Source organism: Superficieibacter sp. BNK-5 (assembly GCF_047456055.1).
Taxonomy (GTDB): domain Bacteria; phylum Pseudomonadota; class Gammaproteobacteria; order Enterobacterales; family Enterobacteriaceae; genus Superficieibacter.
This window is the reverse complement of the sequence record NZ_CP179893.1, coordinates 1,374,730-1,430,401: the sequence shown is the minus strand read 5'-3', so window position 1 is coordinate 1,430,401 and position 55,672 is coordinate 1,374,730. Positions and strand designations below refer to the sequence as shown.

Genomic DNA, 55,672 nt, shown 5'->3' with positions numbered 1-55,672 from the left:
CGATATCCTGAAAATGCGGGCCAATACGTTCAATCAGCCGTTCTCCCGCCTCCGTCGGCGAGACGCTGCGGGTGGTACGGGTCAGCAGGCGGATGCCCATTCGCTCTTCAAGGGCGCGCATGGAGTGGCTGAGGGCCGACTGGGAAAGCCCCAGTTTCGCCGCCGCGCGGGTAAAACTCTTTTCCTGCGCCACCACCAGGAAGGCGATCAGATCGTTAAAATTTTCTTTCAGCATGTTGGTTACGCAGGGCAATCGTGGGATGGGATGAGTATAACGCGCGCAGTGATGAATTAAATTCATAGGTCCATTCCCGGCCAGGCGGGTAATGCTTCGCCGCCGGAATGCGTAAGCTTAAAGCACGAGTCTAATGCTGGAGAAAAACATGAAAATTATTCGTAGCGGATCCATCGCCTCAGCGCAGGGGCCAGAGGCGTATTTTAGCGGACGCGTGCGTATCGATGCGCCTTTTAGCGCCGATGCACCCGCTCGCGTTGGCGGCGCGACGGTGACCTTTGAGCCTGGCGCACGCACCGCGTGGCATACGCATCCGCTGGGCCAGACGTTGATTGTGACGCAGGGCAAAGGCTGGATCCAGTGTGAGGGCGAGGCGATTCAGGAGATGCATCAGGGCGATATCGTCTGGATACCAGAAGGGGTGAAACACTGGCACGGCGCGACGCCGGAGAATGCGATGACGCATATCGCCATTGCCGAAGCGGTAGACGGTAGCCCGGTCACGTGGATGGAGAAAGTGACCGATGAGCAGTACCGGCGGTAAGGGTGTTTGGGGGAAAATGCGCGGCATCGGCGTGCTGGCCTGCCGGGCGGCGCTGCGCTTGCGCGGCCTACAGGTGCTTAGAACCGTAGGCCCGGTAAGCGAAGCGCCACCGGGCAAGATGCCTCGGCGCTACGCCTGACCGCGAAAGGTTTTGCGCCATTCGCCAGGGCTGACGCCGAAGTGGCGTTTAAACTGTTGACGGAAAGTCACCGCCGACTGAAAGCCAACGTATTCCGCCACCCGCTCAACGGACAGATCGCCGCTCTCCAGCAGCAACTGACTGCGGCGTAAGCGTTCATTACCGATCTACCCGGCGACCGTCTGCCCGGTCGCTTTCATAAAATGTCGCGTCAGCGTGCGTCGGCTCATGGACGCAAACGCCGCCAGAGCGTCGAGATCATAAGGCTGGTTCAGGTTATCCCGCAGATGCTCAATCAACGCATTGATGCGTACATCCTGGGTCGTTTGCGGTACAGAGTGCTCGATAAACTGCGCCTGCCCGCCGTCGCGGTGCGGCGGCACAATCATCCGCCGGGCGATTTGGTTCGCCGTCGTGCTACCGAAACGCTGGCGAATGATATACAGGCAGCAATCAAGCGCCGCCGCCGTGCCCGCAGAGGTGATCAGCCGGTCATCATCGCGATAAAGCGCGTTGATATCTAACTGCGCCTGCGGAAAAAGCCGCTGAAAATCCTGCTCGTACTCCCAGTGGGTCGCCGCGTGCCGACCGTCCAGCAGCCCGGCATAGCCAAGGACAAACGCGCCGAGGCACAATCCCACCACCTGCGCGCCGTTACGGTGCGCCGCCGCCAGGCTATCGAGAAGCGCCTGCGGTGGACGCTCGTTGACGCTATGCCAGAACGGTACGATCACAATGTCGGCCAGCGCAATGGCGTCAAAGCCGTGGGTTGCCGCCACTGAGAATCCCGAAGCCGAGTTCACCGAGCCTGGCGTTTGCGCACATATTTTCAGGTTGAACAGTTTTCGGGTGGCAATGCCGTTGCCAAAAAGAATGCACGGTACGGAAAGGTGAAACGGGCTGAAATTCGGTGTAACGACAAGGGCGACGGCCAGCGCTGACATTATTCTTCTCCGGGATTAACAGGTAACGGTTTCGCCATCCTGCGGAATGCTCACCCTGTCACCAAACTGGTTGGCATCAACATACTCGCGCAACTGCGCCCGGGTCAGCAGACAGTGATTTACTGCCTCCATATGGCTCGCAATAATACGCGCCTGCGGCACAAGCCGATGCGTTTTGAGCAAATCCTCACTTCCCATGATGATCGCTCCCACGCCAATAATATGCGCCCATCCGGCGTTCAGCACGACAACATCCGGCTGATATTGACGCAACGCGGTTTCCACCGGCGAAACCCAGATCGTGTCGCCAGCCAGGTAAAGCGTCTTTTCCTGCGGATGCATAAAGACCAAACCGCAGGCATCGCCAAGCCGCGCGGCGAGTTCCGCATTCGCATAAGCTTCATCGGAACCATGCTGCCCGTCAGTTTTGATCAGGGTGATATCGCCGAAGTGCGTCGTCTCGCCGAGCACCTTGAGCTGGCTAAATCCCTGCTCCCGCAGCAGATCCCGATCGCTTTCATTTTGCACAAAAATCAACATTGATTTAGGGATCAGCGCGGCGGCAGCGTCATCCCAGTGATCGAGATGAGTATGGGTGACAATTATCGCATCCACATCCAGCAACGTCGCCAGCGGAACAGGCAATGCGGTAAGCGGGTTGCGCAGTTCAGCCCGCGCGGAACCGGCGAAACCGGGATACGCTTCTTTCTCTGCCAGCATCGGGTCGATGAGAAAGCGTTTCCCGCCATAAGTGATACGTTGGGTGGCGTTACGTATTTGCGTGATGTTCATCTTTGCTCCGGCATCAGGTGATTAAGGAGAAAGCATAAACATATGGCCTGCGGCATACCGCAGGCGTTTGGGCATATAACGATGGAATCGGGTCAATGTGCCTTGTGCGACTCGTTTCTGGAGGATGAGAAACGCAGGATCAGCATACCGACCAGCGCTGCCACAATGGAGCCTGCCAGCACGCCGATTTTCACTTCATCCACCAACAGCGGCGAACGGGCAAATGCCAGGTTACCGATAAACAGACTCATGGTAAAACCGATGCCGCACAGCACTGATACACCATAGATCTGCGACCACGAGCTGCCATGGGGTCGCGGAGCCAGACCGGTCTTAATGGCCAACAGCGCCATGCCAAACACGCCAATCTGTTTACCAATGAACAGCCCCAGCGCCACGCCAACCGGCACCGGCGAAAGCAGATCGTCCATCGTCAGTCCGCCCAGCGATACGCCCGCGTTGGCGAAGCCAAACAGCGGCAGGATCAGGAATGTCACCCACGGTGAAAGCGCATGTTCAAGTTTGTCCAGCGGCGCGTCCTGCTGTTCATCTTTACCCTTGAGCGGAATGAACAGCGCCAGCAAAATCCCTGCGATAGTGGCATGCACGCCGGACTGCAACATAAAGAACCACAACAAGGCCCCCGCCAGTAAATAAGGGGTGAGGCGTTTTACGCCCATTCGGTTCATCACCATAAGCAGTACGACAATGCCCGCCGCCGCCGCCAGCATCGCGGCAGAGATCCCACCGGTATAGAACAGCGCAATAATAATAACTGCGCCCATGTCATCAAGAACCGCCAGCGCGGAAAGGAAAATTTTCAGCGAGATCGGCACGCGGCTACCGAGCAGCGCCAGCACGCCCAGTGCAAAGGCGATGTCCGTAGCAGAAGGGATCGCCCAGCCTGCGATGGTTTCGCCATTGCTGAGGTTAAAGCCCAGGTAAATGAGTGCCGGCACCGCCATCCCGCCCAGCGCAGCCAGACCGGGAAGCGCTCGTTGTCCCCAGGTCGCCAACTGGCCGATGAGCAGTTCACGTTTGATCTCCAGCCCCACCAGCAGAAAGAAAATGGCCATGAGCGCATCATTGACCCATAGCTCAAGGCTCAACCCGGCGATGGAGTAATGGAGCAGCCAGCGATATATTTCGACCAGCGACGAGTTAGCGACGGCGATGGCTGCCGCCGACGCAATGATGAGGACGATCCCTCCGGCAGAAGCCGACTGAAACATCGAGACCAGCGCTCTGGCCTGGCGTCGTGTGATGCGGGTAATTACGTCTGGCACAAGGCCTCCTTGTCATGGATAGTGCGGTGATTCACTGCGGGGGTGAAATTTACCACAATCGGCCCGCCGGGTGCCGTTCCTGGCGGTAAAAACCGGTAAAGGTGGGGGATCTGAACCAGAACGCGAGTGTTGCCCCGACCGGCGCTCTGTCACAACGGCGGTGTAGATCGCCTCGCCGCCAGAATGAGATTGCGCAAAAACCGATCTCATTAACGCTTTTGAATAACGTGATCCCACCCGCAAATTGTATCACGGAGACGGGGTTCGGATTGTCATTATCCGCCAGGAATTGCCCTGTCATTTACGATTTTTTCGCCTGCGCAGCCACGACAGGCGGCTGACAGGCATGAATAAAATCACGGACCTTTTCTGCCGCTTTATTCTCTTCAACCAGAAAAGGTGGGTGTGGGAATACGTTAGCATCCAGCTCACCGTTCACTGTCGGGTTGCGTATCAGCTACTTCTCCTTTTACAGCGCTTTCGCCAGATAGTGCCGCTGTATCCCCTTCTGCGGAAAATCCTCCAGCGTCATCTGTAGCCGAAAGCCCTTTTTCTGGTAAAACGGCAGCGCCTGGAAACTGACGGTGTCCACCAGCGCGTGCAGGCAGCCCATCTCCTGCGCCTGTTGTTCTGCCGCAGCCATGAGCCGGGTCCCCAAACCGGAACCGCGCATGGAATCGCTCACCCACAGATAGTGAATACACAGCCAGTCTCCCTTCTGATCCGCAATCAATCCACCGGTCATCTTTCCGCTCTCATCGCGGGCATAAACGCCCAACTTTCCCCAGCCGCTGACGTCAATAAACTGGCTGTTATACGCCCGCAGACCGGTAAGAAGTTCTTCCTGATCCTCAGGGGTAACAGTTTGCGTGACAGTGATTTCCATAAATCCCTCATAAATTCAGGTGAGTTTTCATGCTGAAGGCTTATGTTATGATGCGGCGCGTTAAAAAATAAACAGGCTTGAGGGAAAAATGGGATCGACCAAAAAAGGGATCATGTACGTCCTGTTCGCCGCCGTGCTGTGGGGCAGTTCCGGCGTGTGCGCGCAGTTTATTATGCAGGAGAGTCAGATCTCCGCGCCGTTCCTGACTATGATTCGGCTACTGTTCTCCGGCTTTATTCTGCTAACGCTGTCGTTCATTCACGGCGATAAAATTTTCTCCATCATGAAAACGCCGAAGGATGCCATCAGCCTGCTGCTGTTTACCCTGGTCGGCGCGCTGACCGTGCAGTTGACGTTCCTTGTCACCATTGAGAAATCAAACGCGGCGACGGCGACCGTCCTGCAATTCTTATCGCCGTCGATTATCGTCGCCTGGTTTGCCGCCGTGCGCAAAAAACGCCCCGGCGCCCTGGTGTTTCTGGCGATTTTTACCTCGCTGGCGGGCACTTTCCTGCTGGTTACGCATGGCGACCCGACCTCGCTGTCGATTTCTCCTGCGGCGCTGATCTGGGGGATTGTTTCGGCGTTTTCCGCCGCTTTTTATACGACGTATCCCTCTACACTAATTGCCCGCTTCGGCACGCTACCGGTCGTCGGCTGGAGTATGCTGCTGGGCGGCGCGATGCTGCTGCCATTCTACGCCGGAAATGAAACCGATTTTGTGGTGAACGGCGGCCTGCTGCTGGCTTTTTTCTATCTGGTGGTGATTGGCACGGCGCTGACCTTCAGCATGTATCTGAAGGGCGCGCAGATGATCGGCGGACCGAAAGCCAGCATTCTTAGCTGCGCGGAACCGCTGAGTAGCGCGTTACTCTCGCTGCTGCTGCTGGGCATTACCTTTACGCTGCCGGACTGGCTCGGTACGCTGCTGATCCTCTCCTCGGTGGTGCTGATTGCGATGGATTCGCGGCGTAAAGGGTACGCAAAGAAACCGGTTAACGTCGACGGACGTCAGGAATAATTAAATCTCCGCGCAAAACACAGGAATCGAGAACGTTTTGCGTTTTTTCATTCAGCCAACTGACAATACGCGCGGCCATCGCATCCATAGAATATTCAATGGCTGGTATCGTCGGGATCCCAGGGAGTTGTAACGATCCGGCAAGGCTGAAGACCATAATGTCGTCTGGTACTGACTTATTAAACGCCTGGAGCTGGGGGATCACCCGCTGTGCCTCCTGCTCGTCCGCCACCAGCAACGCGTTAAAATTCAGGGTTGTGGCGTTATTCAGCAGTTCCTGAAGCGCAACGGAAGAAGACGTACACTCCATAAAGACCAGATTGCGGTTAAATGGCAGAAAGTTTTTTTCCAGCGCGTGCTTATAGCCCAGCAGTACCTGCTCGGTAAACCCGCTGCCGCCCGGCTGGATAAGCGCAATCTGACGGCGATTCTGGCTGATAAGATAATGACAGGCGGTTTCCGCCGCAAAAGCATGATCAAACTGGATGCTATTTACATCGCCGGACACCGAGCAGTCCACCAGAATGACATTATCCTGCTGAATAGTGAGCGGAAAGCGGGCACCGATAATTAATATATCATCACACAGGCCGCAGCTTAGCTCATCAAGCGCGCTCATGACGTCGTTTTTAGTATTGGCGAACCGCAGCAGAAGATGTTTTTGATGCTGGCTGAGTTGTTTTTCCAGCGCGTAAAGATAACCGGTGGTCTGATTAATATTATCCTGGGCGCAAATCACCCCGATGCAGCCCGTCGACTGGCTGAACAGTGATTGTGCAATCACATTTGGCCGATAGTTAAGCTCCTCGACCGCTTTCAATACTGCTTGTCGACTGGCCTCTTTCACGCCGCGCGTGCCGCTCAACACCCGTGAAACTGTGGCTTTAGATACCCCAGCTAAACGCGATACATCGTTGATTGTAGACATCTTTATCCTCTTTCGGTCCTCAGCCAGTCCATTTCACTCTGGTTTTAACATTGGCTTAAATATTCGCCATTTGCAGTATATCCGTTTCCTTTTTTCATGGAAACCGATTTTCCATTAGTAGCCAGATTTGCAAAAACGCACCTAAATACGTGACCTGAAGCGCATAACTTCAGCCAATAACAGCAGGACATTGATAGCGATCACAGTTCTGCGGTTTATAAATGGAAACCGGTTTCCATATGTTATCCAATCATCACCGCAATAAGTTTTTACATTTAAGGAAGGTTGTCGATGTACAAGATTATGCTGTGTTGTTCCGCCGGGATGTCTACCAGTCTGCTGGTGAGAAAGATGGAAGAAGTCGCTGCCCAGCGTGCGCTGCCAGTGAAAATTGATGCTTACGGCGTTTCCGAATTTGATATGCAGTTTCCGCAATATCAGGTGGTGCTGCTCGGACCGCAGGTAAAATATATGTTAAAAACACTCTCCGAAAAGGCTGCCACTCACGGCATTCCCGTTCAGGCCATTGATATGATGGATTACGGTATGCAGCGCGGTGACAAGGTGCTGGATTACGCTCTGTCGCTCATCGAAGCGGCACATTAAAAAGGTGTCATTATGAGTTCGCTCTATCAGTCAATGGTTGCCGTCATTGAACAATCCATCACCCCGCTCGCTGGCCGTCTGGGGCAGCAAAAGTATGTGATAGCGATCCGTGACGGCTTTACCGCCGCGCTGCCATTTATGATCATCGGTTCGTTTATGCTGGTGTTTATTTTTCCGCCGTTCTCTGCTGAAACCACTAATAGCTTCGCACGCGGCTGGCTGGATTTTTCCCAGAACTATCGGGAACAGCTTATGTTGCCGTTTAACCTTAGCATGGGCGTAATGACCTTTTTCATCTCGGTGGGGATTGGGGCCAGCCTGGGTCGCCAGTTTAATCTCGATCCAGTGATGTCCGGTCTGCTGGCCTTTATGGCATTTTTGCTGGTCGCAGCCCCGTATGCCGACGGCAAAATATCAACGCAGTACCTGTCAGGTCAGGGGATTTTTACGGCACTGATCACCGCGATTTACTCGACACGCGTTTATGCCTGGCTGAAGCAGAACAATGTCACCATTCGCCTGCCGAAAGAAGTCCCGACCGGCGTGGCGCGTTCGTTTGAAATCCTGATCCCGGTGCTGGTGGTGATCGCCACGCTGCATCCGCTCAATCTGCTGATCGAAGCGAAAACCGGGATGATTATTCCGCAGGCCATTATGCACTTGCTTGAACCGCTGGTCTCCGCCTCGGATTCCCTTCCTGCAATCCTGCTGTCGGTGCTGCTGTGCCAGATTTTCTGGTTTGCCGGTATCCACGGTTCGCTGATCGTCACCGGCATAATGAACCCGTTCTGGATGGCAAACCTGTCGGCAAACCAGGCCGCACTGGCTGCGGGGGCCGCTCTGCCGCACGTTTACCTGCAAGGTTTCTGGGACCACTATCTGCTCATCGGCGGCGTAGGTTCAACGCTACCGCTGGCCTTCCTGCTACTGCGCAGCCGGGTGACGCACCTGCGTACTATCGGCAAAATGGGCGTCGTGCCCAGTTTCTTTAACATTAACGAACCGATTTTGTTCGGCGCACCGATCATCATGAACCCTATGCTGTTCATTCCGTTCGTCTGCGTCCCGCTGGTCAACGCCTGTCTGGCTTACGCCGCTACGCGTATGGGCTGGCTGGAACAGGTCGTCTCACTGACACCGTGGACGACACCTGCGCCTATCGGGGCGTCGTGGGCAGCGAACTGGGCGCTCAGTCCGGTGATCATGTGCTTCATCTGTATGGCAATGTCGGCGCTGATGTATCTGCCTTTCCTTCGCGCCTATGAACGCTCGTTGATCAAAACCGAAGAGCAGAAAGCGCAAAGCAGCGTGCCTGCCGCTGAAACCGTCAACAGCAATTCTTTGTGAAGGAAGAGGTCATTATTATGAAATATACATTTCCCGCAGGCTTCTGGTGGGGGAGCGCCAGCTCGGCGCTACAAACCGAAGGGGAAAGTCAGCGCGGCGGTAAGAGCCAGACGACGTGGGATGTCTGGTACTCACGTCAGCCGTGGCGCTTTCATCAGGGGATCGGCCCGGATGAGACGTCGACGTTTTACCAGCACTGGAAGCAGGATATCGCCCTGTTAAAGCAGTTAAATCATAACAGCTTTCGTACCTCACTCAGTTGGTCACGGCTGATCCCGGACGGCACTGGCGAGGTTAACCCCGAAGCGGTGGCGTTCTACAACAAGGTGATCGATGAACTGCTGGCACAGGGAATTACGCCATTTATTACCCTGTTCCACTTCGATATGCCGATGGTGATGCAGGAAAAAGGCGGCTGGGAAAATCGTGAAGTCGTTGCCGCGTTTGCCCGCTACGCGGAAACCTGTTTTACGCTTTTCGGCGATCGCGTGAAGCATTGGTTCACCTTTAATGAGCCAATCGTACCGGTAGAAGGCGGTTATCTGTATGACTTTCATTATCCGAATGTGGTCGATTTTCGCCGGGCGGCGACGGTGGCTTACCATACGGTGCTGGCCCATGCTTCTGCGGTCCACCGCTGGCGTGCCGGACACTACGCAGGTGAAATTGGCATTGTACTTAATTTGACGCCATCTTATCCCCGTTCAGAAAATCCGGCGGATGTGAAAGCGGCACACTACGCTGACCTCCTGTTTAATCGCAGCTTTCTGGATCCCGTATTGCGTGGGGAATATCCACAGGATTTAGTGGAACTGCTTAAGCAATACGACCAGCTTCCGCTTTGCGAGCCAGGCGATAGCGCGCTGATTGCCGATGGCAAAATCGACCTGCTGGGGATTAACTATTACCAGCCACGCCGGGTGAAATGTCGGGACAGCGCCGTTAATCCCGATGCGCCGTTTATGCCTGAGTGGTTATTTGACCATTACGAGATGCCCGGTCGGCAAATGAATCCTTATCGCGGCTGGGAAATTTATGCACCGGGTATTTACGATATTCTGACTAATTTACGTGTTAATTATAATAACCCACGCTGTTTTATTTCTGAGAATGGGATGGGTGTTGAAAACGAAGCGCGCTTTATTAATGGCGGGCAAATAAAAGACAGTTATCGAATTGAATTTGTCGCCAGCCATCTTGCCTGGTTGCATAAAGGAATTAGCGAGGGCTGCCAGTGTCTTGGATATCATATGTGGACGTTTATTGATAACTGGTCATGGTGCAATGGATATAAAAATCGTTATGGTTTTGTCCAGCTCGATGTAATCACGCAGCAGCGGATCGTTAAAGAGAGTGGTGAATGGTTCGCTGCCGTCGCCGCCAGTAATGGTTTTGATAAAGAGTGAGGGAATGATGATTATATTAGAAGAAGCCGTCATGGAAATTATCGTCAATGCAGGCCAGTCGCGCAGCCTGTGTTTTGAAGCATTGCAGGCCGCGCGCGACGGTAATTTTGACGAGGCTAACAGCCTGCTGCGCGAAGCCGATGGTTACGCCCGCGATGCGCATAAGATGCAGACCAAACTGATCGAACAGGATGCCGGAGAAGCCAGGCAGCCAATGACCTTAATTATGGTTCACGCCCAGGATCATTTAATGACGTCACTACTGGCGCGTGAACTGGCAGGTGAAATTATTCATCTCTATCAACGTTAATTTCTGATAGTTAACTTCTGGAATGGAGTATTTATTACGATAGCATTTAATTAACCCGTACCCGAGAGTAAAAATAAAATCAACTTGTTTTGGTGATAGCGGCTTATTCAGTCAGACCAAAACCGGGTGGTTATTATCTAAAAATAGTTAATTACATTGAGATAACCATGAAAATAGTAAAAAAACTTCCATTAACACTGGCAGTTATTGCCGCCCTTTGCCCAATTTCTGTCCTCGCACAGGAATTTACGCAGGAACAACTCGATGCCATTGTCGCCAAAGCGGTCGATAAAGCGCTCGCCGAACGTCAGGCTAAAATGGATGCGGCGGTCGAGAAAAAAGCGGACGTTGTCAACGAGCCACAAAGCGCAGCGCAAAGCCCGGATATGGCAATTCCCTTCGGCGTAAAATTCAGCGGCTATGCCCGTTATGGCGCGCATTTTAAAGCAGGCGATCAGAAATATGTCGGCGTGGATGGCTCGTATAATGGCGCGTCGGCGATTGGCCGTCTGGGTAATGAAGGTAACGGCGGCGAATTCCAGCTTTCAAAAGCGTTTAAAAGTGACAGTGGGGCCATCTGGGACGTCAACGTGATGTTCGACCACTGGGGCGATGAGGTTAACCTGAAAAAGGCTTATGCGGGCGTGACGAATGTGCTGGCCTCTAATCCGGATGCCTATCTGTGGGCAGGACGTGATTTCCACCAGCGACCGCAACAGGGGATCAACGACTACTTCTGGATGAACCACGACGGGCAGGGTGCCGGGGTGAAAAACTTCGATATCGGCGGCGTGAAGTTTGATGTCGCTGCGGTCGCCGCCGTGGAATCCTGTAGTCCTGAAGTGATGGAAGACGAAGCGAACCCGTCGCGGATTACTTGTACCGGCGGCTCCGGTACGGGCGACAAAGGTAACTACGCACTGACCTCTAAAATTCACGGCATGAACGTCGGCCCGCTGGATCTGGAGCTGTACGCCAACTATGGCTTTGACTCAAAAGATGTCGAAAGTGATGAGCGGATGAAAGCCTGGCAAGGGGGCGTAGTGTTAAGCCATACCAACGACAGCGGCGTAAATAAAGTGATTGCCCGCTATTCGGATAACTCAGATAACAGCGTTTACAGCAAAACCGACGATCTGACAGCGATTTACGCCAGTTTTGAGGGTAGCCATAAGTTTACCCAACAGGCACAGGTGGAATATCTGTTAGCCTTCCATGATTACGACAATAGCGATGACAGCAGTGACAATCGCAAAAACTACGGCGCTATCGTGCGTCCGATGTATTTCTGGAATGATGTGCATTCTACCTGGCTGGAAGCGGGCTATCAGCGGGTGGATTATGACGAAGGCGGCGATAACAAAGGCTGGAAAGTCACGCTCTCACAGAATATTTCTATCGCTATGGGGCCGGAGTTCCGGCCGATGCTGCGCTTCTACGTAACTGGCGGCGAAGTGGATAACAAACGCACCGCCCGCGTTAACGGCACCGATGATGAGACACTGGACGATTTCAACGTCGGCGCAATGTGGGAGGCGTGGTTCTGATAAAAGACGGGAGGCCTTCATCGGCCTTCCCTTTTTAATGCATATTACCCTTTACGCGTACTTTCGCTGCCACCAGAAGCGCCGTCAGCAGCATCAGGCTACCGGAGAGTACCAGTGGCGACAGCAGGCCGAGGTTATCAAGCGCGTAACCGCCGATTGCCGCGCCGCAGGTATTGGCAAGCTGGATCACCGCCACCTGGATCGATCCGGCTTTTTCTGCCTGATCGGACAACGTGCGGGTGATCCACGTTGACCAGCCCACCGGGATCAGCGCAAAGGCCAGCCCCCAGACAACCGCCACCGTCGAGGCGACCGCTTTATCCGTTCCCCACAGAATCAATACCAGCGCACTGAGCGCGAGCACCAGCGGTGCGCAGGCGAGCGCGACTTTTACCGAGCGTTTAAGGATGGCAGCGGAGAAAGAGGTGCCGATAAAGCTGGCGATACCAAAACTCAGCAGCACCAGCGTCAGGCCATCTACGTCGAACCCCGCCAGGGTGGTGAAAATCGGGCGAATATAAGTAAAGAAGGCGAACTGGCCGGCAAAAGACATAAAGATGGCAATCATCCCCGCCAGCACGCCGGGGCGCTTCAGCAGGCCAAACATATTCTGATGGTGTTCGCTCTCGCCGGGCAATGACGGCAGCGTCTTCCACACCCAAAAAATGCAGATTGCGCCCATGACAGCCGCCGCGTTAAACACGTTGCGCCAGCCGATCACGCCACCGAGGAAACTGCCCAGCGGCGCGGCAATCACCAGCGCGATAGAAACGGCACCGAAAATGATCGACAGCGCTTTCGGCACCGTGCGCGACGGTACCAGCCGCATGGTTAACGAGGCTGACATAGCCCAGAAACCGCCCAGCGCCAGCCCAAGGCAGGCTCGCCCGAGCAACAGCAGCGTAAAGTTATTGGCAAACGAGACCAGCAGGCACGACAGCGTCAGTAACACAGCGAAAAGGATCACCACATAGCGACGGTCGGCGGCGCGGATCGTCTGGGTAATAAACAGGCTGGCAAACATCGCCACAAACGCGGTCACGGTCACGGACTGCCCGGCCAGACCCTCTGAAATCCCCAGATCCTCAGCCATCGGCGTCAGCAGACTCACCGGTAAAAACTCAACGGTAATCAGACAGGCGACGCAAAACGCCACGGCAAATACCGCTGCCCAGTTGGGGCGCTTTACTTCATCTTGCGGGGTTTTAAGGGTGTGTTCACTCATTATGCTTACCTGGCGTGATTTTTAACGTACAGCCGCCCAGTGTAACATTCTGAATGTGATCTACTTAACGTTTCGGCAACTATTGCCGGATTTAATGCAGCCAGTACACCCCGTCTTCCGGCATAAAGAGCGCGTTATACCGCGCCTGAAACGCATTCAGTTCATACATTTCCAGTTCCAGTTCGCGCAGAAAACCCTGTGCCAGACGGATCTGTGCGTCGGTAACCGGTGCCGCCAGCCGCGCTTTTTGCAGCAGACGATGCCAGCGCAGCATATTTTGCTCGCTGCTATCAACCACCGATACCTGCCAGATCAGCAGCACCTGGGCGGCGTTAAGCAGATGCGACTCATCCGGGCGCTCAAGGTACTGTAAGAACTCATGGCCGGGTGTCTTACCCATCTGGTCGATCATCGACTCTACCGGCTCCGGCGTCAGCCCCAGCCGTTCGCTCAGGCGGCGGATCGCCCGCCGGGAACCGGAGGTTAATACCCGAAAACCTATAACAAAAACAACGACCAGCGTTGCCAGCATTATCCAAATCATGCGTATCTCGCTTTATGTCCTTTCCATTCAACGCAGCCGGGTAATAGCCTCTCATGATACAGCAGTCGAATAAAAGCGTTTGTTCCATTAACAGTACATATCGCCCCTCTACGACCTGTTTATAGAACACGCAGATCCTCACCCATACCGCCGCCAAATCTGACGCCCGTCACAATTGTTCACTTATTCCGCAAAAAGCCATTGACGAAAGTTTTGATAATTTGCTGTACTCAATTCAACATACAGAATAATAGTTCCATATACAGAACAAAAGGCGAAGCAATGTTAACGATGTTTAAAGGTATCTTTCCCCCCGTCCCGACTATCGTCGATGAAACAGGCAATCTTGATAAACCTGGCATGGCGAGGATGATCGACCATGTGATCGGCAACGGCGCTGACGGCATGCTGATCCTCGGCAGCGGCGGCGAGTTTTGTCATCTTTCTACCGCGCAGCGCAAAGAGATTGCCGCGTTTTGTCTGCAACATGTCGCAGGCAGAGTGCCGGTGCTGATTGGTATCGCCTCTCCCGGAACGGCTGAGACCATCGAACTGGGACGGCACGCTCAGCAGGCCGGGGCCAATGGCGTACTGGTTGTTAATCCTTACTATGCGAAGCTGAGCGATGAGGCGCGCTTTACCCACTATCAGCGCGTTGCTGAAGCGCTGGAGACGCCCGTCTTTTTGTATAACTTCCCTGACCTGACGGGACAGGATATCGGCCTGGATATTATTACCCGGCTGGCGCGCGAAGTGCCCAATATCGTGGGTATTAAAGATACGATTGATAACATCAGTCACACCCGGGAAATCATTAACCGCGTTCACACCTTCCGGCCTGATTTTATTATTTTCAGCGGCTATGATGAATATCTGCTGGATACCTTACTGTTAGGCGGTCATGGCGGTATTCCGGCGACCTTTAATTTCGCGCCGCAGATCACCCGTGGAATTTATGACGCGTTTATCAATAACGATTTAAACCGCGCCCGCGCGTTTCAGCAGCAGCTGGCAAAACTTTCTCCTCTTTACGCGCTGGAGCAGCCCTTCTTTGGCGTAATTAAAACCGCCATCAAGCTGAGCGGTGTGGATATCTCTACCGCCGTCGTCCCTCCGGCGTTACCGCTTAATAACGAAAAAACAGAGCAGGTCAGAAATATTCTGGCCCATATCAATCTGTAAATCAGCAAGAGAGCAATGATAATGAACATCAACCCTGTACTCAAACTTAACCCGAAAGATGATGTCGTTATTGCAAGACAGCACGTTCCCCAGGACACCTGGCTTGCGGAAGAACAAATTAAGGTCCTCAGCGATATCCCCGCCGGGCATAAAATCGCCATCCGGGCGATAGCGGCAGGCGAGGCGGTAAAACGTTATGGCCAGATAATCGGTTTTGCCACCCAGCCGATACAGGCGGGCGAGCATATTCATATGCATAACCTGGGGATGGGCGATTTTGAACGCGACTATGCCTGGGGGGTAGACAGTCATCCGGTCACCATTACCGATACTCCTGACACCTTTAACGGCATTCGCCGCGCCGATGGCCGCGCCGCTACCCGCAACTACATCGGCATTTTAAGTTCCGTTAACTGTAGCGCCACGGTGGTGCGGGCAATCGAGGACCATTTTCGTCTGCACGGGCTGGCTGACTATCCGAACGTCGACGGCGTGGTGTCCCTGCCGCAAAGTTTTGGCTGTGCGATCGGCGCAAAGAGCGAGTCGATGGAGGTCATGCGGCGCACCATGGCCGGGTACGCCACCCATGCTAATTTCGCGGGCGTGATTATCATCGGTCTCGGCTGTGAATCCAGCCAGATCAAAGACATGATGAACGCGCACGGTCTGGCGGACGGTCCGATGATGCACAGCTTCACGATTCAGGAGATTGGCGGAACGCGCAAGGCTATCCAGAAAGGGATCGAACTGGTCAATACCATGCTGCCGCTGGCGAACCAGGTGGTGCGCGAACCGATCCCCGCTTCAGAGATTATTCTGGCGCTGGAGTGCGGCGGCTCCGACAGCTACTCCGGTATTTCCGCTAACCCGGCGCTGGGCTACGCGGTGGACAAGCTGGTACAGCAAGGCGGCACGGCCATCCTTTCTGAAACCTCCGAAATCTACGGCGCCGAGCATCTGCTCACCCGCCGCGCCGTGTCACGCGAGGTCGGCGAAAAGCTCATCGCGCGTATTCACTGGTGGGAAGAGTACTGCCGTCGAACCGGCAGCGAGATGAACAATAATCCCTCCGCAGGCAATAAGGTCGGCGGGCTGACCACCATCCTTGAGAAGTCGCTGGGCGGCATTGCCAAAGCCGGGACGACTAACCTGACCGCCGTGTATGAGTATGCCGAACCCGTCACTGAAAAAGGGTTCGTGTTTATGGATACGCCCGGATATGACCCCATCGCCGTTACCGGGCAAATTGCCGGCGGTGCGAATTTACTGTGCTTCACCACCGGTCGGGGGTCCGCTTTTGGATCTAAACCGACGCCAAGTATGAAACTTGCTACGAATAACGCGCTCTGGCAGCGCCAGCAGGAGGATATGGATATCAATTGTGGAACCATTGTCGAGGGAGAAGAAACCATCGCCGAGGTTGGCGAGCGGATTTATTACATGATCCTCGAAATGGCGTCCGGCAAAAAAACAAAAAGTGAAGAATTTGGCTATGGGAGTCAGGAATTCGTCCCCTGGACGATTGGCTCCATTATGTAACACGTAATTACGTCATTATACCTCGCACCGCCATGCTCTTATTGAGCATGGCAAGGAGTCTTTATGTCTATTGTTCATGCGCATACTGAAGAAGAAAAATTAAAAGCGACTACGGTCAGGTGGCGAATATTTATCATCATGCTGATCCTGGGCGCGATAAATTATATTGACCGCACTTCGCTGTCTATCGCCATGCCCTATATTACCGATGAGTTTGGTATTACCGATACACGCGTCGTGGGCGTTATTCACAGCGCCTTTTTCTGGGCCTATGCATTAATGCAAATTCCCAGCGGCGTGATTGCCGATAAGTTTAAAGCGAGAAATATTATCGCGCTGGCGACGATTTTATGGGGTGCCTTTCAGGCGGTTGCCGCGCTGTGTCACTCTATTTTCACCCTGTCAATTTCACGCCTCGGGCTGGGCGTGACGGAATCGCCCATTATGCCTGCCGGGGCAAAGTTAATGGGAACATGGCTGACTCCGACAGAGCGCGGACGTGGCTCTATGCTGTTGGATGGCGGCGCGCCGCTGGGTACGGCGCTTGGTGCAGTGATTATCGCCGGGCTGATCGCTTTCTTCGACTCATGGCGGATGGCGTTTGTGGTGGCGGGCGTGGGAACGATGCTCGTCGGTTTCCTGGCCTGGTGGTATATCCGTACTTATCCCTCAGAACACCCGCGTATTAACAAAGCCGAGCTGGATCATATCGCTGCCGCCAACGGCACGGCGACCAGCAGCAAGAAATATCGTCTGGCGGATATTAAGCCCTATCTGAAGCAGCGCAATGTGCTCGCGCTGATCGGCGGATGGGTATGCTACAGCTTTGTGTTTTACGGGCTGATGACGTGGCTTCCGCTCTACTTCCAGGCCACATACGGTTTTGATATTAAATCGATGGGCGGCGCGATGGCGCTGATTTTCCTGCTCTGCTTTGTCGGTCAGTTGACGGGCGGCTATATCATGGATAAATGGCGCAGCAAAGGCGGTAAGACCAGCCGCGTAATGCATACCATGCTGGCGATTTCCGCCACCACCGCTGGCGTGGGCATTTTCCTGTGTGCCCAGAGTTCGACGCCTGCTATTGCGATTACATTGCTGACCATCGCGCTTTTCCCGCTGCGCTGGGCCAGCGTTTACTGGTCGATTCCCGGCCTGCTCGGTGCGCAGTCCGTGGCGGGGACCATCTGCGGTACGATGAACTTTACCAGTAACCTGTTTGCCGCCATTCTGCCGATTTTCATTGGCTTCCTGGTGCAGTCCACCGGTAATTATTACGCCGCGATGATGTTCTTTGCCCTGGCGGCGGTGGGATATCTGGTTTGTTCGCTGCTGATTAATTTTGATAAGAAAATGGTTATCGAGGAAAAATAATTCCTCTGTTGCCATTAATGCCGGGCAGGTAACGCATCGTCGGCCACCGCGGTACGTTTTGCCGGGTGGCGGCTTCGCCTTACCCCGGTCTACAAAACATGCTTCAGACCATAAGCCGTTCCACCCGTAGGCCCGGTAAGCGCAGCGCCACCGGGCAGGTAACGCACCGTCGGCCACCGCGGTGCGTTTGCCGGGTGGCGGCTTCGCCTTACCCCGGCCTTGTATTATCCTTTCTGAGCAGAGAGAGCCGGCCAGTTCTCACTGCCATGCAGTCCGCATGCCGGACCCGGCCTCAGGCTCAAAGCCTGTTTTGTAGATCTATGCAGCGGACTGCCCTTCTCCACAGGTGACAAACCGGACAGTATCATGGACCGGTTTTCCCGGTAATCCGCATTCACAAGGTTGGTCTCACTATGGAACAGGAACTGCATTTTATTGGTATCGATGTCTCTAAAGCGAAGCTGGATGTTGATGTGCTGCGGCCCGATGGCCGTCACCGCAGTAAAAAGTTTGCCAACACCCCGAAGGGCCACGATGAGCTGGTCCGCTGGCTGAACAGCCATCAGGCTGCGCCTGCACATATCTGTATGGAAGCCACCAGTACGTACATGGAAGACGCCGCCGCGCATCTCAGCGATGCGGGGTTCACGGTATCGATCATCAATCCCGCCCGCGGTAAAGCCTTCGCACAGAGCGAGGGACTGCGCAGCAAAACGGACGCCGTCGACGCCCGGATGCTGGCAGAGTTCTGCCGCCAGAAGCGGCCTGCTGCATGGCAGGCGCCTCATCCGGTTGAACGGGCGCTGCGGGCACTGGTGCTGCGCCATCAGTCGCTGACGGACATGCACACCCAGGAGCTTAACCGGCTGGAGACAGCGCGGGACGTTCAGATGCCGAGTATTGACGCGCATCTTCTGTGGCTTGATGCCGAACTGAAACGTCTTGAAAAACAGATAAAGGACCTGACGGATGATGACCCGGATATGAAGCACCGCAGGAAGCTGCTGGAAAGTATCCCGGGTATCGGGGAAAAGACGTCAGCGGTGCTGCTGGCGTACATCGGTCTGGAAAACCGGTTCGGCGGAGCGAGACAGTTCGCGGCCTTCGCGGGACTGACGCCCCGCCATCATGAATCAGGGAGCAGCGTGCGCGGCGCAGGGCGGATGAGTAAGGCGGGCCATGTGTCGCTTCGCAGGGCGCTGTACATGCCGGCGATGGTGGCAGTAAGCAAAACGACCTGGGGGCGGGCGTTCCGTGACCGTCTGGCGGCTAACGGCAAACGGGGAAAAGTCATCATCGGGGCGATGATGCGTAAACTGGCGCAGGTGGCCTACGGTGTGCTGAAATCGGGCGAGTCGTTCGACGCGTCCAGGCATGCACCGGTAGCGGCTTAACCGGGTCGTGAAAGGAAAAAACAGCGCCTGACGGCGCTGTGGTTGTCATGCCTGTAATCCGGGAAACCGGAAGATAAAAAAAACTTGCGGGCTATAACAGTATCTACAAAACATGCTTCAGACCATAAGCCGTTCCACCCGTAGGCCCGGTAAGCGCAGCGCCACCGGGCAGGTAACGCACCGTCGGCCACCGCGTTGCGTTTGCCGGGTGGCGGCTTCGCCTTACCCCGGTCTACAAAACACGCTTCAGACCATAAGCCGTTCCACCCGTAGGCCCGGTAAGCGCAGCGCCACCGGGCAGGTAACGCACCGTCGGCCACCGCGGTACGTTTTGCCGGGTGGCGGCTTCGCCTTACCCCGGTCTACAAACACGCTTCAGACCATAAGCCGTTCCACACCGTAGGCCCGGTAAGCGCAGCGCCACCGGGCAGGTAACGCACCGTCGGCCACCGCGTTGCGTTTTGCCGGGTGGCGGCTTCGCCTTACCCTGCCTACAAAACATGCTTCAGGCTATCCCGGTGGTAACGGTAAATGTCCGGGTCTGCTGTGGTTCAAGGTAGAGCAGCGTACCGTTGTTCTGCGCGGCGAGGAAACCTTCCGGGCGGCAGGTGGCGGGAAGCGCAAAGGCGGCAACCTGCTGATCGCCGTTATACAAAATCCAGCGGGTGACATAATTCAGCTCTGCACTGGCAAAGCGGGTAACAAACGTAGTGCCATCCGGGGCCGTCATGCTGAACTCCGGTTTGTCCGTGTAAGCGCTCAGGTTATCGGCAAAGAAGACGATTTCCGGATCGTAATAGTGCGGTTCGTTAAGCGTATCCAGCGACGCTTCGCCCTGCAAAATACGCTGATTAAATGCCAGCCATTGTTCCGTCGGTTTGACGTGCGCTGGCACCGATTCGCGCAGCGTCAGCGCCTCGTCAGGCACGTTCTGGCTAAATGTGGCGTCCGGCACATAGGCGTAATTCATATGGCACATGTACTGTAACGGCATCGCCACCGACGCCAGATTGGTCACCGCCATTTTGATGTCGAACAGCGCACTGTCTTTACGCAATACCACTTCCGGCTGCGCCTGATAATGATGGCCAAATCCCATCACGTATTCATAGCGACCACCAATGCGCAGGCCGTCCCCGTCAAGCTCCAGCCACGCGTCATCCATAGACGCACAGGCCATCTCGCCATGCAGCGGGTGATTGTCCTCCGGCGACGGGCAACCGTTGGCCAGCAGCCCGGAGTGAAAGGCGAAGCAGCCATAGGTTTCTACCACCTCGCGCGCAGGTTTCGGCTGGCGAAACATATTGCGCATGGTCAGGTCGCGGCCGTCAAACTCAGCATCCCAAATCATCTGCCCCATCCAGGGCAGAATGACCAGATGGCCGCGAGAATTAGCGATCCGCATTCCCTCAACGCCGCTGGCATAACGGAAAGCCGTTACGGTGAAATCCGTATTTTCAAGCAGAGTGCGCGGCTGTTCGCTGAACAGTTCGCGCCAGAGCGTCAGACGTGTGGTCATTCTTGTCTCCTCAGGAAGCGGTAGCTTCAGTCAGGTTACGGCGAACTTTACTCTCGCGCCAGAAGTATACGCCGACGTAAATAAAGCACAGCATCGAAACAAGGAAGGAAAGTTGCAGCGAGTGGAACATGTCTGCTACGTAGCCCTGAATCGCCGGAACCACCGCCGCGCCGACGATGGCCATGACAATTACCGCGCCTGCCATTTCCGTGTGTTCGTTATCCACCGTGTCCAGCGTTCCGGCGTAAATCGTCGCCCAACATGGTCCAAACAGCACGCTGACCAGTACCGCCACCCATACCGCGCTGAAGCTCGGTACCAGTGAGACATAAGCGAGGAACAGTGCCCCGACAATCGAATAGAGGATCAGCACTTTTTCCGGGTTAAAGCGGGTCATCAGGATGTTGGCGATAAACTTGCCGATGAAGAAGCAGGCGAAGCTGTAAACCATAAAGGTCGAGGCATCGCGCTCGTTAATATCGCCCATTTCCAGCGCCAGTCGGATGGTGAAGGACCAGACCGCAACCTGCATGCCGACGTAGAGAAACTGCGCCAGAATGCCGCGACGAAAGCGGGCGTTGCCTGCCAGATAGCGCAGCGTATCCGCCGCAGAAGGACGCTTATGATTGACCGTTTGCGTCACTTTACAGGTCGGGAAGCGGGTCAGCAGGAACAGCACCATCACCACGATCAGCACCATAATCATGTACTTGTATGGCTCAAGGGTGTTTTCCAGCATCAGCACTTTAAAGTTATGGACCTGCTCGGCGTTCATTCCGGCCATCTGTTTTTGCAGACTGTCACCGTCGGAGAAGACCAAATATTTACCCAGCAGAATACCCGCTGCCGCACCAATCGGGTAAAACGTCTGGCTAATATTCAGGCGCAGCGTGGCGTGAGATTTAGGCCCAATCATCGAACTGTAGGTGTTCGCCGCGGTCTCCAGGAAGCTCAGGCCAATCGCGATAGCAAAAATCGCCGCCAGGAACATGGTGTAGGTTGCCATGTGCGAGGCGGGGAAGAACAGCATACAGCCGACAATATAGAGCGTCAGACCGGTGAGGATAGCCACTTTATAACTGGTTTTTTTAATAACCAGCGATGCCGGGATTGCAATTAAAAAATAACCGCCGTAAAACGCGCTTTGTACCAGCGCGGAAGCAAAGTTACTGAGTGAAAATACACTTTTAAACTGCGTGATTAATATATCATTTAACGCAGCCGCGCATCCCCATAGCGGGAACAGGCAGGATAACAAAATAAACTGGAACAGAGGCGTTTTATTCAGATACCCGTCGGGCATCTGAACGATGTTTTTATCGTTCATAGTGCTACCTTTTACTGTGCAGGGTGATTATTCGTTTAATGCCAGGAATTCATTGAATTGTTCAATGCTGGGATAAGACGACTGAGTACCTTTCCCCGTGACGCTAAATGCGGCGAAGAGAGAGGCTTTTTTCATGGCGGTTTCAACGTTTCCGCTCTGGACGTAATAATGCGCAAAGCAGCCAATAAAGGCATCGCCCGCGCCGCTGGTATCAATGGCATTTACTTTGTAAGAAGGAACATGGACTTCCTGATCGCGGGTCATCCACAGCGCGCCCTTTTCGCCCATGGTCACGATGATGTTATTCAGCCCTTTCTCTATCAGGCTGCGGGCGGCGGCACGAATGGCATCATGAGAATTAACCGGCATCCCGGTCAGGATTTCCAGCTCGGTTTCATTGGGCACAAAGAAATCGCATTTGCAGGCATACGACATATCCAGTTCACGCAGTGCCGGGGCCGGATTTAATAACACTTTGATGCCGTGCTTTTTGCCGAACTCAATAGCGTGATATACCGTCTCCAGCTGAACTTCGAGCTGCAACACGATGAGCTGACATTTTTTCAGATCTTCTGCCGCGCGGTCGATATCCTCCGGGGAAAGGAATTTATTCGCCCCTTTGATGATAAGAATACTGTTGCTGGAATTCGGATTCACAAAGATAGGGGCCACACCGCTGCTGGTGCAGGGCACTTTCTCCACATAAGTGGTGTTAATGCCCCACGATTCCAGGTTACGAATGGTGTTATCGGCAAAGATATCGTCGCCGACTTTAGTCAGCATCAGCACTTTTGAGTTGAGCTTGGCCGCCGCGACTGCCTGATTCGCGCCCTTGCCTCCGCAGCCAATTTTGAACGCTGGCGCTTCAAGGGTTTCACCCTCTTTTGGCATCTGGTGGGTATAGGTGATCAGATCCACCATGTTCGAGCCGATAACCGCGATATCCATTTTACTACCTCTCAGAAACAATCACATAACAATGATATTATCGTAACATTATCATGTTATTTTAGTATCATTTGTGACTGCGATCGCGATTACAGGATGATTTTGTTGTTTACATAACATCCAGATAAATAGCAAAGATAGCGATAAATGGAACCGGGGGATCGCATAATTTCTTGATATAGTGGTCTTTATTCTTATAAAAACGAAGGGGTACAGGGTTTTCTTTCCGAAGCTCACGCAGTATAGTAATGTGCAGTCGCCATGTTTCTGACGACATCAAAATGTTATTTAAGAAACATCACCAGCCGGATGATGAGAGGAAAGATGGAGACTAAGCAAAAAGAACGTATCCGCCGTCTGATGGAATTGCTCAAGAAAACCGATCGCATCCATCTAAAGGATGCTGCGCGAATGCTTGAAGTCTCCGTCATGACCATTCGCCGTGATTTCAGCCAGGAGGACAGCGAACCGCTACCGCTGACGCTGCTGGGCGGCTATATCGTGATGGTTAATAAACCGGCCCAGTCTTCCCCTCTGCCGCCGAAACCGGCACCCCATCACCAGGACGACATGCCGGTTGCTATCCTGGCCGCCGGGCTGGTCAGCGAAAACGATTTGGTCTTTTTTGACAATGGTCCGGAGATGCCGCTGGTCATCAGCATGATCCCTGATGAGATCACGTTTACCGGCATTTGCTATTCACATCGCGTATTTATCGCCCTGAATGAGAAACCCCATGCCACGGCCATTCTCTGCGGTGGCACCTATCGGGCAAAAAGCGATGCGTTCTATGACACCAATAATCCCTCCCCGCTGGATTGCCTGAATCCGCGAAAAGTGTTTATTTCCGCCAGCGGCGTACATGAACATTTTGGTGTGACCTGGTTTAATCCGGACGATCTCGCGACCAAGCGTAAAGCGATGGAGCATGGTCTGCGCAAAATTCTGCTGGCGCGCCACGCGTTATTTGATGAGGTTGCGCCTGCCAGCATGGGTCCGCTGTCGGCATTTGACGTCCTGATTAGCGACCGCGCGCTGCCAGTGGATTACGCCACGCATTGTCGAAACGGTTTTGTGAAGGTGATTACGCCGGAATCGGAGAGTGAGTGAGGATCAGGAGAGGCTGAGAGCAGGTTCCTGAACGACGCTGGCATCGACGTTATCCAGATCGTAAATGGTGACTTTGTCGCTATCCGAAAACAGGGCAAACGAATCGCGAATATCCGGTCGGATGAGAGATGTCTTTAGCAGCGTAAGATGAACATTATCTAATTTCATTACGTTGAGTTGACAGGTACTGGCGAAACCATAGACGTTTACCCTCTGATACGTCGAGGATAGCTGGCAAATATAGTCCTCAGAAATCGAATTCAGCACAATTTCTTTCATGCCAAATAGCTGACTACTTTTTTCGCGCGGGTGTCTTAGATAAATAAAGGATTTCGCGGGTGCAGCAATGGATTTTATTTTTGTTATCAACGCTGCAAGGTTGTCATCGCTCTTTTGCGAAAGAATATCTTTAAACTTGGAACCCACGAAAATATTAATTTCGCCCTGCCTGCTCAGCATCGCGTTTTCAATGGCTGACGCTGGCGATTGTTCTGCAAGAATATCAATGTAAACCAACTCACATTTTACATTCATATTCTTATTTTCATTTTTCACAATCGAATAATGCAGCTCGCTTCTGTCAGCTATCTCTTTGATATTATAAGACTTACCCAACCATACTCGGGTTAACTTACGACTAATTCCTTTGCGTAGCTTTATTTGCCTGTCGAGATAGCCTACCGAGTTTATACTTAAAATACCGTCATCAAACGTTCTGATGCCGACATTTTTAGGCAACATCTTTAATATATATTGCACTGAAAGATGACTAATATTAGCCATATATACATAACGAATATTTTTATGCTTAAGAAATTGCTTAATTTTAAGCATATTGATAAAACCATAATCCATATTAGCAACTAAGCCGGAATCAAAATCCCGATCAATCACCTCATATATATATGGTTTTAGCTCTACTTTAGTTTTGAGGTAGATCACATGAAAGCGCGCATTAGCATATCGTGCTTTAATTTGTGATACAATTCTAAGCTGGAGAGGAGAGCAAACGATAAAAAAATGTTCAACAATTTCCATCACTTACCCGCTCTTATCACTTCAATTCCGCTAATGATACCATTACAGCATGGTATCGTAAAGAAGCTATACTAATACCGCACTCTGGTAACAATTGGCAATATTTTATTGTGTCCGGAAAAAGAAGCTTTTTATTGATCAGCAAAAAACAAACCGATGAATAAGAATTCCTTTGTTAACTAATTTTCTCTTATCCCTGCAGTCACCAGAAAATAATTCAACCATAACAACTGAGCAAGGAATATCCCTTGCCCAGCCAATTTACATCACTCAAAAAAGACAGCGATCTTAGTAAACATGGTCGGATCGGACTGGCTGCGGTTGATTTTTACCACATCTTCCAGTTTATCAACCTGGCTTATCATCTGCTCCAGCCGCCAGTCGTCGTTGACCAGCAGCCAGATCCGACTGAGATCGCTGTTCTGCAGCGGCAGACACAGGATGCCTTCTACGTTGAACGCACGACGGGCAAACAGGCCGCAGACGTGAGTCATGACACCAGGATGGTTGCGCACGGTGAGTTCAAGAATAACGTTATCATGAGTCGGTTGTTGCATGGCTTATTCCCCCACCATTTCAGTATTCGCCGCACCTGGCGGAACCATAGGATACACTTTTTCACCCGCATCTATACGCACATGAATGAGCGCCGGACCGGGACGCGAAATAATCGCCTGCAATGCTGCCTGCGGATCGCTTTCAGCGTTTAAATCACAGGTTTGCAGGCCGAAACCGGCCGCAATCTGCATGAAATTCACGCTTCCCGGATAAGTGGCGGCAAAAACGCCCTGTTTGTAGAACAGGCTCTGTTGCTGATGCACCAGTCCCAGCGCATCGTTGTTCATCAGAATGATTTTTACGTCCAGGTTATTTTCGGCGGCGGTCGCCATCTCCTGAATATTCATCATCAGGCTGCCGTCACCGGAAAAGCACAGTACCTTACGGTCGGGGTTCGCCAGCGCCGCGCCAACCGCCGCCGGCAGACCAAAACCCATCGTTCCCAGGCCGCCTGACGTCAGCCACTGACGCGGCCGATTCAGCGGATACGCCTGCGCGGTCCACATCTGGTGCTGGCCCACATCGGTCGTCACAATCGCGCTATCGTCCACGCAGGCAGCAACAGCGTTGATCAGCCCGTAATGGCTGAGCGGGTCGCCCGCGTGGGGGATGGCGCCGGGAAATTCGCGCTGCAAATCTGCCACCAGCGTGCGCCATGCTTCACGCGGCTGCCTCTCAATATGCGGGATCAGCGCATCCAGCACCTCGCTCACGTCCGCCTGAATCGCCACGTGCGGCTGTTTGATTTTACCCAGCTCGGCGCGGTCGATATCCACATGGATAATTTTTGCGTTCGGACAGAATTCGGCGGTTTTACCAATCGCCCGGTCATCAAAACGCGCACCGAGCACGATCAACAGATCGGATTCCTGCAAAATAAAATTGGTACTGCGCGCGCCGTGCATACCTAACATGCCCAGCGAAAGCGGATGCGCTTTCGGCAGCATTCCCAGCGCCAGCAGCGTCATGGTGGTCGGCAGGTTCGCCTTTTCCGCCAGTTGACGCACCTGTTCTGGCGCATTGATTGTGCCGCCGCCCAGATAGAGCACCGGACGCGCGGCGGCGTTAATCATTGCCGCCGCCGCCAGAATACCGGGCGTTTCAAACGCGGGCGCGGGTGCCCGGCCGCCCGGCTCCGGCAGTTCGCTAAGCTCGATTTCAGCGGTCTGCACATCCTTAGGAATGTCTATCCACACCGGTCCCGGACGCCCGGACTGTGCGATACGGAACGCGTCGCTGATCACCTGCGGCAGTTCGGCAATATGGCGCACCAGATAATTGTGCTTAGTGATGGGGATAGAAATGCCGTAGGTATCGACTTCCTGGAAGGCGTCGGTGCCAATCATTGAGGCCGGAACCTGGCCGGTAATGCAGACCAGCGGAATAGAGTCGAGGCGCGCATCGGCAATCGCTGTCACCAGGTTGGTGGCACCCGGACCGCTACAGGCGATACAGACGCCGGGTTTGCCTTCGGTGCGTGCCATTCCCTGCGCGATAAATCCCGCGCCCTGCTCGTGACGCGCCAGCACATGACGAATGGTCTTACTTTGGCTTAATGCGTCATAGAGAGGAAGCACTGTCCCGCCGGGAATACCCGCTACCGTGGTAATGCCCTGACGCTCCAGTAAATGAACAATTAACTGCGCGCCGGTGTAGCGCGTGGTCTGCGATATTGTGCCCGAACTTGCCATGCTCCAGTCCTTTTCTTCTGGGCCGACTTTCCGGGTAGGTTCTTAAACGAAAAACCCCGCCCGGTTTGCGCCGGCGGGGTTTTGGAATCGTGTGTTCCGGACCCTACGGCGCATTGCCGACGACGACCACCACACGCACGACGACAGCCGCAGCGGGTAGCGCGGTTGTTAGTAGCGTCGTGTTCAGCATGGAAGGGTTCATTAGGGACCTGATTGCTTATGGTTTACGTTGTTTCATACAAGCACAGGAATTCGCCTGAAACAACCGCTTTTTGCGCGTCGCGGCGAAATTGGGTTGTCGATCACATTTCCGTTACAAAGTCGTTAAAACAAAAAACCCCGCCGGAGCGAGGTTTTTTCAGGGTTCTGCGGGTGGTAACCGCAGAGCACACTGTGTTACGTCAACGCGAGAAGTATACGCGATCTCGCAAGAACGCGCAATTTTCCGTTGCTATTTTGACCCGTTGAGTATGGATCAGAGACCTTTTTTTGTCCATAAAATACTGTTCATAAATACAGTATTTATCTATACTGGTTATGTTCGCAGTGTGACATTCGGGGTCCGCTCTATTACGGCGCGATAGAAGTCCTGGCTGAAACGGGTGGTGCCGTCAGTGCCTTAATCCCGAGAGAGCACACTGTGTTACGCCAATAATACGGCTGGCAACAGGCGGCGGAAAGGTACGTCAGTCGGTCGTGCTCCTTTACCCAAAGGAGAAGCGTATGGGCGAAATGGATATGGTCATTCTTATCCTGAAACTCATTGTTGCCTTGTTGCAACTGCTTGATGCTGTCCTGAAATACCTGCGGTAAATCAGGTTCAAGCCGCACCTGAGAGGGGCGGGAAACTGCCCCTCTCTCACAAATTTGCGCTGGTTTCATCCGTCGTTATTATGTTACGTTTTTGTGACAACCAATCACCATTGCATACCATGACCCTCACCGTTTTCTGTGTCCTGCTTTTCGCCGCGCTGCTGCATGCGAGCTGGAATGCCATCGTTAAAGCAGGCAGCGACAAACTCTACTCCGCAATTAGTGTAAGCGGTTCTGCGGCGCTTATCGCGCTGATCATGCTGCCCTTTTCTGCTCAGCCCACGCTGGCGAGCGTGCCGTATCTGATTGCCTCCTGCGCGCTACAGGTGGTGTATACGGTACTGGTGGCGAAGACCTATCAAATCTCGGACATGAGCCAGACCTACCCGCTGATGCGCGGCACGGCTCCGCTGCTGGTCGCGCTGGTGAGCGTGACGCTACTCGGCGAACATCTTTCCCAACTGGCGTGGACAGGCATCGGCGTTATCTGTGTTGCCATTCTCGCGATGGCCTTTAACGGCCATTTTCGCCTGCAAAAAGGGGTCTGGCTCGCCCTGCTCAACGCCTGTTTTATTGCCGGCTATACGCTGGTTGACGGCAACGGCGTGCGCGTCTCCGGCACCGCGCTCGGCTATACCTTATGGACCTTTTTTATGAACGGAGCCTGCCTGCTGAGCTGGGCGATGCTGGCCCGTCGTCATGAGGCCACGCGCTATCTGGTGCGCCACTGGAAGAAAGGTATTCCCGGCGGTATCGGTACGATGGGATCATACGGTCTGGCGCTGTGGGCGATGACCCAGGCACCGCTGGCCGTGGTTGCCGCGCTGCGTGAAACGTCGATTCTGTTTGGCGCGCTGATCGCTGCGGTTTTTTTGAAGGAGCGGGTGACGCCGCTGCGCGTGCTGGCCGCCTGCGGAATAGCAGCGGGGGCGATACTGTTACGGCTGGCGTGAAGGGATTTGCGACAGTGGCCTAACCAGCGTATATTTAGCATATATATTGACCAGTCGGGTGATTGCCATGTCTGCACAGGAAAGAAAAAAACGCCATCAGCAAGGCTACCAGCAACAGGTAGAAGCGGTTCGTAGCGGGCAGACACCCAGCCAGGTGATGGAGCGTGCGCCCAGTAGCATAGTGCCCTGTAAAAAACCGCGTAAAATCTCTTTCTTCTGACCCTCTGTGGCTTGTTAGGGCGTATGATAACCCATCACATTAAGGGGTTATTATGGTTAAGCCTGTTATTCCTCCAGAAGAGCAAATTATTAAGCTAAACCGCTACCTGATGCGTAATGCGGACCAACTTCCTTCGCCAGTCATTACTGTTGGCGGTCAGGCCGTAATGTACTGGTATGAGGTTTACTTACAGGCATACGAAAAGAAACCCGATGTCATTTACATCTCATCTGTAGACGTTGATTACGTTACCCGCAGAGAAAGCGTCGCTATAATTGCCCGCGTTTTTAATGTCGATGCTCATTTACAAAAAGTCTTCAACCCACCGTCTATTGCTGTTCTGGATCTTATCGATAAAGATACCGGGAAAATTAAAGAGGATGAAGAAGGGATATTTTTGAACCCACGAGAAAGGGAGCCTAACGTGGTGGATATTATTGACCGTCCTGCTGGTTTTGACGTGGATGACTTTTCAGATAAAAAATTATTGCTCAATACGGAGCCGTACTGCGTACTGCCAGAGTATCAGGGGGATGTGACAAGTCATGCAAAAGTGCTGGTCCTGAATCCAATAGCCTGTATCCGTTCTCGTCTGGCCAACGCTACCGTCCCGATGGGGAAAGATAAGCTAACGGAAGTCGCCCGTATTAAAGCATTAGCGGTGCCCGTTTATAATTATCTTCTTGATAAATTTGAAACACTGGAATTCCGCGAGAGCAGAAAATACCTAAATTATTATTGCGACGTCATCTGGCAACGTTCGTACCGTCGGTTCCAGGCGCTACATCACATTCCGCTTTATATCATCCTTGAATCGTTATTGACCGAGCTTATGTCAAATCCAGAAGACTATAATGTGCCCTCCTCTTTTATTCAGCAAGAGTTGCCGCACCGCATAGCCTGGTTAAAAAGCGAATATGAAAGGATCAGCAAAAGTGTCCAACCATAACGATTCCTTTAATCAGCGCAGTAGCGCCATCAACTCCATCGGCGAACGATGCTGCTTTAGCAAATCCCGCATCACCCGCATATACGGGGCGCTATAGGCGAAAAACTGGCGGTAGCCGCTGCATAAAACGCCCTCGCTCGCTATCCGGCACCCCAGGCAGAAACGTAACTGCGTACAGTTACGGCATGTCGCGGATAACGTTTCCTGTACCGCATCGTCATGCTGACGCTCCTGCCAGACGTTAAGCGTATCCTCAAACAGCGGTATCGATACGCGCCCGATATCCTCTCTCACCCAGATATCGAAGATCGCGCTTAAGAAATTTCCCCACGCCTCTCCCGTTACCGACTCTGCGCTGAGTTGCCCGTTGGCAGCCTGTTCCACCAGCGGATAAAAGTGAATGCGCGACAGGTGGCGTTCACGCAGATAGCGGTAGACCCGCTGCGGCTGTTGGCTAATGACGAAGTTAACCCGCATCTCTTCGGGCAGGTGGAGGCAAGACTCAAAAACAGCATCGTCCATGACGTGACATCCTGTTACAGGTATTCCTGAATCAATAAGATGAGCTGACGTATATGCGTAACAGCAAACAACAATGCGAGCGACAGGACCGCGAGGGAGATCAAAAATTTATCACGTACCACGCGCGGCTGCGCGAAATCGCCGTGTTCAACGTCCATCAGGCTGCGGCTGCGGGTATAGTGCCAGATCAGCGCGGCGACCACGATCAGCACGGCAATCGAAACCCAGAATAGAGCCCCGGCTTCGTGCCAGTGATGCTTTACCGCCAGCGCCATCAGCGCGCTGTAGCCCAATAAGGTACGAAACCAGGCCAGAGAGGTGCGTTCTGGTTGCAGGCCAGGATCTGATTCGCGACGGGCTTTGCGGTTATCCGCCATACAGGACCAGCGCCATCACCATGATCACCACGAGCAGCAAAATGATGCTGATGACCAGTAAGGTGCGGGTATAGGGTAAATCCTCTTTTAGCCGCATCGCCTTCTCATTCCGCAGCCAGCGCAGATAGCCATAAATCGACAGGCCCCCCGCGAACAGGCAAAGCAACAGGGCCAGCAGCTCGCGGATGGCGGGCGTGGCGAAATCCGGCGCAAGCTGATCCAGCCCGACACCCGCCGCCAGAAAGCCCAGCGCGGTGCGGATCCACGCCAGAAAAGTACGTTCATTTGCCAGCGAGAAACGGTAATCCGGCGCTTCTCCGAGGCGGGAAATTTTCATCACGACTTCATCCTTTTGATTCTATTCTGTGCAAACAGGATAAACGTAATAAGGGCGCAAGAGAATGTTTCACGCGTCACGGGAATTTTTCAACGCATAATCTCAGGATATTTCAGATTATCCAGGGCCGGGTAAGCGCAGCGCCACCCGGCAGTTGAACAAATATACGTTCTAAAAGAAGTTTGTCATCTTCCTCTCCGTATTACTGGAAGCGTCGCGATTAAAACTTCTGCTTCTTCTCTTCCACCTTGACGCCCTGCGTCGGCAGGCCGGTGTCGTAATCGCGCACCACCGGCGAATAGCCGTCTTCGGGACGCGGGCGGAAAGCGCCCATCCAGCGCGGCTGGGCGTCCCTGCGCCACGGTCGCAGGCTCCATTGATAGGTGCGGAACGGATCGCGGATCTTATCCATATAATCCAGCAGCGCATCGTGCATCTGGTTACGCACATCGGCGAGTGACGGTTCATCGATAAGGTTGCGTAGCTCGTCAGGGTCGTTGTGCCGATCGTACAGTTCATCGCTGGTAAACAGGTTGAGCACCAGTTTATAGCGATCGGTCACCCAGCAGCGTACCGGAATAAAACCGCCGAAGCTGTCGTGCTCAATCTCATAACGGTTGAACTCTACCATCACGCCGCGCGTTTCAGACGCGTTGAGGATGTTCTCGCCCGGCAGAATTGCTGGCTTCTCGATGCCTGCCAGCGCCATCATCGTCGGCAGCAGATCGATATGGCTGACCGGGGTGTTTACCTGCGTCGGCTTGCCGTGCGGCGGACGCATAATCAGCGGGATGCGGGTGATATCGTCATACATTGCCGCGCCTTTACTGATGAGTTTGTGCGCGCCCATCATTTCGCCGTGATCGGAGGTATAAATAACCCAGGTATTGTCACGCTGCTCCGGCGTCAGGGCGTCGATGACCCGGCCAATCTGATCGTCGACAAAATCGTTGCAGGCAAAATACATCGGATGATGATAGCGCCCGTCCGCTCCCACCGGCGATGGCATCGCCTGCGCCCACAGGCGGTGGTGCTCAGGTTTGTTGTGCAAATCGTCGTGCGCTTTTTCCCCGAGGTCGTAATAAAAATCCTCGTACTTCTCCAGATACTCCACCGGGCAGGTGAAGGGGTGATGCGGCTCATCATAGGAGACCACCATCAGGAAGGATTCATCATCGCGCGCGGGCTGTTGCAGAAAATCCACGGCGCGATTGCTGATACGATGCGCCCAGGTGAATGTCTCATCGATATGATTAGCGTTTAAATCTTCAACGTTGTTCAATCCGTTGCGCCACAGGCCAATTTCCTCCTCGGTCAGCTCCGCCAGGTAATTAGCCCCGTCATACCAGTAATCCGCATCCCATTCCGGCGGGCAAACGCCGGTGCCGAAATAGTCGTGACCGTCCAGGTGCCATTTACCGATATAGCAGGTGTGGTAGCCCGCGTCTTTAAAATAGCGCCCCATCGTCGAGATGTTTTTGCCGGGAGCGACGTTATTGGTCCACGGTCCTGACTGATTAGAATAGATGCCGGTAAACAGGCCCGCGCGAGCAGGCGTGCAAACCGGGGCGCAGGTATAAGCGGAATTAAAGCGAATACCCTCCCCCGCGAGCCGATCGATATGGTGGGTGTTGAGCGGCTTGCCGCTGTAGCAGCCCACCATATTGGTGGCCTGCGTGTCGGTCATGATGAACAAAAAATTGGGGCGACTCATAAATTTTCCTTAACGTCAGATGCAGACGTCACCGCAAGAGTATGGCGGTTGCGCCAGCTATCAATAATCAGGTAAATCACCACGACGGCGGTGATGCCATAACTGACGATAGTCAGCCAGCGCGTACCGTAGCCGCCATATTGTGCAAGGCCGGAATAGACGCCAATCATCGCGAACAGTATGCCAACGGAGGCGATCTTCACGTTTTTCCACGGCTTCATATCCACGGCGAAAGCGTCCTGGAATTTGAACGGGGTGGCGCGCGGTTTGATCGCGCCGATGATCAACATCACCACCACATTGATGCAGAACGTGCAGGCCAGCACATAGAGAAAATGGAAATCGAACTTCACCAGATAGTTGATGGTGATATAGCTGACGATGCCGAGGAACATGGCTACCTTCGCTGCCAGCGCAGGAATGCGCGGGAAGAAAAAGCCCATAATAATAATCGTCACCAGCGGTACGTTATAAATACCATTAAGCTGCTTCATCCAGCTATACAGGCCCTGCGGCGCATTAGCGATCCACGGCGCTACCAGCACCGACACCACCGCGATAAACAGACCGAATTTGCGCCCTGTGCGCACCAGTTGGTCCGGCTGTGCATTTTCGTTGATGATGCGCCGGTAAATCCCCATGCTGAATAGCGTACTGGCACTGTTCAAAAAACCGTTAAAGGTACTGATCACCGCGCCAAATAGAACCGCACCGAAAAAGCCGACCAACGGCAACGGCATGACTTTATTCACCAGCGTCGGATAGGCCATATCGGCACTCGGCAAATCCTGGTACAGATGAAAGGCGATTAAGCCGGGCAGCACCAGAATCAGCGGATCGAGCATTTTAAGCACTGCCGTCAACAGCGCGCCTTTCTGCCCTTCCGCCAGGCTTTTCGACGCCAGCGTTCGCTGTACAATGCCCTGGTTGGTACACCAGTAGAAGGTATTCACCAGAATCAGGCCGGTAAACGCCGCGCCAATCGGCAGCGGGTCGGAGTTGCTGCCAATCGAATTGAGTTTTTCCGCGTGAACGGTGGTGAGCCGTTCAATTCCCTGGAGAAAACTGCCACCGCCCATAGCGATTAAACCGAAGATCGGCACCATCAGGCCGCCAATCACCAGTCCGATGCCGTTAATCGAGTCGGCAATCGCCATCGCCCGCAGGCCGCCGATGACGGCATACAAAATCCCGGCCAGCCCCAGCAACACAACCAGCAGCCAGATCGCCGCGCCCTGCGAGAGACCCAGCGATTCGCCGACATGAAAGAGGCTGTTGAGCGCCAGCGCGCCGGAGTAGAGGACAATCGGCAGGAAGCAGATGCCGGTCGCGATAAGGAAGCAAAAATCGATAATAATGCGCGTGGTTTTATCGTAACGCTCTTCAAGAAAATCGGGGATGGTGGCGATACCGCGCTGCAAATAACGCGGCAGAAAAATCAGCGCCAGCAGGATTAGCGTGACGGCGGAGGTCACCTCCCAGCCCATCACCGACATTCCGCTTTTGTAAGCCTGACCGGAGAGTCCCACCAGTTGTTCGGTTGAGAGGTTCGTTAACATCAGGGAAGCGGCGATCACGGGTGCCTTAAGCGAACGTCCGGCCAGGAAGTAACCTTGTTGCGAGCCGGTATCCGCTTTGCGCACTTTCCACCAGGTGATAACGGCCACCAGTAAAGTAAATCCGACAAAGCTCAAAATTTGCGTAGCATTCATCTTGTAGCCCTTTTTGTTTATATCCCGGTGCCAGAAGGGTAAGAGGAATAGCATTTCCGGGTTAGGCAATGAGATTTCCAGGCATCGCATCTTTCAGAACGCATCTCTGTGAATCAGAGCTATTCACATAGCGGCAGTCTGGAAGGTGAAATGCATAAAACGAGATGCAATGTATCCCTGAGCGGCTCTTTTTTTGCTAAATTCCATAACTCAGGTTGTGGGCATAATTCGCTGACGGGAAATTAAAATGAATGGAAAAATTCAATTTTCGCATGTAAAAAACGAAACTACGTACAATATTCCGTTAGTTCTTGAAGAAAATGTGATCTCAAGCGGAATTTCACTCATCTCGCTATGGCATACCCTTGCCGATGAGAGCTACCGTGTCATATGGCCTCGCGACAAGAAAAAGCCATTAATCGCGAATTCATGGGTAGCCGTTTACACCCTTCAGGGCTGCGGGAAAATCATTCTTACCGACAATTCCGAAATTATCCTTAATGGCAATTGCGTTATATTCTTAAAACCAATGGATATAAAATCCTATCATTGCGATGGTTTAATTTGGGAACAATACTGGATGGAATTTGTCCCTACCAGCGTTATGGAAATTCCTTTATTACAGCAGGCTATTATTTATAACGGCGATGCGTTTAAGGATGAACTTAATGAAGTTGCCAGCCTGATTGCCAGCCGCAATCCATTAAAAAATAATCTGGCCGTTGCCTTTCTTACCAAGATTATCTACCAATGGATTTGCCTGATTTTTGAAAACGGCACCAAAGACCGTCAGCTTATCCAGATAGAAAAGCTGATTAGCCTGCTGCATTCGGATCTGCAAAAACAGTGGAGCGTGGCGGAGATGGCCCAGTGGATGCAGTGCAGCGAGCAGTATTTGCGCCGCCTCTTTTTACGCTATACCGGGAAAACGCCCAAGGAGTATTCTCTGGACGCGCGTCTGGACCTGGCGCTGTCGCTGCTTAAGCAGGAAGGGAATTCGGTGAGCAACGTGGCCGATATGCTGAACTTTTTTGACTCATTTCACTTCAGCAAAGCGTTTAAGCGGAAATTTGGCTATGCGCCGTCGGCGGTGCTGCGGCAGGGAAAATAAAGCCGGGTAACGCAATGCTACCCGGCCCAAAAATTAGCGCAGTTCCGGCCAGTATTCCCGGTTGGCTTCAATCAAATCGTCCAGAATGGCTTTTGCCACCGACGCGCTCGGCACCGTTTTAGAGAGCGTGATCGCCTGCCACAGTTTCTGATAAGAGTGTGATTCCCACGCCTCCACCACCAGTTTTTCGACCATCAACTGCTGGCCCATCAATCCCTTCTGGAAATGCGGAATATCGCCGACCGTCAGCGGCTCCGGCCCACTTTTACCCACCAGACAGGGGATTTCGACCATCGCATCGGCGTCAAAGTTATGGATGGCCCCATTATTCGGCACAATCAATAGCATCCGTTCCTGCGTGTTGAAGGCGATCGCCGCGGCCAGATCCACGATGTAGGAAGCATGCTCGTCGATCTCCAGTTCTCCGGCGGCGGAATGACCGGCGGCGGTAATGGCGCGACAGGCGTTGAAGACATGCTTCTCACGATGATCCATCACCTCATTCGCGCGGGTGCGCTCCGGGTTGGAGTGCGCCACTACATAGTCTGGATAGAGATAGTATTTCAGATAGGTATTAGGCAACGTATCCGGGTCCAGCAGGCAAACATCTTTCATTTTTACGAACGTATCGTTCCAGCTAGCTTCCGTTGGCGGCACGTCGGACAGCGGAACGTAGCCATGTTTTTCCGCATGGGCGCGCAGCATGGGCATCAGGTCATTGCCGTCCAGATCTTCAATTGACGACCACCAGCCGAAATGGTTAAGGCCGTAATAGCGCGTGCGCATCTGCTTGCGGCTTTGCAGTCCGGCAATCTGCGCGAAACGGCTTTCGATGCCAATCGGCATGTCGCAGATGTTGAGGATTTTGGCATTCGGACGCAGGCGGTTCGTTGCTTCCGCCACAATCGCCGCCGGGTTGGAGTAGTTCAGCATCCACGCGTTCGGCGAATATTTTTCCATATAGTCCACCAGCTCCAGCACGCCGCCGATAGAACGCATGCCGTAGGCAATCCCGCCCGGCCCGCAGGTTTCCTGACCCAGCACGCCGTGGCGCAGCGGGATTTTTTCGTCTTTCTCACGCATCGGGTATTTGCCGACGCGGATATGCGCCATCACAAAATCGACGTCGGTAAAGGCGGTTTCAGGATCGGTGGTATAGCTGAAGTCAATGTCCGGTGCCTGCTCCTGCATGATCACCTTGCAGGCTTCTGCCACGATCTCCTGACGCGCACCGTCGTTGTCATAGAACTTCAGTGAACGCAGCGGCAACCGGTCCTGGTTTGCCAGCAGCATCAACACAATACCGGGCGTAAAGGTGCTGCCGCCGCCGGCAATCACCACTGAGAATTTTTTCATGATACAGCCTCCGTCATGGATTGAGATGGTTTCGTTAAGGGGATTTTCATCAGGGATTCAAGCTGGTCGCGCACCTGAGGCACATGTAGCCCGACAATCACCTGTACCGCATTGCCGCGCCGGACAACGCCGTGTGCGCCAAGCGCTTTGAAGATGTCGTCGCTTTCCATTCTTGTGATATCGACCACGGTGATGCGCAGCCGGGTAGCGCAGTTGTTGACGCTTTCAATGTTGCCCGCGCCGCCCAGCGCCTGAAGGAAGCCAGCCGCCTGGCTAAGTTTCGCGTCAGGGGTAGCCGCAGCGGTTTGTGCACGCGCCGCTTTATAATCGGCTTTGGTATAGAGCTTCACTTCGCTGTCTTCACGCCCCGGCGTTTTCAGGTTGAAGCGCAGGATCAGCCACCGGAAGACCACGAAATAAATGCCGGTAAAGATCAGACCAATGACGATTTGGGTGACGATCATCGTCGTGTGGTTGTAGAACAGCGGTAGCCAGACCTGCGGAATGAAGGTATCAATAAGACCGCCGCCGAGGTTAGCCGACACGCCAGCAAGGTACATCGTGGTCGCCATGGTCGCCGCCAGCACCGCATGGAGGGCGAACAGCGGCGGGCAAATAAAGAGGAAGGTGAACTCCAGCGGCTCGGTGACGCCAACAAGAATGGCCGTCAACGTCGCGGGAATTAACAGGCCCGCAATTTTTTTACGGTTAGCCGGCGACGCCGTGTAATAGAACGCCAGCGCAATGCCCGGCGCGCCAAACACTTTTGAGTTGCCGAACAGACCGAATCCACCTTCCGGGAAGAGGGTTTTGATCGACTCGGTGGTCTGGCTAAATTCATGCAGATGCTGCGCCCAGTAAACCCCAATGCCACCTTCAACCGCAGCCGGGCCGAACATAAAGGGACCATAGACAAAATGATGCAGACCGGTGGGGATCAGAATACGTTCCAGGAAGGTATAGACCCATACGCCCAGCGCGCCGGAGGTGCGTAAAAAGTCCTGTAACGACTCAATTCCCACCTGGACTTTGGGCCAGCAGAACAGCGTTAGCCAGGCGCAGGGGATCATCGCGAAGAATGCCACAATCACCACAAAGGATGTGCCCTGAAATATCCCGAGACACGTCGGCAGTGTTTTATCAAAAAAACGGTTATGTAAGGCGGTGACAAAGCCGGAAATAACAATGGCACCGATAATACTGGTATCTAACGTTTTGATACCCGCCATCATGGTCAACCCGCTGCCGGCAACAGGATCAATACCAAAATCAACGCCGAAAAAGCCACCCCAGGTGGTTCCCATCGCGTTAATTAAATAGTTCCAGGTCAGGAAACTCATCAAGACCGCAAGACAGGCTCGCGCCTGCGCGTTTTTTGCCAGCCCGATAGGTAAGCCAATCGCAAATACCAGCGGCATATTTTTGAAGACTGTCCAGCCGCCTTCTTCGATAATATGGATAATTTGTGCAAATAAGCAATCCGGCGATGTTAACGACTCGCCCACAAACATCGGATTTTGTAACAGAATAGCGATACCCACAACCATTCCAGAAAAAGGAAATAGCAGTACTGGCGTAAACATAGCGCCGCCAAAACGTTGTATTTGACTTAGCATTTTTTAATCCTTATATATTTTGCATACACCCTATATAATGCGGAAAGCAATAAAAATCATCAGCACAATAAAACGGGAGTGTTAAAGCACCGTCGTCAGAAAATTTTTATTTGTGATAAGGCTCAAATTTTTATTTTTCCCAACCTGTACATTTTTTTGCTTTATTCTGGGCAGGTTGAGAAAGCCAAAAAAACATGTAAAAATTAAAACACTAAAAATCAATGTATTACAGCGTGCAATCAACCGTTCACTTAAAGGGAAAGAGGTCTACAGATGATCTACAAAGCCATCGCTAATACCTTACGTATTCGAATTGGCACAGCAGAATACGCCGTCGGAAGTGCGCTTCCCGGCGAGCACCGACTGGCGGAAGAGTTTGGCGTATCAAGGATGACCGTTCGCAAGGCGATCGATCTTTTAGTTAGCTGGGGGTTAGTTTTCAGAAAAAACGGCAGCGGCACTTTTATCATGCATAAGAATGTTTATCCGGGAACCAAAAATTTGCCGGGCTTCTTTAAGGCATTGAAAAATTTTCATGGAAAAATAACCAGTCAGGTACTTATTTTTCAAATCCAGTCGGCCTCTGACGCTGTCTCGGCCCAATTGCAATTGAGTGATGATGAACAAGTGTATTACTCAAGAAGAATTCGCTCGGTAAATAACACTCCGCTAATGATTGAAGATAGTTATATGCCAGTGCGACTCTTTCGCAGTCTGGCGTTATCGCATCTGGAAGGCTCAAAATTTAAATATATTGAAAAAGAAGCGAAGATTCAGATTGGCGGGAATTATGAGTGCCTGACGCCGATTCTGGCGGAAAATCCGATTGCCGGCCTGCTGGAAGTGAAAGAAAAGACGCCAATTTTATGCATCAGTTCCCTCACTTACAGTCGGCAAAATGAATTTATTAACTACTCGATAATGTATCGCAATACCAGCGAATATCGGGAAGATCACTACTTTTGAGACGGCTGGCAACCCGCCCCTGCGGGTTGCCAGCGAGTCCCTTAGTGCAACTCTGGCCAGTATTCCCGGTTGGCCTCAATCAAATCATCCAGAATGGCTTTCGCCACCGACGCGCTCGGCACCGTTTTAGAGAGCGTGATCGCCTGCCACAGTTTCTGATAAGAGTGTGATTCCCACGCATCCACCACCAGTTTTTCGACCATTACCTGCTGGCCCATCAGTCCCTTCTGGAAATGCGGAATGTCGCCGACCGTCAGCGGCTCTGGCCCTTTTGTCCCCACCAGACACGGAATTTCAACCATCGCATCGGCATCAAAGTTATGGATAGCGCCATTATTCGGCACAATCAGCAGCATCCGCTCCTGCGTGTTGAAAGCAATCGCGGCGGCCAGATCCACGATGTAGGAGGCGTGCTCATCGATCTCCAGCTCGCCTGCGCTGGAATGACCGGCTTCGATAATCGCGCGGCAGGCGTTGAAGACCTGTTTTTCGCGGTGGTCCATCACCTCATTCGCGCGGGTACGTTCCGGGTTAGAATGCGCCACCACATAGTCTGGATAGAGGTAGTATTTCAGATAGGTATTCGGCATGGTATCCGGATCCAGCGCCTGCACATCTTTCGCTTTGGCAAAGGTATCGTTCCAGCTCGCCTCGGTATGTGGATCGTTTGAGGGCGGCACATAACCGTGTCTGGCAACGTATTCACGCAGTTTCGGCATCAGGTCGTTACCGTCCAGATCTTCAATCGACGTCCACCAGCCAAAGTGGTTGAGGCCATAGTAGCGGGTGCGCATTTGTTTGCGATCCTGCAACCCAACAATTTGCGCCATGCGACCTTCAATACCAATCGGCATATCGCAGATATTGAGGATTTTGGCGTTCGGGCGCAGGCGACGGGTGGCCTCCGCGACGATGGCTGCCGGGTTGGAGTAGTTCAGCATCCACGCGTTCGGCGAATACCGCTCCATATAATCTACCAGCTCCAGTACACCGCCGATAGAACGCATGCCGTAGGCGATCCCACCTGGCCCGCAGGTTTCCTGGCCCAGCACGCCATGGCGCAGCGGGATCTTCTCGTCTTTCTCACGCATCGGATATTTGCCGACACGAATATGCGCCATCACAAAATCAACGTCGGTAAAGGCGGTTTCAGGATCGGTGGTGTAGCTAAAATCGATTTCAGGCGCCTGCTCTTTCATGATCACCTTGCAGGCTTCAGCCACGATTTCCTGGCGTGCGCCGTCGTTGTCATAGAATTTCAGCGCACGCAGCGGCAGACGGTCCTGGTTTGCCAGCAACATTAATACAATACCGGGCGTAAATGTGCTGCCGCCGCCGGCGATAACCACTGAGAATTTTTTCATGATACAGCCTCTGTCAGGGTAGTTTTTTCGATTGTGAGAGAATCTTTCATCAGGGCTTCCAGCTGATCGCGGACCTGGGGAACGTGTAGCCCCACGATGACCTGAATGCCATTACCGCGACGCACCACCCCATGCGCACCGAGCGCCTTAAAGACGTCGTCGCTTTGGGTTTGCGTCATATCCACTAATGCAATCCGCAGGCGGGTAGCGCAGTTATTAACGCTCTCGATATTGCCCGCGCCGCCAAGCGCCTGGAGGAATCCGGCGGCCTGCCCGAGCCGGGTATCCGCAGCGGCGGCGGTAGTTTGCCCACGCGCCGCTTTATAATCGGCTTTGGTGTAGAGTTTCACGTCGCTGTCTTCACGGCCCGGCGTTTTCAGGTTGAAACGCAGGATGAGGGAACGGAAGACGACAAACCAAATCGCGGTAAAACACAGGCCGATCCCAATCTGGATAAACATCACGGAAGCGTGGTTGTGGAACATCGGCATCCAGTTCAACGGTAAAAACTCGTTGAGCATCCCCCCGCCGAACATGCCGACGACACCCGCCATATACATAACGGCGGTCATGGTGGCAGCCAGAAGGGCGTGGATGACAAACAGGAACGGTGCGATAAACAGGAAGGTGAATTCCAGCGGCTCGGTAATCCCAACCAGAATCGCCGTTAACGTTGCCGGAATAAGCAATCCAGCGACTTTCGCCCGGTTTTGCGGCGCAGCGGTGGAGTAAATCGCTAATGCTACCCCAGGCGCACCAAAGACTTTGGAGTTACCGTGCATTGAAAAACCGCCCGCAGGGAACAAATCTTTTAAGGGCTGAGTGCTCTGACTAAATTCGTGCAGATGCTGGATCCAGTAAGGTTGCAGTCCTCCTTCAACGACAGCCGGGCCAAAGACGAAGGGACCGTACACAAAATGATGCAAACCGGTGGGGATTAAAATACGTTCCAGGAAGGTGTAAATCCACACCCCTAACGCGCCCGCGCCGCTTAAAAAGATCTGCATTGACTGAATGGCAATCTGAACTTTTGGCCAGCACAGTAAGGTTATCCATGCGCAGGGGATCATCACAAAGAATGCGACAATCACCACAAATGACGTGCCCTGAAAAATACCGAGAAAAACAGGTAATGTTTTTTCATAAAAGCGATTATGGATCGCAGTAACAATGCCGGAAATAGCAATTGCGCCAATAATACTGGTATCCAGCGTTTTGATACCGGCAATCATCGTCAGACCGCTGCCCGTGACGGGATCATTCGCAAAGTTAACGCCAAAGAAGCTGCCCCATGTCATTCCCATGGCGCAAATAAAGTAGTTCCAGGTAAGGAAACTGACCAATACCGCCAGACAGGCGCGACCGTGTGCGTGTTTTGCTAACCCCAGGGGTAACCCTACAGCAAATATCAGCGGCATATTACGAAAAATAGTCCAGCCGCCCTCTTCTATAATTTTAATTATTTGGTAAAAAATACTATCCGGTCGGGTGAGGGATTCCCCTACAAACATAGGGTTTTGTAACATAATGGCAATACCGACGACCATTCCGGCAAACGGAAACAGCAGCACCGGGGTGAACATCGCACCGCCAAAGCGTTGTATTTGACTGAGCATTTTTTACATCCTCGTTAAAGAACATGTAGAGTATTTATTTTTGTCATTGCGTCCTGCAGGGGTAACAATAAAAAGCGGCACGGTAAAACACATGAGAAGTTGAAATTATTTGTGATCAAACTCATGATTTTAATTTCAACTAAGTTGTCTTATTTTTATGAGAATGTTAGACATGTTCATGAATGCTCTAAAAAATCACAATTACTAACCTTTGCTTCACCTTGAAAAATCACGCCTTTTTGGGGTTCCGCAAAGGGCATAAAGAGGTCCAGGGATGATCTACAAATCTATTGCTGATAAATTAAGGCTGCGGCTTAATTCCGAAAACTATAATGTCGGCAGCCCCTTGCCCGGTGAGAAAAAGCTGGCGGAAGAGTATGGCGTATCGCGCATGACGATTCGTAAAGCCATTGATTTATTAATTCACTGGGGGCTGGTTGCGCGTAAACACGGCAGCGGCACCTATGTTATTCAGAAAGACGTTTATCAGGAAACCACTAACCTGACGGGATTGTGTGAGGTGATGGAGAGCCAGGGCCGAATCGTCTTCAGCAAAGTGCTGGAGTTTGTGGTGATGCCCGCTCCGCCTGCGATTGCCAGACAGTTACGTATCCAGACCGATGAGCGGATCTACTACTCGCGGCGTTTACGCTATGTCGATGATAAACCGATCATGCTGGAAGACAGTTATATGCCGGTGAAGCTGTTTCGCAACCTGTCGATCGCGCATCTGGAGGGGTCAAAGTTTCGTTATATTGAAAATGAGTGCGGAATAACAATAACCGGGAATTATGAGAGCCTGTCGCCCGTTCTGGCGGACAGAAAAATGGCGCAGTTAATGCTGGTTGAAGAGAGTACGCCGCTATTACGTATAACGTCACTGTCCTATAGCGATAGCGGCGAATTTTTAAACTATTCCATTATGTTCCGCAATGCCAGCGAATATCAGGTGGATTACCATCTGCTTCGCGTGCATGCCTGACCGTTAACCCATTCCCCAGAATAATACCGCCAGCAATTGCGGCGTGATTATTCTCAGAAACATCACCAGCGGATAAACCGTGGCATAGGACAACGCCGCCGCGCCGCTGGTGGCGTGAAGGTTGTTAGCAAAAGCCAGCGCCGGCGGATCGGTCATCGAACCGGCCAGCATGCCGCAAATGGTCAGATAGTTCATCTTAGCGAAGATACGCGCCAGTAAACCTACGGTGATCAGCGGAATGGCGGTAATAAAGATGCCATAGCCGACCCAGCTCAGGCCATCGCCCTGAACCAGCGTATGCACAAAATCGCCGCCGGATTTCAGCCCCACCACTGAGAGGAACAGCACGATCCCCAGCTCGCGCAGCGCCAGGTTAGCGCTCGGCGGCATGAACCAGTACAGCTTGCCGATGGTGCCGATACGCCCTAGGATCAGCGCCATAATCAGCGGTCCTCCGGCGAGTCCCAGTTTTAAGGCCACCGGAAAACCCGGGATAAAGAGCGGCACGGAGCCAAGCAGCACGCCCAGCCCGATGCCGATAAACACCGGCAGCATCTGCACCTGCTGGAGCTTTTGCTGCGCGTTGCCAAGCTCGGCGGCGACGGCGTCAATTGCTGCCTGGCGGCCAACCAGGTTAAGAATGTCACCAAACTGCAACGCAGCGCTGTTGCTGGCAACCAGTTCCACCCCGGCGCGATTCAGCCGTGAGATCACCACGTCATAACGCTGTTTAAAATCCAGATCGCGCAGTTTTTTGCCCAGCACTTTTTCGTTGGTCACCACCACGCGCTCCACGCAAAGGTCGGTGCCGTGGGTCGAGAGCGCGGTTTCAACCTCTCTGCCAATCACTAACTGCGCCGCGCGTAAATCCGCCTGCTGCCCGACCAGATACAGCAAATCGCCCGACTGTATCAGCGTGCCGGGGGAAGGCACCATCAGCGTCTCGCCGCGTTTCAGCCGCGAGCAGATGATTTTATCGCTGTTAAGTAACGGGACATCCTGGATCGCCAGGTTATGCAGGTTAGGATTTTCGACGCACAGATTAATGTTTTGTAGTTGCTGGTGTCCGCTACCCGCATTGACGTCGAACTGCTCGGCTTCTTTATCCACCTTGATACGAAAGAACAGGCGAATTAGCCACATGGAAAGCAGAATGCCACAAATACCAAACGGGTAGGCCATCGCATAGCTCATCCCCATCTGGTCAATCACATCGCCCGTTACCCCAAGATCGCGCAGCACCTGCTGCCCGGCTCCGAGCGCCGGGGTATTGGTGACCGCGCCGGAGAAGATGCCGAGCACCACCGGCAGTGGAATAGCAAACAGCGTGTGCAGGATGGCAGTGACCAGCCCGCCCAGGATAACGATCAGAATGGCAAACAGGTTCAGCCGCAGACCCGATACCCGCAGCGAGGTGAAAAAGCCAGGCCCGACCTGAATACCGATGGTGTATACAAAGAGGATCAGGCCAAATTCCTGAATGAAATGCAGCATCGGGCTACTCAGCGTGACGCCGGCCTGCTCGACAAAATGACCGACGATAATCCCGCCAAACAGCACGCCGCCGATCCCCAGTCCCACGCCACGGATTTTGATGTTGCCGATCCACAGACCTACAATCGCCACCAGCGCCAGAACGCTGATGGTCAATGCTATATCACTCATGTTTTTTCCCTGTGAATAACATTACGGGTAAGAGGGATTCTCTCAGAGATAGCGGGGGATGTATGGGTGGTAGCGCACAAAAAAGGCTCCACAAAGGGAGCCGGACTTGAAGTTGATGACAAACTTGCTTTTGTTATTGTGTACGCCGTTTTGCCGGGTGGCGGCTTCGCCTTACCCAGCCTACAAAATCATCAATATCAATAGATTGTTCATAACCGTAGGCCTGTGCAAGCGCAGCGCCGCCAGGCATAATTCCACGATATAACGTTTGTCAGCAATCGGAAAAGGCTCCCTAACGGGAGCCTTTTAAAGATAGAAGGTATAACCGTCTTAACTATTCAACGCCGGACGTTCGCTAATGGCGATACGCTGGGGGGCGATGGCCTCCGGGACGTTGCGCACGATATCAATATGCAGCAGGCCGTTAGTGAAAGTCGCGCCTGCCACTTCCATATATTCCGCCAGCGTGAATGTCAGGCTGAAGGGTTGCATAACCAGCCCCTGATGCAGCCATTTTGGTTCCGATTCCGGTTTTACCGGCGAACCTTTGACGGTCAGGCGCGTGCCTTCAAGCTGAATATCCAGATCTTCCTGACGAAAACCGGCCAGCGCAAGGGTGATGCGATAGTGGTTATCGTCGCCTTTTTCGATGTTGTATGGCGGAAAGGCCTGGCCTTCAGTGGTGTTTTGCAGCGCGTTTGCCAGTTTATCGAAGCCGATCCACTGACGCAGTAAGGGGGATACATCGTAATTACGCATTGTCATTCTCCTTCAAAGAAGCGAGTTGATACCTGCGAATCCGTGGATTCGCCTATGCTCCCTGACGGCGAGCATGGTTTAGAGGGGCCGCCAGCGGCGACCCGGTGAAATTAGTTGATCTCAATACGGCGCGGTTTTTTCGCTTCCGGAACCACGCGTTCCAGCTCGACATACAGCAGGCCGTTAACCAGGTTCGCACCATTCACATGAATGTTTTCCGCAAGCTGGAATTTACGCTCGAAGTTACGTTCGGCGATGCCCTGGTAAAGATAGGTACGCTCTTTCTGCTCGGTGGCATGGGAGCCTTTGACGATCAGCAGGTTGTCCTGCGCGGTGATCTCCAGTTCGCTCTCCGCAAAACCAGCGACAGCAATGGCGATACGATAGTGGTCTTCATCCACCAGCTCGACGTTGTACGGAGGATAGCCGCCATTACTCTGGCTCTGGTTGTTTTCCAGCAGGTTAAACAGACGGTCAAAACCGATAGCTGAACGGTACAGTGGAGAGAGATCGAAATTACGCATAATAAAAGCTCCTGAAATCAGCGAGAATTTTGGTACTGACCTTCCGTCATGGACAGGTCGCGGTTCCCGGAACACCCCGCAGGCGAGTTCCTCATTGGGTTACATCAGATAAATGGGTGCAAAGAAACTTCTTTCAAGAGCGGTGGTCTGATTTTTTGCACTTTCAGGTGTAGCGCATACACTGGAATCAACGCACAAAAAGGTAAAGTGCGATTACCGCCACAGAGCAACGTTTCCGGGCTTTTCATTTTGAACCATGGACGTTATAACCCGGATAAGCCGTTTTTGCAGTGCCATAAAGATGATTAAATTATGATGAAAAAAGGTGTTTCCAGACTGGCATTGGTCAGTGGCGTAGTCTGCTTGTGCAGTTGTTCAAGCGTGATGTCTCACACCGGCGGTAAAGAAGGGGTTTATCCCGGCACCCGGGCCAGCAGCAATATGCTGGGAAGCAACACTAACTGGGGCACAAAATCGCTGGTCTTGCTGGATATGCCATTTACTGCGGTGGTCGATACCGTCCTGCTGCCATGGGATATGTTCCGTACCGACAGCTCGGTGAAATCCCGCGTTGAAAAAAGCGAGCAGGATGCGCAGGCAACCAACGCGGTGATCCCCCCCGCGCAGATGCCCTCCCCCTGATTCAGCGCCCGGTTTCAGTCATCCATAGCTGACGGAAGCCGTCTGTTTCTTCCATCCAGGCGATAAGCTTACCGTCTGGCGAAAAGACAATGGCGTCGGCGGAAGGCGCGTTTTCATGATCGGTAGTCAAAAAGGTGATGTCGCCAGTGTGTGCATCGCAGCAGGCGATACGCCCCTCAAGCACAAATCCCAGCCATTGTCCTGACGGATGCCAGTTAAAGGCCGACTGAATATCGGTCGTATTATGCGTAAGCTGGTGCGGTTCACCTCCGTCTGGCGACATCAGCCAGAGCTGAATAATGCCTGCGTCATCGCGCATCAAAAAAGCAATAGCCGTTCCCTGCGGATTAGCCCGCACCCAGTGACGCACCGCCGTTGCCAGTCCAGGATACCGGCGCTGATGGGTAAAGGTCAGACGACGCTGAACCACGCCCGCAGGCGGCGCTGGTAGCGTTTTTTCCGTCCCGGCCAGCGGCGCATCTCCGGCGTGTTGCCAGCCTGAGCGAGTCTGCGGCAGATCGACAATAAACAGCTCCGGGACTTTTTCGCCCGCCAGCGACAGTGTATCGCCGATAAATGCCAGCCGATGATCGCCCACCCAGCCCTCTTCGTAAGCCCGATTTATCTCATCGCTGCCCGGCTGTGGTACTGGCGTAGTCTGGCTCACCAGCACGCACCAGTGGCTACCGGCATATTCCCGCGGATGCTGGCCCCGAGGTGCAACCGGGCCATAAGGTGCCGCCACGCCGACATTGCGCAGATCCAGCGCCGGATCGCGCTCGTGCAGCACATGGTCGTTATAGGTAAAGCTGACGAACTGCCCGTTCGGGCTGAACACATGCACATGCGTACCGCCGCGCAGCGCGCCGGGCGTATAAGGCGCGGTAATATCCATCGCGTCGAGGTTCTCCGCAACACCATTTTCGACGACCACGCCGCGACGGTGATGAAAATCGTAATGCCACTGCGCATCCGGGTTTTCCGGGCCGTGAATAAAAACGTACTTTTCCGCCAGCGGACTGACGGTCACCACGCCCACATGCGCCCCCGACGTTGCACGGTAAATCACCTCAACCGCGCCGGTATGGACGTTAACGCGCTCAATGGTTTCGCCAGTAAATGACGCGCCGGAGGGACGCACATCAAACGCCAGCCACTGACTGTCCGGCGTCCAGGTGTGGATATTGGTCAACTGGTGATGGCGAGGTGCGAAGGTGAGTTGTTTCATGGGCGAGATCCGGCTACGTGAGAGGGCATCAGGGTAGCGCAAGGTGCCGCCGCCTGCCAGCGGGAGACGGTCTGCTAAGCTTATCTGTCATTACGGTATGAAAGGAAAAGACTAATGGAACTGAGCGATTGCGCCATTCGGGACATCAAAGCGGGAAAAAACGTCCGGATAATTCGTCCGTCGAATATTTACCAGTGCGAGCTTCAGGATAATGTCTTCGTTGGACCTTTCGTCGAAATACAAAAAGGATGCGTGATTGGTCGCGACAGCCGTATCCAGTCGCATACCTTCATTTGCGAAAACGTTACCCTCGGCGAGCGCTGTTTTATCGGTCACAACGTCTCCTTTGCCAACGACCTGTTTAAAAGCGGTGCGCCAGACCCTACGCCGGAAAACTGGATTAACATAACGCTGGGCGATGATGTCACGGTGGGGAGCGGCGCGACTATCCTTGCACCGTCTATTTGTGCCGGGGCCGTCATCGGCGCGGGAAGCGTGGTGGTGAAAGCGATTACGATAAAAGGGATTTATGCGGGCAATCCGGCGAGGTTAATTCGGACGTTGTAAAGGGAGGTAATACATTCCGTAAAATGGCCCCAATACGGATTAGCATATCGGGGCATTGTAATGACTTAAATCAGCCTACCCGCTTAACATCCCCGACCAGCAGAATGTAGGAGAGCGCGCCAAGCAGAGCGACAACAGAGATATAAACCAGTGCCGGGCCAAAACCATAGTCCTGGGCCAGATAGCCTATGACCAGCGGAACGGTGATACCGCCCAGCCCGCCAACGAAGTTAAAGACACCGCCCGTCAGGCCGATCAGGCGCATGGGTGCCAGAGACGACACCAGCGACCAGGTAATTGATGCAAACCCGTTGCCGAAGAAGGCCAGCGCCATCAGCGACATAATCCAGATCGGATCGTTGGTGTAGTTCGCTCCCATAATGCAGGTGGAAATTAACAGCCCACAAATGATCGGCGTTTTACGTGCTATACCCAGCGAGTAGCCTTTCCGAACCAGACGATCCGCTACCCAGCCGGACAGCAGAACACCAAAGAAGGCAGCAAGGAACGGCACAGTGGTCATAAAGCCCGCCTTCAGCGCGGTGATCCCTTTCTCCTGCGTCAGGTAGTTCGGGAACCAGGTGAGGAAGAACCACAGGGTCGACGTCACCGCAAACTGGCCCAGATAAACCCCCACCAGCTTACGATGGAAGACCAGTTTCCAGTCCGCTTTAGTGAGTTTCTGGCGTTCTTCCTTTTTCACCGGCGCATCGCCATCCACCAGACCACCGCCGTCGCGAATGTAGTCCAGCTCCGCTTTGCTGATGCTTTTAGTCAGGCGCGGCGGTTGATAAACTTTAAACCAGACAAGTGACCAGATAATGCCGATGCCACCGGTAATAATAAATACCCAGTGCCAGCTTAGCATTTCCTGAATCCAGATCAGCAGCGGCGTAAGGAACGCCAGGCCAACAAACTGCCCGGAGGTATAAAAACCTACCGCCGAAGCGCGTTCATGTTCCGGGAACCAACTGGTTACCATGCGGTTATTGGTCGGGAAAGCAGGCGCTTCAAAGATACCCGTGATAGCACGCAGGCCAATCAGCGACATCAGGCCGGTAGCGAATCCCTGAAATAACGTTGCCACTGACCAGCCAAAAATCGCGATGAAGTAGGTCAAACGGGAACCTACCCGGTCAAGGAACCAGCCGCCGGGGATCTGGCAGAGCGTATAGAGCCAGGCAAAAGCTGAAAATACGTAACCCATTTCCGCTTTGGTAATACCAAACTCTTCCTGAATATGCGCGGACGCCACCGCCAGATTAGCGCGGTCAACATAACAAATAACCACCGTAATAAAGATCATGACCAGCGTTAAATAACGACGACGTCCGGTTTTTGCAGTAGTTACAGAAATATCCATAACGATCTGTCTCCGAATTTTGGCATGGTGAGGCCACTCACCATGCCCTGTGGTTTACAGAGGGTGTATATACTTTTTAAAAATAATGTCGTGCCTGCGACGTTTTTTATCGTCGCATTATTGGGCTTATTACCACTCGGCGACAGTTCCGTCCGCATGCCGCCATAGCGGATTACGCCAGTCCTGAACGTTTTTGCTCAGCTCAATCACTTTCTCTTCGTCAATTTCCACGCCCAGCCCTGGCTTCATCAATGGTTTAAAGAAGCCGCCTTCCATACTGAAGTCCTCTTTATTTTTCACAAAGTCGAGCAGCTCCGCGCCTTTGTTATAGTGAATGCCCATGCTCTGTTCCTGGAATACCGCGTTGTGCGACACAAAGTCGACGTGCAGACAGGCGGCCAGCGCGATGGGGCCGAGCGGGCAGTGCGGTGCCAGCGCCACATCGTAAGCTTCTGCCATGCCAGCGATTTTATAGCACTCGGTGATCCCGCCTGCGTGGGAGAGATCCGGCTGCAAAATCGCTACGCCGCCCGCTTCCAGCACGCGTTTAAATTCAAAGCGGGAGAACATACGTTCACCTGCGGCAATCGGAATATGGGTTTGCGCGGCCAGACGCGGATAATATTCTGCCTGCTCGGCTAATACCGGCTCCTCAATAAACAGCGGGCGATATTGTTCCAGCTCTTTAATTAATACTTTGGCCATTGGCGCGCTGACGCGACCGTGGAAATCAAGACCAAACTCAATTTCATTACCAAAGGCTTCGCGAATTTGCGCCACGGTATTAACCGCCGCATCCACTTTACGCGAATCATCAATAACGCCTAACTCTTCGCAACCGTTTAATTTAAAGGTATCAAAGCCAATTTTACGCAACGTGGTAATTCCTGCGATAGCGTCCGCCGGGCGGTCGCCGCCGACCCAGCTATAGGCTTTGATTTTGTCGCGCACCAGACCACCCATCAACTGCCAGACCGGGGCGTTGTGTACTTTACCTTTGATATCCCACAGCGCCTGGTCGATACCGGCAATGGCGCTCATCAGGATCGGACCGCCGCGGTAGAAGCCCGCGCGATACATTACCTGCCATAAATCGTTAATTCGCGCCGGGTCCTGACCAATCAGGTATTCGCCCAGTTCATGCACCGCCGCTTCCACGGTACGCGCCCGGCCTTCAATCACCGGCTCGCCCCAGCCGACAACGCCTTCATCGGTCTCTATTTTGAGGAACATCCAGCGCGGGGGTAAACGGTACGTGGTGAGTTTGGTAATTTTCATTTCACAGCCTCTCGATACGCTTTCACAAATGCGGCTGCCTGCTGCGCGGTGCGCTCGACGGGCTGTCCGGCGCGATAGAGATCGCTGCCCAGCCCGGCACCGACGCAACCGGCGTCAATCCACTGTTTTAAGTTCTCCGGCGTCACGCCGCCGACGGCGAATACCGGAATTTCCGGTGGCAGGACAGCTTTCAGCGCCTTGATATAGTCCGGGCCAAACGCCGAAGACGGGAAAATCTTCAGCGACTGCGCGCCCGCGTCAATGGCATCAAAGGCTTCGGTCGCCGTGGCGCAGCCAGGACAGACCGTCATACCGTGCTCCACCGCGCGGCGGATCAGTTCCGGTTTAATGTTGGGCGTCACCATCAGCGTGCAGCCCATTTCAGCGAGCTGGTCAACCTGCTCCAGCTTAAGCACGGTACCTGCGCCAATCAGCGCTTTATCGCCAAACGCCTTAACCATCGCCGGGATGCTCTTTTCCCACTCGGGGGAGTTCAGGGGGATCTCGACGGCTTCAAATCCGGCCTCAATAACTGCGGCCACATGGGCGTGCGCCTCGTCGGGTTTAATCCCACGAAGGATGGCGATAAGCGGAAGTTTATTTTGCCACTGCATGAGCGATGCTCCTTATTCCTGCCTGAAATGCGGCGTCGCCGCTCAGCGTCTGACTGCGACGCCCGAAAAGTTCAAATGCCCGCTGGTAGCGTGCGGTCAGTGACGGACTGGCGACAAGGGTGACGGCCTGCTGCGCCGGGACATCATCGCCCATGCTGGCGACTTCACTGCCAATCAGCAGACCGGAAAGAAATTCGCTCACCTGCTCGCGAGGCCGCACACCCAGCACGTGCGAGGCGCGGACTTCAAACAGGCGAGGCAGAATCTCGGGTGATTGCAGGCCGCGCTCCAGCCCGGCGTTAAACGCCTCCGGCGAGTCGGTCTGCTCCGGCAGGCCCGCGCCCACCAGCGTATGCTTAAGCAGCACATGGTGAAGTTCGCCGGTCATCACCGTGCGGAAATCCTCCACGCGATCATCGTTAACCCGTACCCACTTGCAGTGCGTGCCGGGCATTACGTACAACGCGGAAGGCATCAGCGTATGTGCGCCAATCAGTTGCGTCTCTTCGCCGCGCATCACGTTATGGTTATCGTCGCGGTTGATACACAGGCCCGGCACGATCCAGACGTTCTCCTTCACGCGGGTAAGTTGTTCGCCGATGTCGGCAAGGCGCGCCGGGCAGGAAAGGTAAGGTACGTTTACCCAGCCCGCGTTACTTCCCACCATCCCCGCCATCACAATCGGCGTGTCTTCCTCAGCCCAGCCTTCGGTGACCTGCGCCAACACCGCATCAAACGTGCGGCCGTTCAGACGGGTGATCCCGGCTTCCGACTGCCGGCTCTCCAGGCAATTATCGCCTTCATAACGCCAGGCGCGAAGGTTGGTTGAACCCCAGTCGATAGCAATGTAGCGTGATGTCATGTGATGTCCTTTAGCCTTCTGGTCGAGCTGGCAATCATTGTCAGCGCTGCCTGTTCTGCTGCGTTGCCGTCCTGATGCCGTATCGCATCGAACAGCGCCTTATGTTCCTGAAGCGTTTTTGGCATGTTGGCCTCATCGCCCATCCAGGTGCGTTCAAAAACCGCACGCTGTAGCGAGCTGATCGCCACGCTTAGCTGCTGCAATACCGGGTTATGGACCGCATTGAGCACCGCTTCGTGATAGCGAATATCCGCCTCGTTAAACGCATCCCGATCCTGGTTGTTGGCGATCATGTCGTTTAATGCCGCCTCAATCTGCGCCAGTTCGCTGGAGGTTGCCCGTTCTGCCGCCCAGCGGGCGATGGCAGGCTCCACCAGATTACGCACTTCACTCATCGCGCTAATCAGGCGCGGGTCGTAATCATTCTCCAGCACCCATTGCAGCACCTCGGTGTCGAGGTAGTTCCACTGGTTGCGCGCGGCGACAAATGCGCCGCGATAGCGCTTCGTTTCGATTAGCCGCTTTGCCGTCAGCGAGCGGAACACTTCGCGGATAATATTGCGCGAGGTTTCAAACTCTTCGCACAGATCCGCCTCAGAAGGCAGCGCGGCACCAGGGACATATTTGCCGCTCACAATCTGTCGCCCGAGAGTAACGATGATGCGGTCTGTCTTGGTAATGGTCATAGAAAGTCCTTAACGCGGTTTCGCTACCATTACTTTATCCCCGTTGATGTAAAAACCCCCAGCATTGACGTACAAATTTGTGTGTTCTTCATCGTTCTGTGAATGGATAGTAGTACAATCAATACGTGTCGTACTACAATTCAGATCACAAAAACGACAATTGGTAAAAAATTCGTTAAGAAATTTTTGTGTGCCGTTTTCCGCTTTTCACTTCACGCAGACTTCACCGCCGCCGGGTAATGTTGCGCCATGGCAACCTAAACCAGGTGAAAAAATGGAACATTTCGACGTAGCGATTATCGGCCTCGGCCCGGCGGGCGCAGCGCTGGCCCGACAACTGGCAAGCAGGATGCGGGTGATCGCACTGGATAAAAAGCGGGAACAGGGAACGGAGGGGTTTACTAAACCGTGCGGCGGATTGCTGGCTCCGGATGCGCAGCGCTCTTTGATACGCGCTGGCCTGAAATTACCGGTAAGCGTAATCGCCAATCCGCAAATCTTCAGCGTGCGTACCGTGGATTGCCAGTCGGGGCTGACCCGCAATTATCAGCGCAGCTATATTAATGTGAATCGCCACGCGTTTGATTTATGGCTGAAGTCGCTGATCCCTTCTGACGTCCGGGTGCATCACGACACGCTGTGCCGCCGGATCTGGCGCGACGAGGGGCGCTGGCATGTGCTTTTTAGCGTCGATGGAGAGGAACAGGAGATCACCGCCCGCTATCTGGTTGGCGCGGACGGCGCAAATTCCATGGTCCGCCGTTCTTTATATCCCGATCATGAGATCCGCAAGTATGTCGCAATCCAGCAATGGTTTGCCGAGAAACACGCCCTGCCGTTTTACTCCTGCGTTTTTGATAACAACCTGACCGATTGCTATGCCTGGAGTATCAGTAAAGATAGGTACTTCATTTTTGGCGGCGCATTCCCGATGAAAGAGGGTCAGGCGTGCTATGAAGCCCTGAAAGATCAGATGCAGGAAGGCGGTTATCAATTTGGCCCGGTCATCAAAACGGAAAAATGCACCGTGCTGTATCCTTCACGCTGGGCCGACTTTGTCTGCGGTCAGGAAAATGCGTTTCTGATCGGCGAAGCGGCCGGGTTTATCAGCGCCAGTTCGCTGGAGGGAATTAGCTATGCACTGGACAGCGCGGAGCGATTAGGCGATGTGCTTATCGCAGGCCAGCCCAATGCCAATAAGCGCTACCTTTCGGCGACGCGCGGACTACGGCTGAAGCTGTTGGGGAAAATATTCAAGGCCAAATTGCTGACGCAGCCACGGCTTCGCCTGGCGATAATGCGTAGCCGCATCAGCGATGTGCCAGTGCGGAATTAATTCGCTACGTTTACATTAAGACACCCTGATAAAGATGGAGTAATCTGTCCGCTGGATTTCAGGCGTCGTCATAAAAGGATGTAAATCATGCGAAATAAAT

The 55,672-nt window shown here is 53.5% G+C and carries 55 protein-coding genes, 2 pseudogenes and 1 other annotated feature (2 of these 58 running past the window's edge); of the genes and pseudogenes, 24 read left to right on the top strand and 33 right to left on the bottom strand.

All coding sequences use genetic code 11. The annotated features are described in order from the left end of the window. A protein-coding gene (locus ACMGGS_RS06870) for a LysR family transcriptional regulator (protein WP_414166215.1) crosses the window boundary here: on the bottom strand, positions 1 to 235 show its 5' portion. It extends 656 nt beyond the left edge of the window; 235 of the gene's 891 nt are visible here — the first part of the coding sequence; the start codon lies at positions 233 to 235; its stop codon lies beyond the left edge, outside the window. A 148-nt stretch (positions 236 to 383) separates the two neighbouring features. On the opposite strand from ACMGGS_RS06870, the gene ACMGGS_RS06865 reads away from it, so the two are divergent. Together ACMGGS_RS06865 and ACMGGS_RS06860 are read left to right on the top strand one after the other, a co-directional pair. Next, positions 384 to 779 carry a cupin domain-containing protein gene (locus tag ACMGGS_RS06865; RefSeq protein WP_414165520.1) on the top strand — a complete coding sequence of 132 codons (396 nt, stop codon included), beginning with the start codon at positions 384 to 386 and terminating at the stop codon, positions 777 to 779. After that, on the top strand, positions 760 to 918 hold the full coding sequence (locus tag ACMGGS_RS06860) for a hypothetical protein (RefSeq protein ID WP_414165519.1): 159 nt from the start codon (positions 760 to 762) through the stop codon (positions 916 to 918). The genes ACMGGS_RS06865 and ACMGGS_RS06860 overlap by 20 nt, the downstream gene beginning before the upstream one ends. On the opposite strand, the pseudogene ACMGGS_RS06855 reads toward ACMGGS_RS06860, so the two are convergent. The 4 genes and pseudogenes from ACMGGS_RS06855 to ACMGGS_RS06840 form a co-directional block, all read right to left on the bottom strand. Then, a pseudogene (locus tag ACMGGS_RS06855) lies at positions 909 to 1,862 on the bottom strand (GlxA family transcriptional regulator). The gene ACMGGS_RS06860 and the pseudogene ACMGGS_RS06855 overlap by 10 nt on opposite strands. A gap of 15 nt (positions 1,863 to 1,877) precedes the next feature. Next, positions 1,878 to 2,654 carry an MBL fold metallo-hydrolase gene (locus ACMGGS_RS06850; RefSeq protein WP_414165518.1) on the bottom strand — a complete coding sequence of 259 codons (777 nt, stop codon included), beginning with the start codon at positions 2,652 to 2,654 and terminating at the stop codon, positions 1,878 to 1,880. Positions 2,655 to 2,746: 92 nt separating this feature from the next. Continuing rightward, positions 2,747 to 3,928 (bottom strand): Na+/H+ antiporter NhaA, encoded by a 1,182-nt coding sequence (gene nhaA / locus ACMGGS_RS06845; RefSeq protein ID WP_414166214.1) that lies wholly within the window; start codon positions 3,926 to 3,928, stop codon positions 2,747 to 2,749. A 481-nt stretch (positions 3,929 to 4,409) separates the two neighbouring features. Further along, positions 4,410 to 4,826, bottom strand: coding sequence for a GNAT family N-acetyltransferase (locus ACMGGS_RS06840; protein ID WP_414165517.1), 417 nt, complete (start codon positions 4,824 to 4,826; stop codon positions 4,410 to 4,412). An 88-nt stretch (positions 4,827 to 4,914) separates the two neighbouring features. Between ACMGGS_RS06840 and ACMGGS_RS06835 the strand changes: the two genes are divergently transcribed. Continuing rightward, on the top strand, positions 4,915 to 5,847 hold the full coding sequence (locus tag ACMGGS_RS06835; protein ID WP_414165516.1) for a DMT family transporter: 933 nt from the start codon (positions 4,915 to 4,917) through the stop codon (positions 5,845 to 5,847). On the opposite strand, the gene ACMGGS_RS06830 is transcribed toward ACMGGS_RS06835, so the two are convergent. Continuing rightward, positions 5,822 to 6,775 (bottom strand): LacI family DNA-binding transcriptional regulator, encoded by a 954-nt coding sequence (locus ACMGGS_RS06830; RefSeq protein ID WP_414165515.1) that lies wholly within the window; start codon positions 6,773 to 6,775, stop codon positions 5,822 to 5,824. The genes ACMGGS_RS06835 and ACMGGS_RS06830 overlap by 26 nt on opposite strands. A 291-nt stretch (positions 6,776 to 7,066) precedes the next feature. On the opposite strand from ACMGGS_RS06830, the gene ACMGGS_RS06825 reads away from it, so the two are divergent. From ACMGGS_RS06825 to ACMGGS_RS06805, 5 genes are all read left to right on the top strand, one after another. Further along, positions 7,067 to 7,381 (top strand): PTS sugar transporter subunit IIB, encoded by a 315-nt coding sequence (locus ACMGGS_RS06825; protein WP_103676304.1) that lies wholly within the window; start codon positions 7,067 to 7,069, stop codon positions 7,379 to 7,381. A gap of 12 nt (positions 7,382 to 7,393) precedes the next feature. Further along, entirely contained in the window at positions 7,394 to 8,728 is a 1,335-nt protein-coding gene (locus ACMGGS_RS06820; RefSeq protein ID WP_276160624.1) for a PTS sugar transporter subunit IIC, read from the top strand. Between the two features lie 17 nt (positions 8,729 to 8,745). Continuing rightward, complete coding sequence (locus ACMGGS_RS06815; protein WP_414165514.1) at positions 8,746 to 10,134, top strand: glycoside hydrolase family 1 protein; 1,389 nt, start codon at positions 8,746 to 8,748, stop codon at positions 10,132 to 10,134. Positions 10,135 to 10,141: 7 nt separating this feature from the next. Next, a complete protein-coding gene (locus ACMGGS_RS06810) occupies positions 10,142 to 10,444 on the top strand; it encodes a PTS lactose/cellobiose transporter subunit IIA (RefSeq protein ID WP_276165207.1) in 303 nt (100 codons plus the stop codon). Positions 10,445 to 10,611: 167 nt separating this feature from the next. Beyond that, positions 10,612 to 11,991 carry a carbohydrate porin gene (locus ACMGGS_RS06805; protein ID WP_276160622.1) on the top strand — a complete coding sequence of 460 codons (1,380 nt, stop codon included), beginning with the start codon at positions 10,612 to 10,614 and terminating at the stop codon, positions 11,989 to 11,991. A 34-nt stretch (positions 11,992 to 12,025) separates the two neighbouring features. Here the strand turns inward: ACMGGS_RS06805 and nepI are convergent, their stop codons facing one another. Both nepI and ACMGGS_RS06795 read right to left on the bottom strand, forming a co-directional pair. After that, complete coding sequence (gene nepI / locus ACMGGS_RS06800; protein WP_414165513.1) at positions 12,026 to 13,216, bottom strand: purine ribonucleoside efflux pump NepI; 1,191 nt, start codon at positions 13,214 to 13,216, stop codon at positions 12,026 to 12,028. Positions 13,217 to 13,307: 91 nt separating this feature from the next. Further along, positions 13,308 to 13,760 carry a DUF1198 domain-containing protein gene (locus ACMGGS_RS06795; RefSeq protein WP_414165512.1) on the bottom strand — a complete coding sequence of 151 codons (453 nt, stop codon included), beginning with the start codon at positions 13,758 to 13,760 and terminating at the stop codon, positions 13,308 to 13,310. Positions 13,761 to 14,042: 282 nt separating this feature from the next. Here ACMGGS_RS06795 and ACMGGS_RS06790 point away from each other — a divergent pair, with 282 nt between their 5' ends. From ACMGGS_RS06790 to ACMGGS_RS06775, 4 genes are all read left to right on the top strand, one after another. Continuing rightward, entirely contained in the window at positions 14,043 to 14,942 is a 900-nt protein-coding gene (locus ACMGGS_RS06790; protein WP_176917000.1) for a dihydrodipicolinate synthase family protein, read from the top strand. 21 nt (positions 14,943 to 14,963) lie between these two features. Beyond that, positions 14,964 to 16,481, top strand: a complete 1,518-nt coding sequence (locus tag ACMGGS_RS06785; RefSeq protein ID WP_176916999.1) for a UxaA family hydrolase — start codon at positions 14,964 to 14,966, stop codon at positions 16,479 to 16,481. 63 nt (positions 16,482 to 16,544) lie between these two features. Next, entirely contained in the window at positions 16,545 to 17,855 is a 1,311-nt protein-coding gene (locus tag ACMGGS_RS06780; protein ID WP_414165511.1) for an MFS transporter, read from the top strand. Positions 17,856 to 18,268: 413 nt separating this feature from the next. Continuing rightward, positions 18,269 to 19,249, top strand: coding sequence for an IS110 family transposase (locus tag ACMGGS_RS06775; protein ID WP_414163075.1), 981 nt, complete (start codon positions 18,269 to 18,271; stop codon positions 19,247 to 19,249). Between the two features lie 505 nt (positions 19,250 to 19,754). On the opposite strand, the gene ACMGGS_RS06770 is transcribed toward ACMGGS_RS06775, so the two are convergent. The 3 genes from ACMGGS_RS06770 to rbsK are packed head-to-tail and all read right to left on the bottom strand — an operon-like array spanning position 19,755 to position 23,043. After that, positions 19,755 to 20,768: an aldose 1-epimerase family protein gene (locus ACMGGS_RS06770; RefSeq protein WP_414165510.1), complete on the bottom strand. Its 1,014-nt coding sequence runs from the start codon at positions 20,766 to 20,768 to the stop codon at positions 19,755 to 19,757. Positions 20,769 to 20,778: 10 nt separating this feature from the next. Further along, a complete protein-coding gene (gene fucP / locus ACMGGS_RS06765; protein WP_414165509.1) occupies positions 20,779 to 22,095 on the bottom strand; it encodes an L-fucose:H+ symporter permease in 1,317 nt (438 codons plus the stop codon). A gap of 27 nt (positions 22,096 to 22,122) precedes the next feature. Beyond that, on the bottom strand, positions 22,123 to 23,043 hold the full coding sequence (gene rbsK / locus ACMGGS_RS06760; RefSeq protein ID WP_194207647.1) for a ribokinase: 921 nt from the start codon (positions 23,041 to 23,043) through the stop codon (positions 22,123 to 22,125). A 324-nt stretch (positions 23,044 to 23,367) separates the two neighbouring features. On the opposite strand from rbsK, the gene ACMGGS_RS06755 reads away from it, so the two are divergent. After that, the gene (locus ACMGGS_RS06755) at positions 23,368 to 24,153 is read left to right on the top strand and encodes a DeoR family transcriptional regulator (RefSeq protein WP_414165508.1); all 786 of its coding nucleotides are present in this window, start codon (positions 23,368 to 23,370) and stop codon (positions 24,151 to 24,153) included. Between the two features lie 3 nt (positions 24,154 to 24,156). Here the strand turns inward: ACMGGS_RS06755 and ACMGGS_RS06750 are convergent, their stop codons facing one another. From ACMGGS_RS06750 to ivbL, 4 genes are all read right to left on the bottom strand, one after another. Beyond that, positions 24,157 to 25,191: a glycosyltransferase family 52 gene (locus ACMGGS_RS06750; protein ID WP_414165507.1), complete on the bottom strand. Its 1,035-nt coding sequence runs from the start codon at positions 25,189 to 25,191 to the stop codon at positions 24,157 to 24,159. Positions 25,192 to 25,457: 266 nt separating this feature from the next. Further along, on the bottom strand, positions 25,458 to 25,748 hold the full coding sequence (gene ilvN, locus ACMGGS_RS06745; RefSeq protein WP_414165506.1) for an acetolactate synthase small subunit: 291 nt from the start codon (positions 25,746 to 25,748) through the stop codon (positions 25,458 to 25,460). A gap of 3 nt (positions 25,749 to 25,751) precedes the next feature. Next, positions 25,752 to 27,440 (bottom strand): acetolactate synthase large subunit, encoded by a 1,689-nt coding sequence (gene ilvB / locus ACMGGS_RS06740; protein WP_414165505.1) that lies wholly within the window; start codon positions 27,438 to 27,440, stop codon positions 25,752 to 25,754. A 103-nt stretch (positions 27,441 to 27,543) separates the two neighbouring features. Continuing rightward, on the bottom strand, positions 27,544 to 27,642 hold the full coding sequence (ivbL, locus tag ACMGGS_RS06735) for an ilvB operon leader peptide IvbL (protein WP_176918496.1): 99 nt from the start codon (positions 27,640 to 27,642) through the stop codon (positions 27,544 to 27,546). A gap of 521 nt (positions 27,643 to 28,163) precedes the next feature. Here ivbL and tisB point away from each other — a divergent pair. The 4 genes from tisB to ACMGGS_RS06715 all read left to right on the top strand — a co-directional run bounded on the left by tisB (position 28,164) and on the right by ACMGGS_RS06715 (position 30,375). After that, on the top strand, positions 28,164 to 28,253 hold the full coding sequence (gene tisB / locus ACMGGS_RS06730; RefSeq protein ID WP_103676286.1) for a type I toxin-antitoxin system toxin TisB: 90 nt from the start codon (positions 28,164 to 28,166) through the stop codon (positions 28,251 to 28,253). 119 nt (positions 28,254 to 28,372) lie between these two features. Further along, positions 28,373 to 29,206, top strand: coding sequence for an EamA family transporter (locus tag ACMGGS_RS06725; protein WP_414165504.1), 834 nt, complete (start codon positions 28,373 to 28,375; stop codon positions 29,204 to 29,206). Positions 29,207 to 29,273: 67 nt separating this feature from the next. After that, positions 29,274 to 29,426, top strand: a complete 153-nt coding sequence (locus tag ACMGGS_RS06720; protein ID WP_414165503.1) for a hypothetical protein — start codon at positions 29,274 to 29,276, stop codon at positions 29,424 to 29,426. A 52-nt stretch (positions 29,427 to 29,478) separates the two neighbouring features. After that, positions 29,479 to 30,375, top strand: coding sequence for a hypothetical protein (locus ACMGGS_RS06715; protein ID WP_414165502.1), 897 nt, complete (start codon positions 29,479 to 29,481; stop codon positions 30,373 to 30,375). Between the two features lie 12 nt (positions 30,376 to 30,387). Here ACMGGS_RS06715 and ACMGGS_RS06710 read toward each other — a convergent pair whose 3' ends face one another. The 5 genes from ACMGGS_RS06710 to ACMGGS_RS06690 form a co-directional block, all read right to left on the bottom strand. Then, entirely contained in the window at positions 30,388 to 30,897 is a 510-nt protein-coding gene (locus ACMGGS_RS06710; protein ID WP_414165501.1) for a radical SAM protein, read from the bottom strand. Positions 30,898 to 30,911: 14 nt separating this feature from the next. After that, positions 30,912 to 31,274 (bottom strand): DUF202 domain-containing protein, encoded by a 363-nt coding sequence (locus ACMGGS_RS06705; protein ID WP_414165500.1) that lies wholly within the window; start codon positions 31,272 to 31,274, stop codon positions 30,912 to 30,914. Next, positions 31,264 to 31,611, bottom strand: coding sequence for a DUF202 domain-containing protein (locus ACMGGS_RS06700; protein WP_176918572.1), 348 nt, complete (start codon positions 31,609 to 31,611; stop codon positions 31,264 to 31,266). Before ACMGGS_RS06700 ends, ACMGGS_RS06705 begins: the two co-directional genes overlap by 11 nt. A gap of 220 nt (positions 31,612 to 31,831) precedes the next feature. Further along, complete coding sequence (locus tag ACMGGS_RS06695; RefSeq protein WP_414165499.1) at positions 31,832 to 33,325, bottom strand: sulfatase-like hydrolase/transferase; 1,494 nt, start codon at positions 33,323 to 33,325, stop codon at positions 31,832 to 31,834. Beyond that, positions 33,322 to 35,037, bottom strand: coding sequence for a solute:sodium symporter family transporter (locus ACMGGS_RS06690; protein ID WP_176918503.1), 1,716 nt, complete (start codon positions 35,035 to 35,037; stop codon positions 33,322 to 33,324). Before ACMGGS_RS06690 ends, ACMGGS_RS06695 begins: the two co-directional genes overlap by 4 nt. A 247-nt stretch (positions 35,038 to 35,284) precedes the next feature. Here ACMGGS_RS06690 and ACMGGS_RS06685 point away from each other — a divergent pair, with 247 nt between their 5' ends. Next, the gene (locus ACMGGS_RS06685; RefSeq protein ID WP_414165498.1) at positions 35,285 to 36,148 is read left to right on the top strand and encodes a helix-turn-helix transcriptional regulator; all 864 of its coding nucleotides are present in this window, start codon (positions 35,285 to 35,287) and stop codon (positions 36,146 to 36,148) included. A gap of 33 nt (positions 36,149 to 36,181) precedes the next feature. Here the strand turns inward: ACMGGS_RS06685 and ACMGGS_RS06680 are convergent, their stop codons facing one another. Together ACMGGS_RS06680 and ACMGGS_RS06675 are read right to left on the bottom strand one after the other, a co-directional pair. Beyond that, positions 36,182 to 37,504, bottom strand: coding sequence for a 6-phospho-alpha-glucosidase (locus tag ACMGGS_RS06680; protein ID WP_414165497.1), 1,323 nt, complete (start codon positions 37,502 to 37,504; stop codon positions 36,182 to 36,184). Further along, positions 37,501 to 39,120: an alpha-glucoside-specific PTS transporter subunit IIBC gene (locus ACMGGS_RS06675; RefSeq protein WP_414165496.1), complete on the bottom strand. Its 1,620-nt coding sequence runs from the start codon at positions 39,118 to 39,120 to the stop codon at positions 37,501 to 37,503. Before ACMGGS_RS06675 ends, ACMGGS_RS06680 begins: the two co-directional genes overlap by 4 nt. 273 nt (positions 39,121 to 39,393) lie before the next feature. Between ACMGGS_RS06675 and ACMGGS_RS06670 the strand changes: the two genes are divergently transcribed. Beyond that, positions 39,394 to 40,086: a GntR family transcriptional regulator gene (locus ACMGGS_RS06670; RefSeq protein WP_414165495.1), complete on the top strand. Its 693-nt coding sequence runs from the start codon at positions 39,394 to 39,396 to the stop codon at positions 40,084 to 40,086. Between the two features lie 41 nt (positions 40,087 to 40,127). Here the strand turns inward: ACMGGS_RS06670 and ACMGGS_RS06665 are convergent, their stop codons facing one another. Both ACMGGS_RS06665 and ACMGGS_RS06660 read right to left on the bottom strand, forming a co-directional pair. Further along, positions 40,128 to 41,450, bottom strand: a complete 1,323-nt coding sequence (locus ACMGGS_RS06665) for a 6-phospho-alpha-glucosidase (protein ID WP_414165494.1) — start codon at positions 41,448 to 41,450, stop codon at positions 40,128 to 40,130. Then, complete coding sequence (locus tag ACMGGS_RS06660) at positions 41,447 to 43,066, bottom strand: alpha-glucoside-specific PTS transporter subunit IIBC (RefSeq protein WP_414165493.1); 1,620 nt, start codon at positions 43,064 to 43,066, stop codon at positions 41,447 to 41,449. Before ACMGGS_RS06660 ends, ACMGGS_RS06665 begins: the two co-directional genes overlap by 4 nt. 274 nt (positions 43,067 to 43,340) lie before the next feature. Here ACMGGS_RS06660 and ACMGGS_RS06655 point away from each other — a divergent pair, with 274 nt between their 5' ends. Next, entirely contained in the window at positions 43,341 to 44,048 is a 708-nt protein-coding gene (locus ACMGGS_RS06655; protein ID WP_176918510.1) for a UTRA domain-containing protein, read from the top strand. A 3-nt stretch (positions 44,049 to 44,051) separates the two neighbouring features. On the opposite strand, the gene ACMGGS_RS06650 is transcribed toward ACMGGS_RS06655, so the two are convergent. The 3 genes from ACMGGS_RS06650 to ibpA form a co-directional block, all read right to left on the bottom strand. After that, the gene (locus ACMGGS_RS06650) at positions 44,052 to 45,713 is read right to left on the bottom strand and encodes a putative transporter (RefSeq protein ID WP_414165492.1); all 1,662 of its coding nucleotides are present in this window, start codon (positions 45,711 to 45,713) and stop codon (positions 44,052 to 44,054) included. 330 nt (positions 45,714 to 46,043) lie between these two features. Then, positions 46,044 to 46,472, bottom strand: a complete 429-nt coding sequence (ibpB, locus tag ACMGGS_RS06645) for a small heat shock chaperone IbpB (RefSeq protein ID WP_176918514.1) — start codon at positions 46,470 to 46,472, stop codon at positions 46,044 to 46,046. Positions 46,473 to 46,582: 110 nt separating this feature from the next. Then, positions 46,583 to 46,996: a small heat shock chaperone IbpA gene (gene ibpA / locus ACMGGS_RS06640; RefSeq protein WP_176918515.1), complete on the bottom strand. Its 414-nt coding sequence runs from the start codon at positions 46,994 to 46,996 to the stop codon at positions 46,583 to 46,585. Next, positions 46,990 to 47,067, bottom strand: a sequence feature (ROSE (Repression Of Heat Shock gene Expression) occurs in the 5'-region of heat shock genes and acts as an RNA thermometer to modulate expression.). Its footprint overlaps the gene before it by 7 nt. 241 nt (positions 47,068 to 47,308) lie before the next feature. On the opposite strand from ibpA, the gene ACMGGS_RS06635 reads away from it, so the two are divergent. Next, positions 47,309 to 47,638, top strand: a complete 330-nt coding sequence (locus ACMGGS_RS06635; protein ID WP_414165491.1) for a YceK/YidQ family lipoprotein — start codon at positions 47,309 to 47,311, stop codon at positions 47,636 to 47,638. A gap of 1 nt (position 47,639) precedes the next feature. Here ACMGGS_RS06635 and ACMGGS_RS06630 read toward each other — a convergent pair whose 3' ends face one another. Then, positions 47,640 to 48,866, bottom strand: coding sequence for a DUF3748 domain-containing protein (locus tag ACMGGS_RS06630; RefSeq protein ID WP_414165490.1), 1,227 nt, complete (start codon positions 48,864 to 48,866; stop codon positions 47,640 to 47,642). A gap of 114 nt (positions 48,867 to 48,980) precedes the next feature. On the opposite strand from ACMGGS_RS06630, the gene ACMGGS_RS06625 reads away from it, so the two are divergent. Beyond that, positions 48,981 to 49,433, top strand: coding sequence for an acyltransferase (locus tag ACMGGS_RS06625; RefSeq protein WP_414165489.1), 453 nt, complete (start codon positions 48,981 to 48,983; stop codon positions 49,431 to 49,433). 70 nt (positions 49,434 to 49,503) lie between these two features. Here the strand turns inward: ACMGGS_RS06625 and ACMGGS_RS06620 are convergent. The 5 genes and pseudogenes from ACMGGS_RS06620 to dgoR form a co-directional block, all read right to left on the bottom strand. Next, a pseudogene (locus ACMGGS_RS06620) lies at positions 49,504 to 50,840 on the bottom strand (MFS transporter). An 85-nt stretch (positions 50,841 to 50,925) separates the two neighbouring features. Further along, positions 50,926 to 52,074, bottom strand: coding sequence for a galactonate dehydratase (gene dgoD, locus ACMGGS_RS06615; RefSeq protein WP_414165488.1), 1,149 nt, complete (start codon positions 52,072 to 52,074; stop codon positions 50,926 to 50,928). Continuing rightward, entirely contained in the window at positions 52,071 to 52,688 is a 618-nt protein-coding gene (locus tag ACMGGS_RS06610; protein WP_194207670.1) for a 2-dehydro-3-deoxy-6-phosphogalactonate aldolase, read from the bottom strand. The genes dgoD and ACMGGS_RS06610 overlap by 4 nt, the downstream gene beginning before the upstream one ends. Further along, the gene (locus ACMGGS_RS06605) at positions 52,672 to 53,550 is read right to left on the bottom strand and encodes a 2-dehydro-3-deoxygalactonokinase (protein WP_414165487.1); all 879 of its coding nucleotides are present in this window, start codon (positions 53,548 to 53,550) and stop codon (positions 52,672 to 52,674) included. Before ACMGGS_RS06605 ends, ACMGGS_RS06610 begins: the two co-directional genes overlap by 17 nt. Next, the gene (dgoR, locus tag ACMGGS_RS06600) at positions 53,547 to 54,236 is read right to left on the bottom strand and encodes a D-galactonate utilization transcriptional regulator DgoR (RefSeq protein ID WP_176918522.1); all 690 of its coding nucleotides are present in this window, start codon (positions 54,234 to 54,236) and stop codon (positions 53,547 to 53,549) included. Before dgoR ends, ACMGGS_RS06605 begins: the two co-directional genes overlap by 4 nt. Positions 54,237 to 54,510: 274 nt before the next feature. Here dgoR and ACMGGS_RS06595 point away from each other — a divergent pair, with 274 nt between their 5' ends. Together ACMGGS_RS06595 and ACMGGS_RS06590 are read left to right on the top strand one after the other, a co-directional pair. Then, positions 54,511 to 55,572, top strand: a complete 1,062-nt coding sequence (locus ACMGGS_RS06595) for an FAD-binding protein (RefSeq protein ID WP_414165486.1) — start codon at positions 54,511 to 54,513, stop codon at positions 55,570 to 55,572. Between the two features lie 87 nt (positions 55,573 to 55,659). Continuing rightward, a protein-coding gene (locus ACMGGS_RS06590) for a hypothetical protein (protein WP_414165485.1) crosses the window boundary here: on the top strand, positions 55,660 to 55,672 show its 5' portion. The gene runs 659 nt beyond the window's last position; 13 of the gene's 672 nt are visible here — the first part of the coding sequence; it begins with the start codon at positions 55,660 to 55,662; its stop codon lies beyond the right edge, outside the window.

Bases quoted from the DNA above. Each gene is read 5' to 3' on its own strand.
- ACMGGS_RS06790 (WP_176917000.1), top strand. From the start codon at position 14,043: ATGTTAACGATGTTTAAAGGTATCTTTCCCCCCGTCCCGACTATCGTC.
- rbsK (WP_194207647.1), bottom strand. From the start codon at position 23,043: ATGGATATCGCGGTTATCGGCTCGAACATGGTGGATCTGATCACCTAT.
- ACMGGS_RS06670 (WP_414165495.1), top strand. From the start codon at position 39,394: ATGATCTACAAAGCCATCGCTAATACCTTACGTATTCGAATTGGCACA.
- ACMGGS_RS06715 (WP_414165502.1), top strand. From the start codon at position 29,479: ATGGTTAAGCCTGTTATTCCTCCAGAAGAGCAAATTATTAAGCTAAAC.
- ACMGGS_RS06815 (WP_414165514.1), top strand. From the start codon at position 8,746: ATGAAATATACATTTCCCGCAGGCTTCTGGTGGGGGAGCGCCAGCTCG.
- ACMGGS_RS06835 (WP_414165516.1), top strand. From the start codon at position 4,915: ATGGGATCGACCAAAAAAGGGATCATGTACGTCCTGTTCGCCGCCGTG.
- ACMGGS_RS06680 (WP_414165497.1), bottom strand. From the start codon at position 37,504: ATGAAAAAATTCTCAGTGGTGATTGCCGGCGGCGGCAGCACCTTTACG.
- ACMGGS_RS06710 (WP_414165501.1), bottom strand. From the start codon at position 30,897: ATGGACGATGCTGTTTTTGAGTCTTGCCTCCACCTGCCCGAAGAGATG.
- ilvN (WP_414165506.1), bottom strand. From the start codon at position 25,748: ATGCAACAACCGACTCATGATAACGTTATTCTTGAACTCACCGTGCGC.
- ACMGGS_RS06810 (WP_276165207.1), top strand. From the start codon at position 10,142: ATGATTATATTAGAAGAAGCCGTCATGGAAATTATCGTCAATGCAGGC.
- ACMGGS_RS06685 (WP_414165498.1), top strand. From the start codon at position 35,285: ATGAATGGAAAAATTCAATTTTCGCATGTAAAAAACGAAACTACGTAC.
- ACMGGS_RS06675 (WP_414165496.1), bottom strand. From the start codon at position 39,120: ATGCTAAGTCAAATACAACGTTTTGGCGGCGCTATGTTTACGCCAGTA.
- ACMGGS_RS06720 (WP_414165503.1), top strand. From the start codon at position 29,274: ATGTCTGCACAGGAAAGAAAAAAACGCCATCAGCAAGGCTACCAGCAA.
- dgoR (WP_176918522.1), bottom strand. From the start codon at position 54,236: ATGACCATTACCAAGACAGACCGCATCATCGTTACTCTCGGGCGACAG.
- fucP (WP_414165509.1), bottom strand. From the start codon at position 22,095: ATGAACGATAAAAACATCGTTCAGATGCCCGACGGGTATCTGAATAAA.
- ACMGGS_RS06780 (WP_414165511.1), top strand. From the start codon at position 16,545: ATGTCTATTGTTCATGCGCATACTGAAGAAGAAAAATTAAAAGCGACT.
- ACMGGS_RS06840 (WP_414165517.1), bottom strand. From the start codon at position 4,826: ATGGAAATCACTGTCACGCAAACTGTTACCCCTGAGGATCAGGAAGAA.
- ACMGGS_RS06785 (WP_176916999.1), top strand. From the start codon at position 14,964: ATGAACATCAACCCTGTACTCAAACTTAACCCGAAAGATGATGTCGTT.
- nepI (WP_414165513.1), bottom strand. From the start codon at position 13,216: ATGAGTGAACACACCCTTAAAACCCCGCAAGATGAAGTAAAGCGCCCC.
- ivbL (WP_176918496.1), bottom strand. From the start codon at position 27,642: ATGAACCCTTCCATGCTGAACACGACGCTACTAACAACCGCGCTACCC.
- ACMGGS_RS06805 (WP_276160622.1), top strand. From the start codon at position 10,612: ATGAAAATAGTAAAAAAACTTCCATTAACACTGGCAGTTATTGCCGCC.
- ACMGGS_RS06775 (WP_414163075.1), top strand. From the start codon at position 18,269: ATGGAACAGGAACTGCATTTTATTGGTATCGATGTCTCTAAAGCGAAG.
- ACMGGS_RS06830 (WP_414165515.1), bottom strand. From the start codon at position 6,775: ATGTCTACAATCAACGATGTATCGCGTTTAGCTGGGGTATCTAAAGCC.
- ibpA (WP_176918515.1), bottom strand. From the start codon at position 46,996: ATGCGTAATTTCGATCTCTCTCCACTGTACCGTTCAGCTATCGGTTTT.
- ACMGGS_RS06630 (WP_414165490.1), bottom strand. From the start codon at position 48,866: ATGAAACAACTCACCTTCGCACCTCGCCATCACCAGTTGACCAATATC.
- ACMGGS_RS06665 (WP_414165494.1), bottom strand. From the start codon at position 41,450: ATGAAAAAATTCTCAGTGGTTATCGCCGGCGGCGGCAGCACATTTACG.
- ibpB (WP_176918514.1), bottom strand. From the start codon at position 46,472: ATGCGTAATTACGATGTATCCCCCTTACTGCGTCAGTGGATCGGCTTC.
- ACMGGS_RS06755 (WP_414165508.1), top strand. From the start codon at position 23,368: ATGGAGACTAAGCAAAAAGAACGTATCCGCCGTCTGATGGAATTGCTC.
- ACMGGS_RS06635 (WP_414165491.1), top strand. From the start codon at position 47,309: ATGATGAAAAAAGGTGTTTCCAGACTGGCATTGGTCAGTGGCGTAGTC.
- dgoD (WP_414165488.1), bottom strand. From the start codon at position 52,074: ATGAAAATTACCAAACTCACCACGTACCGTTTACCCCCGCGCTGGATG.
- ACMGGS_RS06820 (WP_276160624.1), top strand. From the start codon at position 7,394: ATGAGTTCGCTCTATCAGTCAATGGTTGCCGTCATTGAACAATCCATC.
- ilvB (WP_414165505.1), bottom strand. From the start codon at position 27,440: ATGGCAAGTTCGGGCACAATATCGCAGACCACGCGCTACACCGGCGCG.
- ACMGGS_RS06695 (WP_414165499.1), bottom strand. From the start codon at position 33,325: ATGAGTCGCCCCAATTTTTTGTTCATCATGACCGACACGCAGGCCACC.
- ACMGGS_RS06655 (WP_176918510.1), top strand. From the start codon at position 43,341: ATGATCTACAAATCTATTGCTGATAAATTAAGGCTGCGGCTTAATTCC.
- ACMGGS_RS06825 (WP_103676304.1), top strand. From the start codon at position 7,067: ATGTACAAGATTATGCTGTGTTGTTCCGCCGGGATGTCTACCAGTCTG.
- ACMGGS_RS06865 (WP_414165520.1), top strand. From the start codon at position 384: ATGAAAATTATTCGTAGCGGATCCATCGCCTCAGCGCAGGGGCCAGAG.
- ACMGGS_RS06770 (WP_414165510.1), bottom strand. From the start codon at position 20,768: ATGACCACACGTCTGACGCTCTGGCGCGAACTGTTCAGCGAACAGCCG.
- ACMGGS_RS06595 (WP_414165486.1), top strand. From the start codon at position 54,511: ATGGAACATTTCGACGTAGCGATTATCGGCCTCGGCCCGGCGGGCGCA.
- ACMGGS_RS06795 (WP_414165512.1), bottom strand. From the start codon at position 13,760: ATGATTTGGATAATGCTGGCAACGCTGGTCGTTGTTTTTGTTATAGGT.
- ACMGGS_RS06625 (WP_414165489.1), top strand. From the start codon at position 48,981: ATGGAACTGAGCGATTGCGCCATTCGGGACATCAAAGCGGGAAAAAAC.
- ACMGGS_RS06610 (WP_194207670.1), bottom strand. From the start codon at position 52,688: ATGCAGTGGCAAAATAAACTTCCGCTTATCGCCATCCTTCGTGGGATT.
- ACMGGS_RS06860 (WP_414165519.1), top strand. From the start codon at position 760: ATGAGCAGTACCGGCGGTAAGGGTGTTTGGGGGAAAATGCGCGGCATC.
- ACMGGS_RS06660 (WP_414165493.1), bottom strand. From the start codon at position 43,066: ATGCTCAGTCAAATACAACGCTTTGGCGGTGCGATGTTCACCCCGGTG.
- ACMGGS_RS06725 (WP_414165504.1), top strand. From the start codon at position 28,373: ATGACCCTCACCGTTTTCTGTGTCCTGCTTTTCGCCGCGCTGCTGCAT.
- tisB (WP_103676286.1), top strand. From the start codon at position 28,164: ATGGGCGAAATGGATATGGTCATTCTTATCCTGAAACTCATTGTTGCC.
- ACMGGS_RS06750 (WP_414165507.1), bottom strand. From the start codon at position 25,191: ATGGAAATTGTTGAACATTTTTTTATCGTTTGCTCTCCTCTCCAGCTT.
- ACMGGS_RS06650 (WP_414165492.1), bottom strand. From the start codon at position 45,713: ATGAGTGATATAGCATTGACCATCAGCGTTCTGGCGCTGGTGGCGATT.
- ACMGGS_RS06690 (WP_176918503.1), bottom strand. From the start codon at position 35,037: ATGAATGCTACGCAAATTTTGAGCTTTGTCGGATTTACTTTACTGGTG.
- ACMGGS_RS06850 (WP_414165518.1), bottom strand. From the start codon at position 2,654: ATGAACATCACGCAAATACGTAACGCCACCCAACGTATCACTTATGGC.
- ACMGGS_RS06705 (WP_414165500.1), bottom strand. From the start codon at position 31,274: ATGGCGGATAACCGCAAAGCCCGTCGCGAATCAGATCCTGGCCTGCAA.
- ACMGGS_RS06605 (WP_414165487.1), bottom strand. From the start codon at position 53,550: ATGACATCACGCTACATTGCTATCGACTGGGGTTCAACCAACCTTCGC.
- ACMGGS_RS06700 (WP_176918572.1), bottom strand. From the start codon at position 31,611: ATGAAAATTTCCCGCCTCGGAGAAGCGCCGGATTACCGTTTCTCGCTG.